Source organism: Candidatus Thiodiazotropha endoloripes (assembly GCF_001708965.1).
GTDB lineage: Bacteria > Pseudomonadota > Gammaproteobacteria > Chromatiales > Chromatiaceae > Thiodiazotropha > Thiodiazotropha endoloripes.
Genome location: NZ_LVJW01000003.1, coordinates 115,343 through 171,872, shown reverse-complemented (window position 1 = coordinate 171,872; position 56,530 = coordinate 115,343). Strand labels below are relative to the sequence as shown.

The window sequence follows — 56,530 nt, the reverse complement described above, 5'->3', positions numbered from 1 at the left end:
GTTGTCTCTGGATTGGTTGGTATCGCCATCGAAAGAGGTGTCATACGTTTTCTATATGGACGGTCACTCGAAACATTGCTGGCCACCTTCGGCATCAGCCTGATCCTGCAACAGACGGTACGCTCGATTTTCTCCCCTCTGAATCGTTCGGTGGAGACACCCAGCTGGATGAGTGGCGCCTGGGAGATCAACAGCGCCCTCTCACTGACCCTGAACCGGCTCTATATCATCGTATTCTGTCTGCTGGTGTTTGCGGCACTGTTCTTTGTCTTGAAAAAGACCGCCCTCGGTCTGCAGGTCAGAGCGGTATCACAGAATCGCGCCATGGCCCGGGCGATGGGTGTACGTTCCGAGTGGGTCGACGCCATGACCTTCGGTCTGGGATCCGGAGTGGCCGGAATCGCCGGGGTGGCATTGAGTCAACTGACCAACGTGGGCCCCAACCTGGGCCAGTCCTACATCATCGACAGCTTCATGGTGGTGGTGTTCGGCGGCGTCGGCAATCTGTGGGGGACCCTGGTCAGCGGCATGTCACTCGGGGTCGCCAACAAGTTTCTCGAACCCTGGTCAGGCGCGGTACTGGCAAAGATTCTGGTACTGGTGTTTATCATTCTGTTCATCCAGAAGCGGCCGAAGGGACTCTTCCCTCAAAAAGGCCGGGCTGCGGAGGGTTGACGCATGAAGCTGTTAAACATGCTGAAAGCCGACCGGGGCGGGCAGATTTTCCTCGCACTGTTGCTGCTGATCGCAGTGGTTGTACCGCTCCTCAATCAGTTCACCACAGCCGACAACCCACTGCATATCTCCACCTACACCATCGCATTGCTGGGGAAGTATCTGGCGTTTGCCCTGCTTGCGGTTGCGGTTGACCTGGTGTGGGGATACCTGGGGATTCTCAGTCTTGGTCATGGCGCCTTCTTTGCCCTTGGCGGGTATGCCATGGGTATGTATCTGATGCGACAGATCGGTGAGCGGGGTGTCTATGGAGATCCGTTACTGCCGGATTTCATGGTCTTCCTCGATTGGGACAGCCTGCCCTGGTTCTGGTATGGCTTCGATATGTTCTGGTTCGCCATGCTGATGGTCATGGTGGTACCCGGTCTGCTCGCCTTTGTATTTGGCTGGCTTGCGTTCCGCTCAAGGGTGACCGGAGTCTATCTGTCGATCATTACCCAGGCGTTGACCTATGCCCTGATGCTCGCCTTCTTCCGCAATGAAATGGGATTTGGCGGTAACAACGGACTCACCGATTTCAAGGATATTCTCGGCTACAGCCTGCAGGAGGACAGCACCAGAATCGCCCTCTTCGTCGCTTCGGCGCTGGCCCTGGCATTGGGTTACCTGGCCTGCCGGATGATTGTCACATCCCGGCTCGGACGGGTCGCGGTGGCGATCCGCGATGCAGAGGACAGAACCCGTTTCACCGGTTATAAGGTGGAACATGTGAAACTCGCGATCTTTACTTTTTCCGCCGTACTGGCGGGCATTGCCGGCGCGCTCTATGTACCCCAGGTGGGCATAATCAATCCCGGTGAGTTTTCACCCTTGAACTCCATCGAGATCGTCATCTGGGTAGCAGTGGGTGGCCGGGCGACCCTGTATGGCGCTGCCGCCGGTGCGTTAATGGTGAATTACGGCAAGACCTACTTTACCGCTGCACTGCCGGAGGTCTGGCTGTTTGCCCTGGGTGCCCTGTTTGTATTGGTAACCATCTTTCTGCCCAAAGGGGTGATCGGTCTGTTCAAGGCCAAGGATAAGCAACCATGAAGGCCCTCGATCAACTGCGCAGTACCATGCGGCGCGACCGGGTGTTCGACTTCATGATGCAGACCAGCGGTCTGGAGGTCGATGTCAGCCACGGCACCATTCTCTACCTGGAAGATATCTCAGTGAGTTTTGATGGCTTCAAGGCGATCAACAATCTCAACCTCTATATCGATGCGGGTGAACTGCGTTGCATCATCGGACCCAATGGTGCGGGCAAGACCACCATGATGGACATCATCACCGGCAAGACCAGACCGGATACCGGCAGTGCCTATTTCGGACAGAACATCGACCTGCTGCATCTCTCTGAGCCGGATATCGCCCAGGCCGGCATCGGTCGCAAGTTTCAGAAGCCGACCGTATTCGAATCCCACACCCTGTTCGAGAACCTGGAACTGGCGATGGCCGGTGACAAACGGGTCTGGCCTACCCTGATTGCCCGTCTCAACAGCCAGCAGTTGGAACGGATCGACGAGGTACTGGAGATCATCGGTCTGCAGGAGCATCGAACTCAGCTCGCCGGCTCTCTCTCCCATGGACAGAAGCAGTGGTTGGAGATCGGCATGCTGCTGATGCAGGATCCGAAACTTTTGCTGGTGGATGAGCCGGTCGCCGGCATGACCCACCAGGAGATGGACCGCACGGCTGAACTGCTCACCTCTCTGGCCGGACAGCACTCGGTGGTGGTGGTGGAGCACGATATGGATTTTGTCCGTTCCATAGCCCGCAAGGTCACCGTGCTGCACCAGGGTAGCGTACTGGCGGAAGGCAGTATGAATGAGGTTCAAAACGATCCCAGGGTGGTGGAAGTCTACCTGGGTGAACAGGGAGAGAGCTGAAATCATGCTGAAGATTGAAAAACTCAATCAATATTATGGTGAATCCCACACCCTGTGGGATCTGGACCTGGATGTACCCAAAGGCCAATGCACCTGCCTGATGGGGCGCAACGGTGTGGGCAAGACAACCCTGCTCCAGTGCATTATGGGACTGTTGCCGATCGCCTCCGGCGATATCAATTTTTCAGGCGACTCCATCAGCAAACTGATCCCTGAACGCAGAGCGCCACTGGGTATCGGCTATGTACCCCAGGGCCGGCAGATCTTCCCCATGCTGACGGTGGAAGAGAACCTGCGTATCGGCCTGCCGGTGCGCAAAAAGGAGCGCAATAAAATCCCCGATTTCATCTTTGAACTGTTTCCGGTTCTGCAAGAGATGCTCGACAGAAAAGGTGGGGATCTCTCCGGCGGACAGCAACAGCAGCTGGCCATTGGCAGGGCGTTGGTAATCGATCCGCAACTGTTGATTCTCGACGAGCCAACTGAAGGGATTCAGCCTAATATTGTACAAGAGATTGGTGATATCATAATAAGGCTGAATCAGGAGATCGGTTTGACGGTATTACTGGTTGAACAGAAGTTACCCTTCGCCCGCAAGGTGGCTGATCGCTTCTGCATCCTGGACAGGGGACGCCATGTTGCAGCCGGGGAGATGGGTCAGCTTAACGATGATCTGATTCGACAATACCTGACTGTTTAATGTCTACAGGAGCTTGAATATCATGAAGAACCTTGGCTTGCTCGTTTTCTCTCTGCTGGCACTCTTCAGCAGCGCAGCGATGGCCCACCATAGCCCGGCGTCAATGGAACATCTCGTTGAACACCTGTTACTCATGCTGGCAATCGGCTTGCCACTGTTTTTTGGTTTCAAGTATCTGCTGAAAAGAAAAAGGCATGACTAGGAGCCGTTGACACGAATCCCATGTTTGACCAGGTAACAAACACGGCCAGTCAGGACTGATCCAGTTCAATGCAAAGTCCACTCAGCGCCATGACGCCAGGCTGGCACGCCCGTCTCAAACTTGGGTTTCGCAAAACAGTCAATAGAACCATCCTCTCCGAGCGCTTTCGCCAGGGCCCGTTGTCAGTTCAACGGGCCCTCTACCCGGAAAGCGATCTGTGCCATATCTATCTGCTGCACCCTCCCGGAGGGGTGGTGGGTGGAGACAGACTCGATATCGATGTGGATGTCAGCCATCAGGCCAATGCCCTGATCACCACACCGGGTGCTGCCAAGTTTTATCGATCCATCGGACCAACCGCCCATCAGCAGCAACGACTCAACCTATGCGGCGGCTCTCTGGAGTGGTTTCCCCAGGAGAACATCCTCTTTCCCAGTGCACAGGTAGCCCTCTCGACAGAGATCAGACTCAGCGACGGCGCCCAATTTATCGGTTGGGAGATCAACTGCCTGGGACGCCCGGCAATAAACGAACGCTTCGATCCTGGACGGGCGGAATTCAAACTCTCCCTTTGGCGAGACGACCAGCCGCTGTTGATAGAACGCACGCTGATCGAGGAGAGCCCCGACCTTGATGGATTGGCAGGACTTGGCGGTAATCCGGTGGTGGCGACAATGCTGGCCACCCTGGATGATGTATCACTGAGCGATGAGATCCGCCAGCTCGACAATCAACCGCAACGACTTGGCATCACCCACACCGACGGTCTGCTGATTGTCCGCTACCTTGGTGACTCGACCGAACAGGTCAGAAACCATTTCAAACGAATTTGGCAGTTACTGAGACCCACCATGATCAACCGGCCCGCCTGTGAGCCCCGGGTCTGGAATACCTAACACACTATCGAGGAGGACGATGTGGAACTTACTCCCAGAGAAAAAGATAAATTGCTGCTGTTTACGGCGGGACTGCTGGCCGAACGGCGCAAGGAGAAGGGACTCAAGCTCAACTATCCGGAGGCGATGGCCTATATCAGCTGCGCCATCCTCGAAGGGGCGAGAGAGGGCCGCACCGTGGCCGAGCTGATGGACTATGGCCGCACCCTGCTGAGCAGTGAGGAAGTGATGGAGGGGGTTGCGGAGATGATCCACGAGGTTCAGGTGGAGGCCACATTTCCTGATGGTACAAAGCTGGTCACCGTGCATGACCCAATTCTACCCACCGAGCGTGACCAGGGCGCCGCCATCGTACCGGGTGAGATTCTCACCGAAGCGGGCGAGCGGGAGCTCAATGCAGGACGCCAACAGCTGACCCTGTCGGTGGCCAACACCGGTGATCGTCCGATCCAGGTCGGCTCCCACTACCACTTTGCCGAAACCAATCCGGCCCTGGAATTCGACCGGGAGCAGGCCAGGGGTTTCCGTCTCGATATCGCAGCGGGTACCGCGGTGCGGTTCGAACCGGGCCAGACCCGTGAGGTGACCCTGGTGGCCCTTGCCGGCGATCGCAAAGTCTATGGTTTCAACGGGGCCGTGATGGGCTCACTGGAGGATTGACCGATGAGCAGCATCAGCAAAAAAGCCTATGCGGAGATGTATGGCGCCAGCGTCGGCGACCGGGTCAGACTGGGCGACACCGAACTCCTGATTGAAGTGGAACAGGACCATACCCAGTATGGTGACGAGGTAAAGTTCGGCGGTGGTAAAGTGATCCGTGACGGCATGGGCCAGAGTCAGCGGGTCAGTGCCGAGACGGTGGATACGGTGATCACCAACGCCCTGATCCTGGATCACTGGGGGGTGGTCAAAGCCGACATCGGCCTCAAGGATGGTCGCATCAGCAGCATCGGCAAAGCCGGCAACCCGGACGTTCAGCCCGGCGTGAATATCGTCATCGGCCCGGGCACCGAAGCGATCGCCGGAGAGGGCTCCATTGTTACCGCCGGCGGCATCGATTCTCACATCCATTTCATCTGCCCCCAGCAGGTGGAGGATGCCTTGATGTCCGGCGTCACCACCATGCTTGGCGGTGGCACCGGTCCGGCAACCGGCACCAATGCCACCACCTGCACCCCGGGGCCCTGGCATATCCAACGCATGCTGCAGGCTTCAGAGAGTCTGCCCATGAACCTGGGCTATCTGGGCAAAGGCAACGCCAGCCTGCCTGAGGCGCTGAACGAACAGATCCTGGCCGGCGCCATCGGTCTCAAGTTGCACGAAGACTGGGGCACCACCCCGGCGGCGATCGACAACTGCCTGAGCGTTGCCGACCACTACGATGTACAGGTCGCGATCCATACCGATACCCTGAATGAATCGGGTTTCGTGGAGCACTCCCTGAATGCCATGAAGGGGCGCACCATCCACACCTACCATACCGAAGGCGCCGGCGGCGGCCATGCACCGGATATCATCAAGGCCTGTGGCCAGGCCAATGTGCTGCCCTCCTCCACCAACCCGACCCGGCCCTACACCATCAACACCGTGGACGAACACCTGGACATGCTGATGGTGTGCCACCACCTGGATCCCAATATCGCCGAGGATGTGGCGTTTGCGGAATCCCGTATCCGCCGTGAAACCATCGCCGCCGAGGATATTCTGCACGACCTGGGGGCCTTCTCCATGATCGCTTCCGATTCACAGGCCATGGGAAGGGTTGGTGAAGTGATCACCAGAACCTGGCAGACCGCCCACAAGATGAAGATACAGCGGGGCAGCCTGGAGGGAGATCCGCAACAGCACGACAACCTGCGGGCCAGACGCTATATCGCCAAGTACACCATCAACCCGGCGCTGGCCCATGGCATTGCCCATGAAGTGGGCTCGGTGGAGGTGGGTAAACTAGCCGACCTGGTACTCTGGAAGCCAGCCTTCTTCGGCACCAAGCCGAGCCTGATCATCAAGGGCGGCATGATCGCCGCCGCGCCGATGGGTGATCCCAATGCCTCGATTCCAACCCCTCAGCCGGTGCACTACAGAAATATGTTCGGCACCTTGGGGCCAGCCTGTCAGGCAACCCGCATGACCTTTGTTTCAGAGGCGGCAAAAGCGGCCGGGGTGGATCAACAGCTTGAACTGAAGTCTCAGATCGGCACCGTCAGCCAATGCCGTTCGATCAACAAAGCCGGAATGATCCTCAACGACTATCAACCGGAGATCGAGGTGGATCCGCAAACCTATCAGGTCAAAGCCGATGGCACCCTGCTGAGCTGTGAACCGGCGTTAGAACTGCCCATGGCGCAGAAATACTTTCTGTTCTGATTGGCATCCTGTTAACTGGTCCTAAGACAATCAATGATCAAATTGACCAATAAAATCGAACAGGCAGAGCAGATTGAAGCCACCCTCACCCTGCCGTTGCAGAGTCGGATAAAAAGCCGGCTCAGGGTAACCCTCGACGATGGCCGGGATGCGGGCCTGTTGCTGCCCAGGGGCACCACCCTGAAAGAGGGGGACCTGCTCTCCACAGACTCCGGACTGGTGATCCGCATAAAAGCCGCTGATGAGACCCTCTCGATAGTGGAGACCGACGATCCCCACCTTCTCTCCCGGGCCTGTTATCACCTCGGTAACCGCCATGTTTCGATCCAGATTGAAGCCGGGCGCATCAGCTATCCCCATGACCATGTGCTGGATGAGATGCTGGCCGGCCTGGGTCTGCAGGTGACGGTCGCAGAAGCTCCCTTCGAACCGGAGCCCGGCGCCTATGGCGGCAGCGCTGACCAGGGACGCCAACACCAGGGGCACAGCCATGCACACCATCACTGATAGCAATCTGAACAGACTACGGCTGATGCACCTGGTAAGCCCCTCACTACCACTGGGAAGTTTTGCCTACTCCCAGGGGTTGGAGTGGGCGGTCGAGGATAACTGGGTCAAGGATGAAGCCGATCTGCTGCAGTGGACAGAGAATCTGCTGCAGACCAGTCTGACCCACCTGGACCTGCCCCTGTTACAGCGGCTCTATGAGAGCTGTGAAAAAAAGGACCTGGAGCGCTTCAACTACTGGAGCCGATACCTGAGCGCCAGTAGGGAGACCCGTGAACTGCGCGAAGAGGAGACCAGCCGGGCGAGAGCCCTGGCTGCGCTGCTACCCCAATGGGAGATCCAAACGGACGCCGCCTGGCTCGACGTGATCAAAAACAACCACCTCAGCGGCTATGCCTTTGTCGCTCACCACTGGCAGATCGGCATCAAACAGGCGGCGGAAGGTTATCTCTGGAGCTGGCTTGAGAACATCACCCTGGCCGGGGTCAAGATCATCCCCCTCGGGCAGATGGCGGGACAACGGATTCTGCAGGCCTGCATCGAGCAGATTCCAGCCCTGGTGAAGACCGGACTCTCCCGGCATGACGAGGAGATCGGTCACTCCAGTCCGGCCCAGGCGATTGCCAGCAGCCTGCATGAAACCCAATACACCAGAATTTACCGATCATAGAGAGAACAACAGATGAGCCAAGCCTCACCCCTGAGAGTCGGCGTCGGCGGTCCAGTCGGCTCCGGCAAAACCGCCCTTCTCGACGCCCTGTGTAAAGCGATGCGGGATCACTATCAGCTGGCGGTGGTGACCAACGACATCTATACCCAGGAGGATGCCAAATTCCTGATGCGCAGCCAGGCGCTGGATGAGAGCCGGATCATCGGCGTCGAGACCGGCGGTTGCCCGCATACCGCGATCCGCGAGGATGCTTCGATGAACCTGGCCGCCGTAGAGGACCTTTGTCAGCGTCACGCTGATCTGGATCTGGTTTTCATCGAAAGTGGTGGTGACAACCTGAGCGCCACCTTCAGTCCGGAGCTGGCTGACCTGACCATCTATGTTCTGGATGTGGCGGAGGGGGAGAAGATGCCCCGCAAAGGCGGTCCGGGCATCACCCGTTCAGACCTGTTGATCATCAACAAGATCGACCTGGCGCCCCATGTCGGTGCCTCCCTGGAAGTGATGGAAGAGGATACCCTGCGAATGCGCAAGGAGCGTCCGTTCGTCTTTACCAATATGAAGACGGGGCAAGGTCTGCAGCAGATCATCGACTTCATCGAGCACCAGGGGATGCTGAAAGACTAGCGGGCACAAGGTCCTCCGATTCAACTTGGCAGCTGCGATCTGACTGCACTATGTTAACAATGATAATAACGACAATTCCGGAGAAGCAGAATAATGAAACTCATGATCATCGGTAGTTGGCAAAGAACCACGTTGCAGGAGGTTGGTGGAAGATTCGCAAGTGGCGAGCATGCCATACCTCCAGAGCCTTGCACACTGATCACACGTTGGCATGATCCCTCGTCGAAACTCTTCTGGCTGGTTGTCGATACACCTGATGCAAAGATCATTCAGGAGTGGCTATCCCGCTGGACGGACATCATCGACTGGGAGACCTTTACCGCACTTGATGATCAGGAAGTGGGTGAAATGCTGAGCAAGCTGTTGTAGTCGTACCAGGATTGTCTCAATGGGGCGCTGGCAGGCAACACGCTATTACCGCTCAGCGAGCAAGTAACGGATCGCTTCAAGTATCATCACCGAAGGGGTTTGGTGGGGCAGCAGGAAGCGCAACTCACCCTCTGGTGAAATCAGATAGGTGGTTGCTGAGTGATCAACCGCATAGGCGAATGCTGACGCCTCCAATTTCACTTCCACATATTGCGCACCATAAAGTTTGGCCACCTTGGCTACCTCACTTTCACTGCCGGTAACACCAATCAGATTGGGGTGGAAATAGCTGAGATAGTCATCCAGGGCCTGAATCGTGTCGCGCTTGGGATCGACGCTGATGAATACCCCATGGACCTGTTGCAGCTCTTCCTCGCTGAGCTCATTCAACGCCTGGGATAACAAAGCCAGGGAGGAGGGACAGACATCCGGGCACTTGGTGTAACCAAAAAACAGCACCACCACCTTGCCTCTCAGCTGCTCCAAAGAGAACTCGCCCTGACTCGATTGCAGGGTGAAGTCCCCCCCCAGCTGCTCACCGCGCAGATCAAGCACTCTGTCCAGCGGTAGAGATTCAGCCGACTGGATGGATGATACAGAAATAGACAGCACCAATATAAACAGGAAATATCGAAACATAGGGATCCGTGGTTCTGGGCATCTTGAGTCTACCCATCACTTTACTGAAGCAACACATAGCCCCTCGTCATTCACCCTGCAAGCCAACCTATTACCCTCCTTCCTGAAGCATCTCAGTTTTGAGCAGGGGGTCAAATTCGTGACAATTTTCAGAGCGAATCAGGAATTTCATTCCTTATACGACGTACAGTTAATAATAATTGACTACTATTTATCCTACCAAAATACCCTGTCATTCGAAGGATGCCTATGATAACCACCCAATCACTGAGAAGAGGCCCGTTTTGCGTAATAAAATCATTAGCTTATTGATACTGACCCTACTGCCGGCCATGTCACTGGCGATGGAACTCTCCTGGGTCGGCTGTGGCATCACCCGGAACGCCTTCATGGCCGATCTGGCGGCCGCCTATCATGAGAAGACCGGCGTCAATATCAATATCTCCGGTGGCGGCGCCACCAAAGGGATCCGCGCCATCACCAGCAAACAGGCCGATATCGGTGGTGCCTGTCGCTTCACCCTAAACATGTCCAGGGAAGAGGCGGCAGCCACCATGGTCCCGGTTGCCTGGGATGCGCTGGTGGTTGTGGTACACAAATCCAACCCCATCGAGTCGATCAGCCTCTCTCAGCTGCGCAGTCTCTACCAGGGCAAGATCACCAACTGGTCTCAGCTCGGAGGCAAAAAACAGCCATTGGAGTTGCTGATCCGTCAGGGAAAGATCTCCGGTGTTGGCTACACCCTGCGCAAACACCTCTTCGAAGACCCGAAAGCGGTGTTTATCGGCCACCAGGAGTTCCCCTCTTCGGGCCCTCTGGAGAAGAACGTCGAAGTGAATCCCAATGCGATTGCGGTCACCGGTGTCGCCAGTGCCTACAAACGGGATTTCAAGATCCTCAAACTCGAAGGCCGGGATCCAAGTTTTGAAAACATCCGCACCGGGGACTATCTGCTCTATCGCCCGCTCTACCTGGTGCTCAGTAAAAGCTCCCCCAACAGCAAGGAGTCGGACCGCTTCATCCAGTTCGCCCTGGGCCCCAAGGGCCGCGAGATTATCCGCAACAACCAGGTGGTGCCCTATTTTGACGGCATGCTGCTTTTGCAGAAACGATTCGACGACTGGAAGCGCTTTATTCGTGAGTCTCTGGCACAAAACTGATTTGGCACTGAAGCTGCCGCTTTGGTGATCCTGGCAGACACCCGACATTGGTTGAATTGCCGTTGTCGCATACTCAACAATGTCCATCTGAAGACCAAACCATATCTACCTTAGTCATTGTAATCATTAATAATTACAAATCATGATCTGATTGGCACCAAGATTGCTCACTGGCATTAACCACAAATTAATTGGAGTTAAATCATGCCACTGCAGCTATTCAAAGAAGAGGGCCTGCTCTTCAATACCAACTTCCTGGATCAGACTTCCACCTCAGGGCTCTACGCCTATCGCGGCGAACTGGTGCTGGTCGAAGGGGAGATTGCCGATGAAAAAGGTCACACAAAACCCCCTGTCGAAGTGATGCGTGGCGCAGTGCTGCTTGGCGACGAGAAATTGAAACTGCTGGTCGGCTCCATCGACGACATCGCTTCGATCAACACCCTGACCGAAAAATATAAGGATCTCTTCTCACCGGAGATGAAGGCACTGCTCTATGTGGTGAATATCGAATCACCGGCCCAGGTGGAGATCGAAGGCATCACTTTCGTACTGATTCCCTTGGTTCAGGGAGTACCCTGGAACGAGGTCATCGATGAACTGGCGCTGGAAAAGAGCGACTTCAAGGGACAGTCATCCGCTGACAAGCTGGTTACCCTGCTGGATGAGCTAAAGAGCTATAAACCGAAATATCCCACCGCACCACTTGCTGATGTCATCGCTGGTGCGACAGATGTAAAAAGAGAGGGCTGGGGCGCCGTTTAAACCAAGTCTCGCTTTTGTCTGGTGGGGCTCTGCCCCACCTCCCCCCTCTTCCATTGCATATACTCACATTTGTCTTTTACCCCTTTTTGCTCGAAAATTCTCATGTCTGAGACGACTCCCCTGGCCTTAAGCCTCCACCAGATAGCATCAACTGAACTGATTCCGTGCCTGACCGAATACTCTCCATCGCCCCAATGCTGGACTGGACCGATCGATACTGCCGCTATTTCCTGCGCCTGATCTCCAGCCATGTGCTTCTCTATACAGAAATGGTGACCACCGGCGCCATACTGCACGGCAATCGCGCCCGCTTTCTCGACTTCGACCCCAGTGAACATCCAGTGGCTCTGCAACTGGGCGGCAGTGAGCCCGAGGCGCTGGCCGAGTGTGCCAAGCTGGGTGAGGCGTGGGGATATGATGAGATCAACCTGAATGTGGGCTGTCCCTCCGACCGGGTCCAGTCGGGCCGCTTCGGCGCCTGCCTGATGCTGACCCCTGAGTTGGTCGCAGACTGCGTCAAGGCGATGCGCGATCAGGTCGTGGTCGATGTCACTGTCAAACACCGCATCGGCGTGGACGACCAGGACAGCTACCAGGCGCTGTGTGATTTTGTCGGCAGGGTATCGGAAGCCGGTTGCGAGACTTTTATCGTGCATGCACGCAAAGCCTGGCTGCAGGGGTTGAGCCCCAAAGAGAACCGGGAGATCCCTCCCCTGCACTATGAGACGGTGCATCAACTGAAGCAGGATTTCCCTGCTCTGGAGATCATCATCAATGGGGGCATCACCACCCTTGAGCAGGTCGAGCAGAACCTGAAACAGGTGGATGGGGTGATGATCGGCCGGGAGGCTTACAACAATCCATGGATCCTCTCTCAGGCGGACAGTCTGATTTACGGTTCTGAGGGAAACCCTTCAAGCCGTCACCAGATCATCGAGTCGATGATCCCTTACATCGATCAGGAGCTCTCTGCGGGCACTCCGATCAACCGCATCACCCGGCATATCCTGGGACTGTTTCAAGGCCTGCCGGGGGCCAAGAAGTGGCGCCGAATGCTCAGCGAAGAGGCGCACAAAGCCGGTGCCGACAGCAGCCTGATCCTGCGTGCCGCCGCTCAGGTTATTGAGTAGATGCGTTTTTAGATTATTTGGTGGGGCATGGCCCCACCAAATACGCGCTGAGAAGGACTAAAAAAGCACCTTCAATCCTCTTTGCTGGCGGCAACTCTCAGGCGCAGGGCGTTGAGCTTGATGAAGCCCTCCGCATCCTGCTGGTTGTAGGCGCCCGCATCGTCTTCGAAGGTGGCGATCGACTCGTCGAACAGGCTGTTGGTGTCGGACTTGCGACCAACGACGCTGACATTGCCTTTGTAGAGTTTGACCCGCACGACACCGTTCACCACGGACTGGGTCTTGTCGATGGCCGCCTGCAGCATCTCCCGCTCCGGGGCGAACCAGTAGCCGTTGTAGATCAGTTTGGCGTAGCGGGGCATCAGCTCATCTTTCATGTGAGCCGCTTCCCGATCCAGGGTCAGGGACTCCATCGCCCGATGGGCCTTCAGCAGGATGGTGCCACCGGGGGTCTCATAGCAGCCCCGTGACTTCATGCCCACATAGCGGTTCTCTACGATATCCGCCCGACCGATACCGTTGGCGCCACCCAGTTGGTTGAGCTTGAGCAGCAGTGACGCGGGTGAGAGACGCTCACCGTCGATGGAGACCGGATCACCCTGTTCGAAGCCGATCTCGATGGTGGTCGCCTGATCCGGCGCCTCCTCGGGTGAAACCGACCAACGCCACATCTCATTACCCGGCTCGGTCCAGGGATCTTCCAGATCGTAGCCCTCGTAGGAGATGTGCAGCAGATTGGCGTCCATGGAGTAGGGGGACTTCTTGCCCTCCCGCTTCATTTCGATGGAGATGCCGTGATCCTCTGCGTAGGCGAGCAGTTTTTCACGGGAATTGAGATCCCACTCCCGCCAGGGGGCGATGATCCTGATATCCGGGCGCAACGCGTAGGCGCCAAGCTCGAAGCGGACCTGGTCGTTACCTTTACCTGTGGCCCCATGGGAGATGGCGTCTGCGCCGGTCTCATTGGCGATTTCGATCAGCCGTTTGGCGATCAGCGGGCGGGCAATGGAGGTGCCGAGCAGATACTCACCCTCATAGATCGCATTGGCGCGAAACATGGGGAAGACGTAGTCACGTACGAACTCTTCGGTCAGATCCTCGATATAGATCTCTTTGATGCCGGCGGCTTCGGCCTTGGCGCGAACCGGCTCGACCTCTTCACCCTGACCTACATCGGCGGTGAAGGTCACCACCTCACACTGATACTCATCCTGCAGCCATTTGACGATGATCGAGGTATCAAGACCGCCTGAATAGGCCAGAACCACCTTTTTAACATCCGCTTTGGACATCCGGAATCTCCCACAAAAGAAGCTTGGAAAGCCCGCCATTATAGACGATTCTGCGCCAGATCAAATCCATTCCGGCCAGGTTTTATTGGTCTAACAGAATAATGAGTGACAGGATGGAGCAGTTTTCGAATTCTGCAGTCAACCAGTTCGTTGCATGGCGTCTCTGCAGCAGGCGGGGAGTCAGACTGGCCCGGCTCAAAGAGACCCGGGCCAGAGTCAGTAAGGATCAGTTTTTCGACTTGTCGACGATCTTTTTGATCCAGGGCATCATGCCGCGCAGACGCTCACCCACCTGCTCGATCGGGTGCTCTTCATTGAGTCTGCGATAGGCGGTCATTGAGGGATAACCCAATGCGCCTTCAGAGACGAAGTTTTTGGCATATTCACCGGTCTGGATATTATGCAGCGCCTCTCTCATCGCCCAACGGCTCTCGTCGTTGATCACCTTGGGTCCGGTCACGTATTCACCATACTCCGCATTGTTGGAGATGGAGTAGTTCATGTTGGCGATACCGCCTTCGTACATCAGGTCGACGATCAGCTTCAGCTCATGCAGACATTCGAAGTAGGCCATTTCCGGGGCATAACCCGCCTCGGTCAGGGTTTCGAAGCCGGCCTTCACCAGCTCAACCGCACCACCGCAGAGTACCGCCTGCTCACCGAACAGATCGGTTTCGGTCTCATCCTTGAAAGTGGTCTCGATAATACCGGTACGACCACCGCCGATGGCGGAAGCGTAGGAGAGTGCGGTATCCATCGCTGTGCCGGTGGCATCCTGATAGACAGCAACCAGATCCGGAATACCGCCACCTTTGACGTATTCACTGCGAACGGTGTGTCCAGGCGCTTTCGGTGCGATCATGATCACGTCAAGATCCTCACGGGGGACGATCTGGTTGTAGTGGATGGCGAAGCCATGGGCAAAGGCCAGGGCTGCGGATTCCTTGATGTTGGGCTCGATCTGGTTGCGATAGAGGTCTGCCTGAAACTCATCAGGGGCCAGGATCATAACGATATCCGCAGCCTTCACCGCCTCTTCGATCGATTTTACGGTCAGACCTGCATTGCCGGCCTTGATCGCCGAAGGAGAGCCTTCACGCAGACCAACGATGACATTGACACCGGAATCCTGCAGATTATTGGCATGGGCATGCCCCTGAGAACCGTAACCGATGATGGAGACTGTTTTTCCCTTGATGATATTGAGATCACAGTCTTTGTCGTAATAAACATTGATAGCCATGTTGTTTCCTTCGGAAAATTTCAAATTAATTGGGTTAGATTTTTAACGGGCCGATTGTGCCAGAGTCCATCATTCACCGGTAGGCTGCCGGTCGACCATCCCGGACCAGCAACAGTTTCCCCCGGCGCAGATCGATCCGATTACAGACTCAAGCCTTTTGGACCGCGACCGATGCCGGAAGGGCCGGTTCGCACCACTTCGATGATCAGCTCTTCGTTCACCGCCTCGATGAAGGCGTTAAGTTTACTGGCCGCACCGGTCAGTTCAACGGTGTAGCTGGTATCGGTGACATCGATGATCTTGCCACGGAAGATATCGACCAGTCGTTTGATCTCCTCCCGTTGGGTGCGCTCAGCACGCAGTTTGATCATCATCATCTCCCGCTCAAGATGACCCCCTTCGGTGAGATCGACCAGCTTCACCACATCCACCAGCTTGTTCAGCTGTTTGGTGATCTGCTCGATGATCTCATCACTGCCACTGGTGACCAGGGTCATACGGGACAGACTCAGATCCTCAGTCGGCGCCACGGTGAGGGACTCGATGTTGTAGCCCCGGGCGGTAAACAGATTGGCCACCCGCGCCAGTGCACCGGACTCGTTCTCCATCAGAATAGATATGATATGCCTCATCAGACCAACTCACTCCCAGGTGACAGATACATCTCGTGATGCCCCTTGCCCGCCGCAATCATCGGGTAGACATTTTCAGACGGGTCGACCACCACATCCAGGAACACCAGACGATCTTTATGGGAGAAGGCCTCTTTCATCGCCCCTTCCAGATCTTCCGACTTCTCGACACGCATGCCGATATGTCCATAGGACTCGGTCAGCTTGACGAAATCCGGTGTCACACTCATCCCCGACTGGGAGTAGCGGCTGTCGTAGAAGAACTCCTGCCACTGACGAACCATACCCATGTAGCCATTGTTCAACAGAATGATCTTGATCGGCAGATCGTACTGCAGACAGGTGGCCAGCTCCTGGATACACATCTGAATACTCGATTCACCGGTGACCACCGCCACATCCGCCTTGGGATGGGCCATCTGTACACCGATCGCCGCCGGCAGACCGAAGCCCATGGTGCCCAGACCACCGGAGTTGATCCAGCGACGGGGTTTGTCAAAGCGATAGAACTGAGCGGCGAACATCTGGTGCTGCCCCACATCGGAGGTCACATAGGCGTCGCCCTTGGTTACCTTGTGCAGCACCTCAACCGCCTGCTGGGGCTTGATCAGCTCGCTCTTTTTGTCGTACTTCATGCAGTCCATGGCGCGCCATTTGTCGATCTGCTTCCACCACTTTTTCAGCGACTGCTGCTTCGGCTTCTTGTCGCCCTCATTGACCACCTTGAGCATGTCCTTCAGCACCTGCTTGACCGGTCCGACAATCGGCACATCGACCCGCACGTTCTTGGAGATGGATGAGGGGTCTATGTCCACATGGATGATGGTCGCATCGGGACAGAACTGCTTGACGTGGCCGGTAACCCGGTCATCGAAGCGGGCACCGACAGCGATCAGCACGTCAGTCTCATGCATCGCCATGTTGGCCTCATAGGTACCATGCATCCCCAGCATGCCGAGAAAGTTCTTGCCGCTGCCAGGATAGGCGCCCAGTCCCATCAAGGTCTGGGTAATCGGGAAACCGAGGGTATCCACCAGGTCGGTGAGCGGCTTGGCTGCATCGTCCAGCACCACACCGCCACCGGTATAGAAGACCGGGCGTTCCGCTTCCATCAGAATCTTGACCGCCTTCTTGATCTGCCCCAGATGCCCCTTCACAACCGGATTGTAGGAACGCATCTTCACTTTGTTCGGATAGTGGTAGGGGATCTTGATGCCGGGATCGGTAATATCCTTGGGGATATCGATGACCACGGGACCAGGTCGTCCGGTGGTGGCGATATAGAACGCCTTTTTAATGGTGTCAGCCAGATCCTCCAGCCGCTTGACCAGAAAATTATGCTTCACGCAGGGGCGGGTGATACCGACGGTATCAACCTCCTGAAAGGCATCACTGCCGATCACCGGTGTCGGTACCTGTCCGGTCAGCACCACCATAGGAATGGAATCCATAAAGGCGGTGGCAACGCCGGTGACCACATTGGTCGCGCCTGGGCCTGAGGTTACCAGTACCACACCGGGCTTGCCGGTGGCACGGGCATAGCCGTCCGCGGCATGTCCGGCAGCCTGTTCATGACGTACCAGGATGTGCTTCAGCTCTTTCTGTTTGAAGAGTGCATCGTAGATATGCAGAACGGCCCCACCAGGGTAGCCGAAAACATGCTCTACGCCTTCATCTCTCAAACATTGAACGATGATCTCGCCACCGCTTAGTTCCACGTGATGCCTCCAGTTGCGCCGATTTGTCTGTCGAGCGCAAAAACAATATCGAAACAGTGCAAAATACTAATACTCCACTAGCAGGTCAAGCGGATATACCCCTGTCATGGTGTGATTTCACTGATTGTGGCTTGCCATCAACCGCCCATGCCCCATAATATCAATCAATCGTGCAACCGGATTGACAGGGAACCTGCAGTGCAATCAAGAATCCTCCTCATACTTCCGTTACTGATTTCTACCGCAATATCCGCAGAAACCTACCGCTGGGTAAACGAGGATGGTGTCGTCACCTACTCTCAAACACCACCTCCCCAGGGCGAATCCGAAGTGGTCAAGACCTACAGCGCTCCCTCCAGCGATGCGGCGGCAGCCAAACAGCGTTTACAGAAGTTACGCCAGGAGCTGGCAGACCGGGAAGAGGACAGAGCCCTGAAAAAGGCTGAACAGAAGGAGAGTCAGGAGAGCCGGAAGCTGCGCGAAGAGAACTGCAAGGCGGCCAGGTCAAATCTACAGACCCTGAAGAGCCTGGGTAACCGTCTCTATAAAGCCGGCGACGAGTATCTGCGACTCTCGGATGAGCAGAAGCAGGAGCGGATTGAGGAAGCGCAACAACAGATCGAAGAGTATTGTAAGTAGAACGATATGCCACTACTCAGAATCACCACCAATCAGACCGTTGATGAAGACCGCTTGAAGGAGCTGCTGACAACCGCCTCGGCAACAGTCGCCGAGATGTTGGGTAAACCGGAGCGCTATGTGATGGTCGACTACGTGCACAGTCCTCACATGATCTTCAACGGCACCACCGCTACCACCGCCTACCTGGAGCTGAAAAGCATCGGACTGCCCGGGGATCGTACCGGGGATTTCTCCAAGCTGCTCTGTCTGCTGATGCAGCAGCAGCTGCACATCCCGGAAGACCGAGTCTATATCGAGTTCAGTTCCGCGGAGCGCCATCTGTGGGGCTGGAACTCCGCAACATTCTAGTGGGCGCTAATCAGCGCAAATAGTTGTCAATAGTATTCGAATTTTAATCCTGATCATCCCGCAGCAGGCCGGGATCCGGTCTCTCTATGAAGCTTCTGCAAGTTACATCCCCCTCGATATAACTTGGGACAAGCTGCTAAAAAAAACAGACACTTACATATTTTCTTCTGGACTGTCAGTAACCGGTATTGGTCCCTGTAGCCTGACGGTTTGGGACGCTACATCCAGCCATCTCACATTGACTGTGATGCTCTGGGCGTTGCCGATCTTTCTGCCCATCGCGATCGCATACATCGCCTGAACTATCGAAACATGAGGGAGCGTCTCTGCATTCAAGAGATACATAATTGCAGATCAGCCTATTAAACAGTAAAGCATTAAATATTAAGAAATTTCTTTATGGGGTACTTCACCAGGGTTGTTGGCGTACTGCCGGCATTGGCATTGGGAATTATCAATGTCATGTGGTACGAAGCCGAGTACGCTCAGCCCCGCGGGGACGAAACACTCCCTTAATTGAGTACCTGAATTAAGCTCAGGTAGGAACGAACAGGACCGGGCCGAAGCTGTTTATGTGTCGCGGTCATAACCGTCATCACGGATTCAAGATGCATAAACAACGCTTACTGGCTGCCAAGTCCGGTATCAGGGCCGGCGTATGTACCCTGATATTGATCCTGCCCCACCCCACCCAGGCTACTGAGGATCACAGCAGTCAACCGGTGGACAGTGACATGAATTTTCGCATCATCGAGGATACCGGACCGAGTATCCGGGATGATGGGGAATCAACCGCCGACCATAGCAAATTCGAAATCCTGCAGAAGGATTTCAAGAGTGGTCCGCAAGTAACGGAAGCCTGCCTTTCATGTCACACCGAAGCGGGCCGTCACTTCATGCAGTCGATTCACTGGACCTGGGAGTACGATCATCCGGCCAGTGGCCAGAAGCTGGGTAAGAAGACCCTGATCAACACCTTCTGCACCAACGCAAAAGGCAATGAGGGGATGTGCGCTCAATGCCATGCCGGCTATGGCTGGAAGGATGAAAACTTTGATTTCTCCAAACAGGAGAACATCGACTGCCTGGTCTGTCACGACCGCACCGGCAGCTACCACAAAACCCCCAACTCAACCGGCAACAGAGCCTGTTCAATCATGTTTGAAGGCAAAAAACCGATCGAGTGGAGCAAGGTGGCCCAAAATGTGGGTAAACCTGGACGGGAAAACTGTGGCTCCTGCCACTTCTATGGCGGCGGTGGTGATGGAGTCAAACATGGTGACCTGGATTCATCCCTGAAGCGGCCCAGCCGTGAACTGGATGTGCACATGGACGCCGAAGGTCTGAACTTCGCCTGCACGACCTGTCATGTTACCCGACAGCATATCTGGGCTGGCAGCCGCTATAACGTGATCGCACATGATACCGAGGGGTTGGGTCTTCCCGGTGAGCGTCGGGATGTGGCCACTTGCGAATCCTGCCATAGCGAAGCACCCCACGACTACAGCACATTGGTCGGCATCAAGCTGAATGGCCATACCGATAAAATTGCCTGTCAGACCTGCCATATCCCAACCATCGCCCGCGGCGGTGTTGCCACCATGGTGGACTGGGACTGGCGTACTGCAGGCAAAACCAAGCAAGGCGCCGGCTTCAAGGAGAAGAACTACACCCAGGCCAACGGCACCCATCGGGCCACCTATAAATCGATCAAGGGTAGCTTTGAATACGCGGAAAACCTGGTACCCCATTACGATTGGTTTGATGGGCAGATGAATTACACCACCATCGAAACCAAATTCGATCCCAGCCAGGGGCCGATTGAGATCAACGGTTATCAGGGCAGCCACAACGACGGCCAATCCCGCATCTGGCCGTTCAAACGCATGCATACCATCCAGCCCTATGACAAAGGCAACAACACCATGGTCTATATGCACCTGTGGGGTGACGACGGGGACGCCTATTGGGGCAACTACGATTTCGGCCGAGCCATCAAGGTGGGCATGGAAAAAAACCGTGTGCCCTACAGTGGCGAATTCGATTTCGTCGAGACCTACTCATTCTGGCCAATCACCCATATGGTTGCTCCCAAAGAGGATGCCATGGATTGTGCCGACTGCCATAGCAAGCAGGGGCGGCTGGCCGATCTGAACGGTTTCTACATGCCTGGACGGGACAGCTTTGGCTGGCTCGATATTCTGGGTTATCTCGCGCTCGGCGGTGCACTGCTCGGTGTACTGCTGCACGCCCTGTTGCGCAAGGTCTTCGGTAAGAAACCATCACAGGGAGGTGCACAATGAGCAGTCAAACCAACAACTCAAGCCAAAACACCAAGGTCAAGACACGGGGCAAAAAACACTATGTCATGATCTACAGCCGTTACGAGCGCTTCTGGCATTGGTCTCAGGCGATACTGATTTTCACCCTGTTCTACACCGGACTGGGTCTGCACGGCACCCATGACCTGCTCGATTTTCAGACCGCCGTGGTGATCCATACCTACGGGGCACTGGCGCTGATCGTACTCTGGGTCTTTACCACCTTCTGGAATTTCACCACCGGCCAATGGCGGCAATATCTGTTCAAAGAGGGTGTGCTGAAGGTCATCCGCTTTTATGCCTACGGTATTCTTGTCGGTGAACCTCACCCTTACAAGAAAGGGCTCCAAAGGAAACAGAACGCCCTCCAGTCGATGGCCTACATGTCATTCATGGTGCTGATCGGTCCTGCCCTCTGGGCCTCCGGGATCATCTATTTGGTGTACGACCTGTGGAGCGGCCATAGCTGGTCGGCTAACGGCTTGACCCTGATCGCCTTCATCCATACCGCAGCGGCATTCCTGATGGGTACCTTCGTGATCATCCATATCTACATGACCACAACGGGCAAGACACCCACCCACTACATCAAGACCATGGTGACCGGTTACGACAACATCGAGTTGACTGAAGCAGAGATCGCCTACATCGAAGAGACTCATGCGATTGCCGTGAAGGATGAGCCGTAGCCGAACCGGCCGCAAAACGACCAGCGGTTGAGGCCAGGGAGGGCAGAGTGCTTCAGACTGCACAGCCAGTCACTCATTGATGGCCGTCGGCCCCAGGATTGCGCGGGTCACTGGTCCTGCCCAATCAATCGACCGGAAAGTAGAGAGTGTCAGGGTCTGTGAACACCAATCCAATAGGCCCTGGGATGACAGGTAGTTTCCGTCTGAAGAGAAAAAGGGGTCTCAAAAGTTCTGGCAACCATAATGGATACCCGCTCCGGCTGGTTGACCATCATCCAGGTCAGGCACTCTCCCAGGTCATCACCGGAGTAGAGATGGAGAATCCACCCATGCAGCAACAGCTGCCTCAACTCGATAACATGCTGGCGTTTTTTTCGCTAGGGAGGTGCTGATCTAGGCATCAAAACCGAGCGCATTCGTTGCCGCCAGTCAGTTCAAGCAGAGTCCGATTTACCAACAATGGTGACCCGCCAGACAATGCGGGATAGAATCACGCTTTTTTTACACTTAAGGCTGAATGCTACTCATGCGTACTTCCCAGTTTCCACTCCATACCGTCAAGGAGACCCCGGCAGATGCCGAAACCGCCAGCCACCAGTTGATGTTGCGCGCCGGTCTGATCAGAAAACTGGCATCCGGACTCTACACCTGGCTGCCCCTGGGCCTGCGGGTACTGCGAAAAGTTGAACGGATCGTCCGCCAGGAGATGAACCGGGCGGGCGCCCTCGAAGTGTTGATGCCGACGGTTCAACCCGCGGAGCTGTGGCAGGAGTCGGGCCGTTGGGAGCAGTATGGTCCTGAGTTGTTGCGCCTGCATGACCGCCATCAGCGGGATTTCTGCTATGGCCCCACCCATGAAGAGATCATTACCGACCTGGCACGCAATGAGCTGCGCAGCTATAAACAGCTACCGGTCAACTTCTATCAGATCCAGACCAAATTTCGCGATGAGGTCCGTCCCAGGTTCGGTGTCATGCGCGCCCGGGAATTTCTTATGAAGGATGCCTACTCCTTCCATCTCGATCACGCTTCCCTGCAACAGACCTACGATCAGATGCATCAGGCCTACAGCCGTATCTTCTCCCGCTGCGGACTCGATTTCCGTCCGGTGGCCGCCGACACCGGCAGCATCGGCGGCAACGCCTCCCATGAGTTTCATGTACTGGCCGAGTCGGGTGAGGATGCGATTGCGTTTTCCAGTGGCAGTGACTATGCGGCAAATATCGAGCTGGCGGAAGCGGTCGCGGTGGAGCAGACAAACAGCGACGGGGATGAACCGATGTCCCTGGTGGATACGCCGGATGCGAAAACCATTCAGGAGCTGGTGGAGCAGTTCGACCAACCGATCGATCACACGGTCAAGACCCTGGTTGTCAAAGCGACCGAAGAGAGTGATGTGAGCTTGATCGCCCTGCTGGTGAGAGGAGACCACGAACTGAATGAGATCAAGGCGGAAAAGCTTGAGGAGGTCGCCACTCCCCTCTGTTTCGCCACCGAGGAGGAGATCCGCGAAAGCCTGGGAGCCGGCCCCGGATCACTGGGTCCGGTCAATCTGACGATACCCATCATTGTGGATCGCAGTGTGGCAGAGATGAAAGACTTCAGTGCCGGCGCCAACCAGGATGGCAAACATCTGTTCCACATCCAGTGGGGACGGGATCTCGAACAGCCTGCCAGGGTTGCCGACCTGCGCAATGTCCAGGAGGGAGATCCGAGTCCGGATGGTGAGGGCACATTGACCATTGCCCGGGGCATCGAGGTCGGCCATATCTTCCAGTTGGGGGATAAATACAGCCAGGCACTGAATGCCACGGTGCTGGACGAAAACGGCAAGGCCGTGGTGATGACCATGGGGTGTTACGGTATCGGCGTCACCCGGGTGGTGGCTGCCGCGATCGAACAGCATCATGATGATCGGGGTATCATCTGGCCGAACTCACTGGCTCCGTTTCAGGTGGCGCTCTGTCCAATGAAAATGAGCAAGTCCGAACGGGTCAGAGAGACGGTGGAAAAACTCTATGAGCAGTTGAATGCTGTTGGCATTGAGGTCTTGCTGGATGATCGGGATGTCAGACCCGGCTTCATGTTTGCCGATATGGAACTGATCGGCATACCCCATCGCATCGTGGTTGGCGATAAATCCCTCGACCAGGGTCAGGTGGAATACCGGGCGCGCGGTGATTCGGAAAACCAGTTCATTCCTGTGACGGATATCGTCAATCACATCAGCTCAGTGTTAATGAATAGTTAATTTGAACAACAATTCACATCAGAGCGATTGACACAACCCTATCCGAACTAGGACACTACTGGGTTTTTCCGCCCCGGCCGGGTGGATTGCTAAATTGAGAGGCATGAGCAGAATGACCAAACAGAGTTCTTTTAACCGCGATGAGCTGTTGAGTTGCGGCAGCGGCGATATGTTTGGCACGGGCAACGCGCAACTGCCTACCCCGAATATGCTGATGATGGACCGCATCACCAAGATTGCGGATCAGGGCGGTGAGTTCGGCAAGGGGGAGATCCAGGCGGAACTGGATATCAATCCCGATTTATGGTTTTTTGACTGCCACTTCCCCGGAGACCCGGTAATGCCTGGCTGTTTGGGCCTGGATGCGATGTGGCAGCTGGTCGGTTTCTTTCTTGCCTGGATCGGCAATCCGGGCCACGGTCGGGCGTTGGGCGTTGGTGAGGTTAAATTTACCGGTCAGGTATTGCCCACAGCCAAGTCAGTTACCTACCAGATCGATGTCAAACGGGTCATTACCCGGAAGCTGGTGCTTGGCGTGGCCGACGGCGTAATGAAGGTCGATGGCCGGGAGATCTATACCGCCAAGGATCTGCGGGTCGGGCTGTTCACCTCGACCGACAATTTTTAGTGGTAGCCACCAGCTTCCCAGCTTTATTTCCACGGCATAAGGTGTAACGATCCGTCACGGCATCAATCACGCCTCAAAACCAAGAGAGGCACTATGAAGAGCCAATGGAACCCAACTGAAGCGGCGGCCTGCGAAAATGAGTTGTCTCTACGGGTCTACACCTCCCGCTTGCTCGGTTCAGATCCCACGCTGGTACTTCACGGCGGTGGTAACACCTCCGTCAAGATCGTCGAGCCGGACCTGTTCGGTGAAGATCAGCAGATTCTCTATGTCAAAGGCAGTGGCTGGGATCTGGCCAGCATCGAAGCGCCGGGCTTCACCCCGGTGCGCATGGATCACCTGTTGCGCCTTGCCCAGCTTGAGTCCCTCAGTGACAGTGAGATGGTCAACCAGCTGAAGACCCATCAGACCCTGGCGAGCGCACCGACCCCCTCGGTTGAAGCCATTCTGCATGCCGTGTTGCCTTATAAATATGTGGATCACACCCATGCGGATGCGATCATCACCCTGACCAACACCCCACAGGGTGAGCAGCGCATCAGAGAGCTCTATCAACAGCGGGTCGTCGTCATCCCCTATGTGATGCCGGGCTTTGATCTGGCGCGCACGGTGGCCGAGCAGTTTTCCCAGCAGGCAAACGATCAGACCCTGGGCATGGTGTTGATGAATCACGGCATTTTCAGCTTTGGAGATGACGCCAGACAATCCTATGAAAGGATGATTCAGCTGGTTGACGAAGCAGAGCAATACCTGCAGAAAAACAGCGCCTGGGAGATCTCTCCGCAGGTGCAGCAGAGGGAAGTCCAGCCACAACGGCTGGCCCGCTTGCGCAAGGAGATCTCCGATGTCGCCGGTACCCCGGTGATCATGCAGAGTCACCGCACAGAACAGGAGCTCAGCTTCTGTCAGCGCACCGACCTTGAGCAGATCGCCAGCCGTGGGCCTGCCACTCCGGATCATGTGCTGCGTACCAAACAGCTACCGATGATCGGCTGTGAAGTGATCGACTATGTTGGCCGCTATCAACGCTATTTCGAACAACATGCACCACTCGCCCGTACCCCGGTGGAGATGCTCGATCCGGCACCAAGGGTGGTGCTTGATCCCAGTCTCGGGATGCTCAGCATAGGCAAAAACAGTGCTCAGGCAAGCATGGTGGCTGATATCTACCGCCATACCATGAAGATCATTCAACGGGCGGAGCTGTTGGATCAATGGCAGGCCCTGTCGAGCCAGGAGATCTTCGATGTGGAGTACTGGGAACTGGAGCAGGCGAAACTGCGCAAGGCTGGTAGTGCACCCGCTTTCCAGGGTGAAGTGGCACTGATCACCGGCGCTGCATCCGGCATCGGCAAAGCCTGTGCAGACTCCATGCTGCAACGGGGTGCAGCGGTGGTGGGTCTCGACCGCAATCCGGCTATCAGCCAGCTGTTTCCCGAACAGGCCTTTCTCGGCATTCAATGCGATGTTACCGATACCCTGGCACTGCAACAGGCGCTCTCCGACACCTGCTTGAAATTCGGCGGTCTCGATATGCTGGTGCTGAATGCGGGTATCTTTCCGTCCGGCTGTGATGTTGCCGAACTTGAAGATGCCAGCTGGCGACAGGTGATGCAGATCAATCTGGATGCCAATCTGGCCCTGTTACGGGAGTCACACCCCTATCTCAAATCCGCCGCCAGGCAGGGACGGGTTGTGGTCATTGGGTCAAAAAATGTTCCTGCACCCGGACAGGGTGCGGCGGCCTACTCTGCCTCCAAGGCGGCACTCAACCAGCTAGCCAGAATCATTGCCATGGAGTGGGCCAGGGACAATATCCGAATCAACAGCCTGCACCCTGATGCGGTCTTCGATACCGGCATCTGGACACCACAGGTCCTGGAGACCCGGGCCAAACACTATGACCTGTCGGTGGAAGCTTATAAAAAACGTAATCTGCTGGGGTGTGAGATAACCAGCCACGATGTGGCTGAGTTGATAGCGGAACTCTGTGATCTGCGTTTCAGCAAAACCACTGGCGCCCAGATTCCCATCGATGGAGGAAACGACCGGGTCATCTGAAGTTGTTGTTAACCCGGCACCTTAGCAGGTTAGGTTCAGCCGACTGCCAACTCCACGGCCGGCTCACCATCCACCAGACTGACCCCATTCAGATCACTGGCCCTGATCGATTCACCCAGTAACTCTACAGCCCGGGGTCGTGGAAAGCTCTTGCGCCAGGCCATGGCGATGCAGCGTTTGGGTGACTCCTGAGTCAATGGACGGGTAGTCAACAGATCCCAGCGCAGCGAGTCCCCACCGATGGCGGAATCGGGCAGGATCGAGATACCGATGCCGCTGGCCACCATGTAACGGATGGTCTCCAGAGACCCCCCTTCAAGACTCTTCTGCAGACTGATTTCCCCATTGGTGTGTTGCAGACACCCGGGACAGATCGCTTTCACCTGTTCCCGGAAGCAGTGGCCTTCACCCAGAATCAATACCGCCTCCTTCTCCAACTGGTCCACCGAGATGGTGTCGTGTGCTGCCAACGGATGATTGACCCGCATCAGCACGGAGAAGGACTCCTCATAGAGTGGTCTGGTGACGATCCCGGGCTCCTCATAGGGTAGCGAGATCACTACCACATCGAGCTCTCCCTGCTTCAACTGTTCAGTCAGATTGGCAGTAAAATTCTCTTTGATAATCAGGCTCATATCCCCTGCACGGGAATTCAGGACAGGAATCAGTTTGGGAAACAGATAGGGACCTACGGTGTAGATGGCGCCGACCCGCAGTGGACCGTCCAGCTGATCCACACTCTGGCTGGCGAGCTGCCGGATGGTTCCGGCCTCTTCCAATACCCGCTGGGCCTGGGCCACTATGCGCTCCCCCGCTGCCGTCAGGGAAACCTCACCCTGTCCACGTTCGAACAGCCCCACTCCCAACTCCTCTTCCAGCTTTTTTACTGCTACGCTGAGTGTAGGCTGGCTGACGTAACAGGCCTCTGCAGCGTGGCCAAAGTGTCTTTTTTGAGCCACAGCGACAATGTATCTTAATTCATTGAGCGTCATAATCTATATTGTAGACGAGGCGATAGAAAAAATTAATTGACGGAAAAATGTTAACCTATCAACAGAATTCGACATAGAATGTGGAACAATTCATAAGTTTAGGACATTGAAGCAAAATATCGGTTTAAGATTTGCTGATTCCTGATCTAATATGATGACAATACAATGATCATCCTGCTGGGGCCTGGAGAATCAAATTGCTCGTCAGCTTGAAAAACATAAAGATGAAACGCTCTATGAGTAGCCATCCCGACAACAAGCCAGAAATATTCCGGCAAATGCCTGCTGATGGATTGAACGTACTTCAGATCACGGATTGTCATCTCTATGCGGACCCTTCACGCTGTCTGCTGGGCATCAACACCCTTGAAACTTTCGACCAGATATTGGAACAGGCTCTGCGTGAAGCGGGCAGACCCGACCTGATCATGGCCACCGGCGACCTGGTGCATGACGCCTCCGACAGCGGCTACAAAAGGTTGCTCGGCAGATTCAAGCTGACCGAAATCCCAACCTACTGTCTGCCCGGCAACCATGACCAGCCGGGCAAGATGACTCAGCTGCTGAATCAGGACAACGTTCATTGCATCCCCAGTGTACAGGCCAAAGACTGGTCACTGGTGTTTCTCGACTCAACCATTCCGGGCAGTGACGGCGGCCGCATCGATCAACGACAGATGGCCCTGCTGAAACAGCTGCTTGAAGAGCACCCGGACAAAAACACCCTGATCTCCATGCACCACCACCCACTGCCAGTGGGCAGTCGCTGGATGGACACCATGGTATTGGAGCAACCCCAGGCCTTCTTCGATCTGCTGCAGAAGCACCCCCAGGTGAAGGGGTTACTCTGCGGACATATCCATCAGAATTTTGAAGCCACCTACCAGGGTCTAAAAATTCTCGGCAGCCCCTCGACCTGCGTACAATTCACCGCCGGTGAAGATGACTTTGCCATCGATCCGGCTCCTCCCGGGTATCGTTGGTTGAGTCTGCAGGCGGATGGTGAGATCGTCAGCGGTCTGAGCGCCCTTCCGGAGATCCCCTCAGGTCTGGATCTGGCCTCCATGGGTTACTGAACCAACTTCAATCCAGCCTGATCGGAACCTCACCGGTAACCTTCATCGCCTCCTTGCTATGCCCAATGCGTAGCGCCATCAACTCCACCCCGGACTTTTCCACCGCCTGCCGCAACGCCTGTCCATACTCCGGATCGATATGGTCTGCCGGTTTGAAACAATCACCTTCGGGGCGGTTCAGTGCATAGATCATCACGCCCCGCTGTCCCGTATCGCATAACTGGGCCAGTTGTTGCAGATGTTTGCGTCCACGGGTTGTTACTGCATCGGGAAAACAGAGACAATCCTGCTCCCATAAGGTGACGTTTTTTACTTCAATCCAGACATCCTGCCTCGCTCCACCCGGCAGCATAAAATCAAATCTGGAGCGTACTCCCTGACTCTGATGAGCGACTTCACGTCTGACCTCGGGATAATCAGAGAACGGCGCCAACGCCCCAGACCGAAGCGTCTCTTCGATGACCGGATTGGTTCGACCGGTATGGACCCCGATCCACCCCTGCCCCATATCCACCCGTTCCAGTGTCCAGGGGAGTTTTCGGCGAGGGTTGTCGCTGTGACTGATCTGTACCGGTGCCCCCGGTTCCCAACACCCCGACATACTGCCGGTATTTGGGCAGTGCACGGTAATCACCTCACCACCCGAGAGTTCCACATCGGCCAGAAATCGTTTGTATCGTTTGATGATATGGCCATCGGTCAAAGGCGGCAGGCGCATTTCTCAATCTCCAGGGTAAATAATTCGGACTATGCCGGGTTTATCGCCAATCCGCTTGGTGTATTATCATGTAGGAATACGATGTGGTAGTAATATCGTAAAAAACAATAAATGCCACATGCCGATAAAACGACCACCCCACCAGAGGTACCACAACATGAGACGTTTGAAATGGTTTTCACTTTGCACACTGATCATCCTGGGATCTACGGATCTTCATGCTGAAGGGGATACCCGGCAGTTCAATGTCAATCCAGGCAACATGATGGGTGGCATGATGAACCCGATGCGCAACATGTTCGGTGGCTATGACAGAAACCAGGGAGGTTATTACGACAACTACGACGCTCCCTACTATGCCCCCCAGGCCTATCCATACCACTACCCCCAGGGATATGGCGCCTATCCCGGCACAAGCTACCCTCAGGCTCCGGCTGGTTATGCAGCACCTTCAGCCCAGTATCCGGCCAATCCCGGTTACCAGCAGCCCAGTCAACCGGCAGCACAGACTCCCGCCTACCAGCAGCAGGCCGCTCCAGTCTATCAACAGCCACAACCGACGATGCCGCCGGCGACCCCCTACGCCAATGCTCCCCAGGAGCAGTTCCAGTTCCGCCCCATGGATCAACCATCGACGATGCAGGATTCGGCTCAGCCAGCCACCCCCACCTATGCTCAACCTCAGATCGCCGAACCTCAAGGTGGAACAGCTTACTATGGCAACCCTGCACCATCGGCCGCCCAGGGATACCAGCAACAACCCCAGGTTCCCGTGGAACCAAGCATGAAGTTCAGACCCCTGGACCAACCCGGTTACGCTCAATAGTGGATACCGGTCAGCTGGATAAACAGCTGACCCAACGAAGCTAACGGCCGAGCGGATTCACACCCTGCCATCAATGATCACTGGCCGGGGTCAAGGCGCAACTTTGAATTCTTATTCACCCCGAAGCCTGTCTGCAGGCCTTAGTGCAGGTTTAGCAGACGCCAGGGCCTGTTAACACGAATTAGCCTATGGTGAAATCACTATAGTTATGTTGATCGATCACCTCACAGGAGACTCCCGAGACACTGGCACCAGAAGGTCCCTTACGCAGCCAATCCTTGAGTTCATCCAAGGCGTCAGCACTGCCACAGGCAACAACTTCCACACGCCCGTCGCTGAGGTTCTTGGCAAACCCGGAAATCCCCAGTCGCTGGGCTTGATGTCTGGCAGATGCCCGATAGAAGACCCCCTGCACCCGACCACCAACAAAACAGCGCACACAGATCTCTCCGGTGCTGATTCGATCACTCATCTGCTATCCTCAAAACAGCCTTCTCTCCAGCCCGGACCACCACCGACTTGGGCGGCTGAAACATCGCTTCAAGCAGGTATCTGGCACCATTCGCATCTTCAGCAACGGGCTTGAGACCCACTCTGGAAATCTCACCGTTCAACCATTCACCCCGCAGGCCGATCTGCACGCCAATACCCGACTTCAGTTTATCAGCCTGCTGAGCAGTGACATCAGTCGTGACCTTCATTTGCCCGGTATGACAAAGATTGAGCAGTGGTTGCGCCTGTTGGCGGTTGATTACCGCCTGACCAGGTTGGACATAGATCTCCTCTACAATACCATCAAACGGCGCAGTGATACGGCTGTAATCGATATGCAACCGAACCTTGGCCAGTTGCGCATCCGCCTCCCGATAAGCCGCATCGGACTCTGCCGCTTCGATCTCAGCCTGCTTGCGTTCATGGTCGGACAGCAGAGTTCGATCGTAGAGCTCCAGGGAGCGATCCAACTCTCTTTTGGCCTCCGCATTCTGCTGCGTAGCCGCCTCCAGTCTCGATTCGGCCGCTGCCAGGCGACTTGTGTAGGCCCGTTGGTCCAATTCGATGAGTATGGTTCCACGACTGACCTTCTCGCCCACCCCGACATTCACACGACTGACCATGCCATCCACTGTCGTACTCAGCTCAACCTGCTGATACCAGCTGGTCACCGCCTCCAGGTCCAGGGCCACAGACTGTCCACTGTATAACAGACAGATTATCATCAGCACCCTCATGACTACCCCCTTACACTTATTAGATTTTATCCACTTGCCCAGCCAGGCCTCCACTCGTCAGCCACAACAGACCGAGAGGGATAACAGGAGCTCATTGCGGCTGAAAACCACTCAACTGCGGCACCTCAATGGCTGAATCAACGGCCGTCCTGTTCAAGGCCAGTACAGGCCCCTTTATACGCTTAAACCCTAAGGCTTCCCGGCACCCTTTTCCTGTTCCAGCAAGCCACCCGTCAATGCCTTGAGATGGGCCAACGCCAACTGTATTTGATATCTATTCTTCGCCTGCTGGAACTGGATATCGGCAATCTGGGTCATCGAATCACCCAGGTCTGAAGAGAGATCGAGCTCATACAGGGTACGACTGCGATCCAGGTAGAGATCCCTGAAATCCCCGGTGACCATGATCTCCTCTGCGGCCACGCGCAGTTGATTGAGCTCCATCCAATAGTCCAGAACCTGTTGCCGAAGGGCAAGCTCATAAGCCGCCAACTCAGCCTGTTTCTGTTGCACTCTGGCCCGCTGTCTGGCGGTATCCGCGTCCACACGACTGCCCTGATAGAGAGGCACTTCAAACACCAGAGCCGCAGTCAGCGGATTCCGCCCGCCAAGCTCCCGCTCGTAGGCCGCGGCCTCCAGCTGGGCACGAATCACAGGATTGCTTTCCGATTCACTCGCCTGCAGCTGCTTTTGTGCTGCCTGAAGCTCCGCTCTCAGTTTCTGCATTCCCGGATTACCGCTCAATGCCAAGGCCACCAACTCATCCACATCCCCTACCTCATCCGCCGCATCGAAACTGGGCGTTTCCAGGTCTGCTGGAAGATCGAGGGGGCGGTTCAGACTGATTGCCAGCTGGGAACGGGTGATACGCTGGCGGTTTCCGCTCAGCGCCATCTTTCTTCTGCTTTGCTGGTAGCGGCTTTCAAGCTCGAGCATCTCCACATCGGAGACCCTGCCGAGCTCATTTTTGGTACGGGCCCGATCGAAGCGGATGTAGTCGATCGACAGGGCCTCGGTGTCGCGGGCATTCTCCAGATCGGCCAGCAGCACATTGAAGTAACGGGCCATGACATCGAGCCTGCGCTGCTGACGCACCTCCATAAGCTGCCAGCGACGGGACTCCAGATCCGCATCCGCAGCTTCCAGAGCGTGTGCAGTGCGTCCAAAATCGTAGAGCTGCTTACTGATTTTGAGCCTTGCCAGGCTGTCGTTGTGGGTCTGATAGATGGCGATTTCCGAGGGTTCGATGGCTCGCAGTTCGGCACTCAGATCGACACGCAGATCATCTTTTGAATCGGCCAGGTGCCTGGCGGCTTCAGCCTGGGCCAGGGCCGCATCAGCAAGGCTGCGATCCGGATGTTGCGCATCGGCCAGACTCAGAGCGTACTCCAGCGTCAGTGGGGATGGCAGAGGCTCGACAGCCATCGCCCAGCCGCAAATCGAGCTCAGTAGAAACAGCAGAAATCGCCTGTAACAGGCTGTGTAGGACAACCTGACCACTACTTGCGCATTTCCTTTTTCTTGGCTCTTTTGTAACGGGAGAAGTTGGTCGACTTGTAATGACCATCCACAACGAACTCACCCAGCCACATGAACTCGTCGGCGCTATTGGTCGCACCAGTGAATCGGGTCAGCAGATTGCCATCGAGATCAAAAAAAGCGAACACCGGAGTTGCTCTTACCTTGAAGTGTCTGAAGGCAAAATCCTTCTCTTTGATCGGTTGTCCTTTAAAATCGGAAATCTCCACATCACCCTCGATATCCACGGTATAGATCTGGAAATGCTGCTGAAAGTAGTCCTGTACCACCACCTGATTGAGCACACGGCTCTTCATACGGTGACAAAATGGACACTCATCCATTTCAAACATGATCAATACGCCCTTTTTTCCCTCCTCCCTGGCGACCATCAGCTCTTCACTGAAATCCCCCAGAGATTGATTGAAAAAGTGTTCACCCGGATCCCGGGTTGCAGCAGATGCCTCGGCAAGCGTCAGGCAGAACAAAACCAGCAGCAGGATGGTTCGTATCATCTATCGCTCCTTAGGGCTGTAATCACTAATCCCTAGTTGGTCTCTTCATTTATGAAAGTCTCCAGATCCTCCAGAGTGACCGGTCCAACCTGACGGGCAACCAGCTCACCTTCAGGGTTGACCAGAAACGAGGTTGGCAGACCGGGCACCCGCCCCAGCTCGGTGCGTGCTGCCGGCTTGGTCAACAGGATCGGATAGCTGAGAAACTGTTCATCGACAAAGGTCTTCAGCCGGTGCGGATCGATCCGCTCCATCGCCACACCCAATACCACCGCATCCTTGTCTTTGTGATTGTTGTGGAACACCTCCAGTTCCGGCAACTCCTCCCGACACGGTGGACACCAGGTAGCCCAGTAGTTGACCAGAACCCATTTCCCCCGATAGTCGGAAAGGCGGTAATTTTTGCCATCCAGGCCCGGCAGTTCAAAATCCACCGGTTCGGCTACGACCGGTTGGATAAACAGCCACAATCCACAGATCAACAGGATACGGCTCAGGGGATTGTTGCAATGCATAGATCTCTCCAGTGGAACGGTATTCGTCTAGGGTCTGTTGTCACTCATTCAATCAGCCCTGGTTTGGACGATCTTTCAGACCGCCATTTTCATGCTTAATTCCGATAAGTTCAATTCAGGTAAACCATAATCGACAACCTGAAACGGATCGGAGGCAGAGCAAAGCTCTGGGAGATCCAGGGGTATCCAGGGAGATGTCAACACAGGAATATTCAAGAATTAACCTACTAAATTACAATAACTTTGTCTAAAAAACCGGGGTCTTTCAGGCTGAGCTTGGATTATACTCCACCTATACAACGATCAATTAAACCACTGACTAAAAGACTTGTTGCGGGACAACGCTGTGTTGAGGATTAAACATCCCTGCAGCAACCAATAATGATATAGTTTCCGTCAGGGCCTGTTAACAGCCTCCCGTGGGCCACGCAGTAAACAAGGCAACAATCAGCCGGACCCGCTAATCACCCTCATAAAGGAAACGGACCAACACCACACCATGTTTGATTTTTTCAGCCAGCGGCCCCCTGTACAAAAGCAACCTCAGTTCTTTGTACCCAAGGCCGATCCATTTGAAAATCCGTTGGTTGAGACCGATCCTCATCAATTAGCCCAGTGGGCTACCGCGCTTCCCTTCGCCAACCCTCAGCAGCTTGCTGAAAACGTGATCACCAGCCTGAGCCGCCTGAACCGTTTTCCCGGTCAGGTGAAAAAACGCGACGAGCTGATGCAGATCTATGTCACCCCGGCCATACGGTTGGCCCACGGCACGTCCCAGCGTAAGCAACAGGCACCGATCAGCCTGGTGCGGCGGGTTATGCTGGAGATGGCCTATGGATATTGCCATATCGTCAATCAGTGCATCAGCAGCAAGCAGAATAAAAAATCGGTACAGCGACTCGGGCAGGCAATCTACGACGCCAACAAATACTTCACGCTCGAATATCTGTTGGCCTGTGAGGATTTTGATTGCCGCTGCGTCTCACCCTATCAACATATCTCAAGGCTGATGACCTACGCCTGGGAGCAGAATCTGCATCTGCTGGAGATGGAGGATCATGACCAGAGCGAATCCCATCAGGCGACGATATCCCATCAGTACAACCGATTTCTCCTGCTGCTGCTGTTGGACCCTTGCCACCTGCAGGAGGGGGAACCCAGAATCTGCTTTGACTATCTGAACAGCCTCGCCGGTGAAGCCCTGATTACCGCACCGGATCAGGATGAGGATGCCACCGGCCGCTATGTGATCGATCGTCTGGGTGAGGTACCACCCTACCTCTACCATCCGGACTGCCTGGAAAACCTGCCACTGCCCAGGTTCACCCTGTTCGATCTGAGTCCCGTCAGTAAAACGCTGCACCAACAGCTGCGCCTGATGGAACAGTCGGAACAGAGTAAGCCGATCTGCATGAATCGTTTGACCACCAAAGAGGCCAACAATCTATTGGCCAGGATGCTTAAATCCTGGCACATAAGACTCAAGCGAGACAGTGAACGACACAATACCTCCGGCCAGATCATGGTATGGATCGGGGTGCAGAATGCCTATCAATACCTGGTCGGACAGAGTGCCAACGACGAGCATGGTGATGAGGAGATCACCATGACGCAACCGGTTGGCATGAGAGATTCGACACTGGGCGCCGGCAGCAGCCGAATTCTTGCATTACGCAGTAACCAGAGTCGCTCCGGAGTCGCTCTTCGCATACCGCGGCAGGCCATATCGAAAGATCTGATCGGACAACTGATTCTGATCTCAACCCATGAGACCAAACAGGGCAGTGACTGGAAACTGGGGGTTGTCAAACGGGCGATGAACTGTGGCGACAACCTGTTGGAAGTCGGTGTGCAGTTTGTGGCGGGCAAGTTGGAACCCATCACATTACGACTCGCCAAACAACAGACAGAGGAAGATCCGAATCCCGATCAAGGGGGGATATTCATCGATCAGGGCCACAACAATCGCAGCTCGCTCATCGTACCCAAACATTTTTTCGTCATCGGACAGGAGTACCGGGTCGAGGAGATGGTCCCCTCTTCGAGTATCAGCCCAATGCAGCAGCTTGAAACCACAGCTCACTTCGAGCGGTTTCGAATCAAGAGTGTCTAACTATCAACCCACAGATCCGCGCTGCTCTTCCAGTAACTCCTCAAGTGGACGATCCATGCTCTGCTCAAGGGTCAGGTTCAGGCTCTCAAGCAGCTCCTCTAGGGCCATGGGTATGTCGGCCAGTTCATCCCTGTCGGGGAGCACATAGGCGGCCGACTGGTAGAGATCCTTCAGCATCACCTGTCTCAGATCTCGGGCCAAAACCCAGCCTTTATCATCCGCTCTGAGTACAAGGTGGGCATTGTAGAGCGTGTTCAGTGACGCTTCGATGCGCTCTTCCGTAGTACCCGTGATACGGCTCTGAAGCTGACGGGTGGTCATGGAGAGACCCTGCCGCTGAGCATCCCGCAATTGACCAAGCAGTCGCAGCGCCAACAGAAAGGCTCCGCCCCTTTGCTGGGCATGCTCCCGCCAATCCTCCCGATAGATCCCCAGACAGTAGGTAAACTCAGCACCAAGCAGGGTTACCAGCCAGGAGAGATAGATCCAGATCAGGAAGATCGGTACCACGGCAAGTGCGCCGTAGATCGCTTCATAGGTCGGGAAGGTGGTTACATAGAGTGCAAATCCCCGCTTTGACAGCTCAAACAGCAGGGCTGCCAGCAGACCGCCCAGCAATGCGTGGCGCATGGGAACAGATCGATTGGGTACCAGTGCGTAGAGCAGGCTGAACGCCAGGGCGGAAATCAGCACCGGCATCATACTGAACAGCTTCGATCGCACCATCACCACCGCCTGGGCCTGTTCGAGTAACGGGATGGAGACCAGGTAGGAGGTAACACCGACGCTGACCACGATCAGTATTGGTCCCAGCGAGAGGATTGCCCAGTAGACGGTAAATTTTGCCAGGGGTGGACGCTGCTTTCTGACATGCCAGATGGTATTGAAGGCCTTATCGATATTACTCATCAACAACAGGGCGACAAGCACCAGAAAGACAAACCCCACACCGGTCAGTTTGGCCGCTTTCTGACTGAAATTCCTCAGATGCTCCTGCACGGCCTCACCGGCTGCGGGGACAAAATTCTGAAACAGAAAATTCTCGATCTGTTCCGACATTCGTTCGGAGGCCGGAAAAACCGAAAACAGGGCCAGCACCACCGTCATCAACGGTACCAGGGAGAGCAGCGTGGTGTAGGTCAGCGCGGCAACATGCTGTATCCCCCCATCGGCTGCGAAATGGTGAAACACCAGGCGCAGAAAGGCACGAACATGCCTTAGGCTCGAAGAGAGGGTCTGTTTGGTGTCCTGTAGATTCATTGATGTTTCCTTCTTGCGTCTTGATTGGCGCTTATTCAGGGCAACAGGGGCGATTGGATTCACATCATCAACCCGCTGACTCGGTATCTCTCAATAACAACAGGCCCTGGGCACTATTAAACCATGAAGGGGATAAAGATCACGAAAGCTTGCTCGCTGGATTATGATGGAGCGACCATCACCATCCGGATACAATGAACACCAAACAACATGAGACAGGAAACCAGAATGACCACAGAGATCTATCACAATCCGCGTTGCAGCAAATCGAGACAGACCCTGCAGCTGCTGGAGGAGCAGGGGGTGGAACCTGAGATTGTCGAATATCTGAAAACCCCGCCTGACAGTAAGACGCTGGAGACGATTCTCGACATGCTTGGCCTGGAGCCACGTGAACTGATGCGTCGCAAGGAGCCGGAATACAAACAGAATCAGCTCGACAATCCTGAGTTGAGCCGCAAGCAGTTGATCGAGGCGATGGTCGCTCATCCGAAGCTGATCGAACGACCGATTGTCATCAAAAACGGCAAGGCGGCCATCGGTCGACCACCGGAAAAGGTTCTGGAGATCCTCTGATCCTAGGGCCTGTTAACCTACGGAAACAAATCTATGGCGCAAGTCCTAATCTTATACTACACCCGACACGGTGCCACTGCGGAAATGGCACGCCTGATAGCCCGTGGGGTTGAAGAGATCGCCGGTGTGGAGGCCAAATTACGTACGGTCCCGGAAGTCTCTGCGGTGTGTGAAGCCACTGAAGACACCATCCCCGAGCAGGGTGCCCCGTATGTTACAGAGTCCGATTTCAGGGATTGCGACGGTCTGATTCTCGGCAGCCCGACCCGCTTCGGCAACATGGCCGCAGCGATGAAGTACTGTCTCGACTCCACCAGCTCACTGTGGATGAGTGGCGCCATGATCGGCAAACCCGCCTCTGTCTTCACCTCCACTTCCAGCCTGCATGGCGGGCAGGAGAGCACCCTGCTTTCGATGATGCTGCCGCTGATGCACCACGGCATGCTGCTGATGGGCATCCCCTACAGCGAGACCGCCCTGCTGAGCACCCAGAGCGGTGGTACTCCCTATGGATCCAGCCATACGGCGGGCAATGACAGCAAGCTGCCCATCACCGACGAGGAGAAACGCATCTGCATCACCCAGGGCAGACGCATGGCGGAAACCGTATTGCGGCTGGAAACACAGACCTGATCCCATGTCCAACCAGCTACCTCTTGGCCTGAGCATCAGACCGCGGATCGATTTCACCCATTTCGTGATCGGCAGAAACGGGGAGGCAGTCTCCCGCCTGCGCGGCGAACAGGATCCCTATATCTACCTCTGGGGAGAGTCGGGATCAGGCAAAAGCCACCTGTTGCAGGCGGCCTGTCAGCAGTCCCAGTCCAAAGGAGAGCAGCCGGCTTATCTGCCATTCAAATCGGAACATGGCCTGCAGCCGGAGATGCTGGAAGGGCTTGATGGTTTCTCCCTGGTCTGTCTGGACGATCTTCAGGTACTCGCCGGCGAGCAGGCCTGGGAAATGGCGATCTTCAATCTCTACAACCAACTGCAGGAGCGTGGCGCCAAACTGATCATCGCCGGTGACCGCCCGCCGGGGCAGCTCTCCCTGCATCTGGCCGATCTGGCCTCCAGGCTGACCTGGGGGCCCTGTTACCATCTGTTTCCACTGAATGATGAGGAGCGACTCGAACTGCTGCTGAGCAATGCGGAACTGCGGGGGCTGTCGATGAGCGTAGAAACCGCTCAATTTCTCCTGCAGAGAACCCCCAGGGATATCCATTTCCTGACCATTCTGCTGGATCGACTCGACCAGGCTTCACTTGCAGCCCAGCGTAAACTCACTATACCCTTTGTCCGGGAAGCGCTGAAACTATGAAACAGAACCCGGATCCAATGACTGATGTCGGTAAATCCTGAAGGTAGGTAGTGATATGACAACCACACAGAAAATCATCGAAAAAAAGCTGCAGGAATCCTTCTCACCACTCCACTTGGAAGTGATCGATGAGAGCCATAATCACAGTGTACCGGATGGGGCGGAATCCCATTTCAAGGTGGTACTGGTCACTGAGGCTTTTGAAGGGGAGAAACTGATCCAGCGTCACCGTCGGGTCAACAAGGTGTTGGCGGAAGAGTTGAGCGAGGGGGGTGTTCACGCCCTGGCGCTGCATACCATGACGCCAGAGGATTGGTTCAACCATGGCGGCACGGTGCCTGCTTCACCTGAGTGTCTGGGTGGTTCAAAAAAGAGCTAGCGGATGATGCTGCACTGGCTCACCAGTCTCATCTCCAAACCGCTGCGCCGTGATCCGGCGCGCCAGCGACAGGTTGATCAACAGACCAGTCGCCTGGCTCTCTACCACTTCCCCATCTGCCCCTACTGCATCAAAGTCAATCGCGTCATTCGCAAGTTGAACCTGAAGATCGAGCAGCGAAATGCAGCCAGCGATTCGAACTGGGCTGACGAGCTGCAGCAATTCGGTGGAAAGCTGCAAACACCCTGTCTGAAAATCCAGCAACAGGATGGTGACCGCTGGCTCTATGAATCGGATGATATCATCCGCTATCTCAGACAGAATTTTGCAACCCCGGAAGACCTTGCGAAAGATCCCAGCGCCTGAAACGACCAGAAGCGCAATCGATCCTCAGCATCAACCACGGTTAACAACAATCCTGTTCCCGAGTGAGCCACCCAAGCAGAACAGGGGCCGTATTGCAGCGTTGTCGGTGCATACAATGAGAGGCTCCCCCGCAATGGGGGAGCCGGATGAAACACCAACAACCGCCTACTTCAATGAATTCTGCTCAAAATATTCCCGAGTCAATTTGAAAACCACCGGGCTGAGCATCAGCAGCGCAACTAGATTCGGAATGGCCATCAGGGCATTCAGCGTATCCGCCACCAGCCAGACAAAGTTAAGATAGTCCTGCGCCAGCGCGCCAACCGGGATCATGATGATCCAAAGTACGCGAAATGGAACAATCGCCTTAATACCCGCAAGGTACTCAACGCAACGTTCACTGTAGACACTCCAGCCCAGAATGGTAGTGAAGGCAAACACCGCCAGACCCACACTGACAACCAGACCGCCAACTCCAGGCAGCGCCATCTCAAAGGCGGCAGAAGAGAGTGCCGCCCCGGTCTCGCCCGTGGTCCAGACCCCGGTGACAACGATCGCCAGGCCAGTGACCGAACAGACGATCAGGGTATCGATAAAGGTTCCCAGCATCGCAACCGTGCCCTGACGCACCGGACTGTCGGTTGCCGCAGCGGCATGTGCGATTGGCGCACTACCAAGTCCAGCCTCATTGGAGAAGACGCCCCTGGCCACGCCAAAGCGAATTGCAGCCCAAACCGCAGCACCGGCAAATCCACCTGTGGCGGCAACCGGCGTAAAGGCATACTCTATGATCTGACCGATGGCCGCCGGAATCTCGGAAATATTAAGAACGATGATCACACCCCCGGCCAACAGATAGGCGATAGCCATCAGTGGTACCAGTTTACCGGCCACTTCCGCGATACGACGGATACCGCCGATCAGTACCAGCGCGGCCAGCACGGCCATCACCCCTCCGGTAACTGCCGGTTCGATACCGAGACTCTCATTTTTCAGCAGCGCCTGAGCAACTGAATTGGCCTGTACGGTATTACCGATACCAAATCCGGCCAATGCTCCGAAAACGGCAAACAGGGTACCCAGCCAGGTCCACTTGCTGCCCAGGCCGTTCTTGATGTAGTACATGGGACCACCGACGTGGTTGCCATTCTCATCCACTTCCCGGTAGCGGACAGCCAGTACCGCTTCCGCATATTTGGTAGCCATACCGACCAAAGCGGTACACCACATCCAGAACAGAGCCCCTGGGCCACCCAGAGCGATGGCGGTGGCAACCCCGGCGATATTACCCGTGCCGATGGTTGCGGAGAGCGAGGTCATCAGGGCATTGAATGGGGTGATCTCCCCTTCCCCCCGGCCTTCGCGCCCTCCCCAGAGCATTTGAAATCCATATTTGAGCCGAGCCAATGGCATCAGCTTCAAGCCGATCATCAGGAACAGCCCGGTACCCAGTATCAGCACCAGCATGACAGGTCCCCAGACAATGCTGTTCAGCCCGCCGATCAGTTCTTTGATTAGTTCCACCGCATACCCCCTTATATGTTTTTATGTTGCATGGCAGGTAGTTAGGACATTTTTCGAATAGATTCGCCATGCACCTTGCGGGACCTCAGACGATACATCCGTGACCTACTATACACACTCACAAGTTATCGGTAAAAAATCCCAAATCACCCATTTTGCTTGAGATTATTGTCGTTGAAGACTAACCTGATACTGATTGCATCCAAATAATTTTGGTGAATGAATCCATGTCTGTATGTAAAAGTCTTAAGGGATACTCCCGAAAACATGAGCGTATAGCAGATCTGTTCTCTTTGTTGGCAGTTGCACTGCTGTTCGGCACGCTCTATCTGGTGGTCAGCAACCATTCCGAAGTCATCAGCTGGATGAAAGCCGATGCGGTGATCCATGTTCCTGTGGTGGTTGGCGTGCTGATTCTGGATCTGTTCCTGATCTATCTGTTCCTCAACATTGGCGCGGCCCGCTTTGAAGAGGAGGAGGCGGGATGTTTCCATACTTTCAAAGGGCGCAGATCGGGTAGCGGCTCTGTCGGCAACCTGTTCACAAGCTGGCTGCATCACATGGAACAGGTCGGCAGAAAACATCGCTGAAATCTGTCACAATCGGCGGATGATCAAGAACCGTCGTCGTCGCATCATCACTGTCTCACTGCTCTGCGCAGCCACACTACTCCTGGATAGCGGCTGCAGCTCACTGTCAACCAGTCGCCTGGCAGCAAACCTCTCCAATGCGATGCTCAATCAGACGGACCCTGAGCTGGTGCGGTATGGTGCACCGGCCTATCTGCTGCTGCTCGACTCATTCATTGCGGAGAGCCCAGACGATCGTGATCTGCTCTATGCAGGAGCCAGACTCTATGGTGCTTACGCAGGCGGACTGGTCAAAGATCCACAACGGCAGAAGAACCTCAGCCAGAAAGCCATGGACTACGCCACCACAGGATTCTGTGAAGCTGAACCGGAAATCTGCCGCGACAGCAACAAGCCATATGAGCAGTTTGCCGCCACCCTGGCCAGGACTGAAGAGCCCAACCTGGAGGATCTCTATCTCTATGGCGCTACCTGGGCAGGCTGGATTCAGGCACACAGCGATGACTGGAATGCGGTCGCTGATCTGGCCAAAGCCGAGTCCCTGTTGCTGCGGGTGGTTGATCAGGAACCGGGCTATGAGCAGGGTCGCGCCCAGCTCTATCTGGGTGTTATTCGCAGTCAGATCCCTCCTGCGCTGGGTGGTAAACCGGAACTTGGCAAGCAACATTTTGAGTCGGCATTGAACTACTCCGAAGGCCAGGACCTGATGGTGAAACTGGAATACGCTCGACACTATGCCCGTTTGGTTTTTGATAAAACTCTACATGACAGGTTACTCAATGAGGTATTGCAGGCCGACCCGGTGAAAAACGGTCTGACATTGAGTAACATCATGGCACAGCAACAAGCCAAGTCATTGATTGAAGAGGATTATTTTTAGATTCCAGAGAGCGTAACATCTTGTAAACAGTGAGCATCTATACTACGGTAGTCGGATCAACCGAGTGCACCGCAAAGTGGAAAGCGCCTTGGGGTAAAAGAGCATTAACCCCACAAACCCCAATGACATACAACCTGAATGAGTCCAATCGGATCAGTCTCACGTATATACGACAGAGCTTTAACACCAACTTCACTCGTTCACCTTTGAGGATTAGACACATGCTCCGCCTTCTGGCCATACTCATCATGACACTTATGCTGGTCCCAGTCAGTCATGCCAAGACCACTTTGAAAATCGCCACTCTGGCACCGGATGGCACCAGCTGGATGAAACAGATGCGGGCGGCAGCGAAAGAGATCCATGCAAAGAGCGAAGGACGGGTGAAAATCCGCTTCTACCCAGGCGGGGTGATGGGTAACGACAACAGCGTGCTGCGCAAAATCCGGATCGGCCAGTTGCAGGGCGGCGCCATTACCGGTGGCGGCTTGAGCAGCATCTACTCAGACGCCCAGATCTACACACTGCCGTTCCAGTTCCGCAACCTCGAAGAGGTGGATGCGGTACGTGAGGTCATGGATAAACGGATCATCGGTGGCTTGCAAAAGAAGGGCTTCATCAGCTTCGGCCTGAGTGAAGGGGGATTTGCCTACCTGCTCTCCAACTCACCAGTCAAGACCACCGATAACATGAAAGGCCTCAAGATCTGGATACCGGAAGGCGACAAGGTGAACGCGGAGATATTCAGCAAACTGGGCATTTCACCGATCCCCCTGCCGTTGACCGATGTACTGACCGGCCTTCAGACCGGCTTGATCGATACCATCGCCAGTGCCCCCATCGGGGCGATCGCACTGCAGTGGCATACCCGGGTCAACTATCTGACTCAGGTCCCGCTCGCCTATCTCTACGCCACGCTGGTGATCAAGGAGAAGGCATTCAACAAACTCACTGAAGCCGACCGGGAGCTGGTGAAACAGACGCTCCAATCCACCTTCGTCAAACTCAACCAACAGAATCGTAAAGACAATATCGCCGCGCTCTCTGCTCTTAAAAAACAGGGCATAGAGTTCATCAGCCCGACTGAACAACAGCAACAGGCCTGGGAAAAGCATGCCAACTTAACGCTGAGGAGTTTGCGCAATGATGGTGTCGTCTCAATCGAACTCTTGGAAGAGATGCAGAACCTGATCAGGCAGCAGCGCGATTCGAATCCAATCACAAACCAGACTGAAGACATATTGATCAATCGTCGCGATACCGCACTCAAATCCAGTTTAAATGAGACCCACTCACTCCAGTAAGAGGCGGGATTGATACGGGTGGTAGCCCACCCGTACCAACATGGAGCACATTCAAGACAATGTGTCTGGTCTTTTGCTCTATTTGAGGCTTGCAGTGGATGACCGATGCGGAGAGAATGTCACTCTCTCTGCAACTGAGTATCGTTGCGAGGGATATCCAACTGAGACCCGAAGGACCGATATGGATTTGGTCATCGATAGATAACAGCCGGTATCCCTAAACCAATCACTCACACTGCAGGTATCGCTAGCCATGCCGGAAATGAATCTGTTCAGACCAGATAAGGCTGATGGAGAGAAGGAGACTCCGGAGACTCTGTTGAGCAGGAAAAACGTTACGATCGAGCGTATCCTGAGTCCGCCGAACAGTGTCACTGAGAATCTGCAACAGCCGCATGACGAATGGATCAGCATTCTGCAGGGTAGCGCAAAACTGGAAATGGATGACACACAACACAATCTTCATCGTGGGGATTGTGTACTGATCCCAGCCAACACGCCCCATCGTGTGCTGACAACCAGCCACCAACCTCACTGTATCTGGCTCACGGTACACATACGTTAATCCCAATTCCGTTCTGCCGCAGAACGCATCATTGCCGAATACTGAAACCAGAGCGTGAAATCGACACTGATCGCAACTGATCACGCTTATTGTCACTGGTCGTAAAGAATGGATACCGGTTTCACATCCAGTTGAAACATCTGTTACAAACCGGAATAACTATCGATCTTGATAGCCGCTATAATCGATCCCCATGAAAAATATGCTCCAGACCATTCGCCAGATCATCCATCGCTTCGAAGAGTTGCTCACTGCAATTCTGCTGGGTGGCATGATACTGCTGGCAGGCAGTCAGATCGTGCTGCGCAATCTGTTTGACTCCGGTCTGATCTGGGCAGACCCCAGCTTGCGCATCATGGTTTTGTGGGTCGCCCTGCTAGGCGCCATTGCCGCCACCAGGGAGAATCGCCACATACGTATTGACCTGCTATCCCATGTACTCTCAAAAGGCGGTCAATCCCTGCTGAGCGTGGTGCATGATCTGTTCAGCGCCCTGATCTGCGGCTTGATCGCCTGGCACTCCGCCCGCTTTGTCTACTTCGAGTGGCAGGATGGCACCCAACTGTTCTCCATACTGCCGGCCTGGATTGGGGAGATCATCATACCGATCGGCTTTGCCATCATGACCATCCGTTTCATCGTCAACATCCCACTGCATCTGATGGATAGGAAAACCGCATGATCGTCACCATCGGCCTGATCCTGCTGGCACTGAGTGGGGCACCACTGTTTGCGGTGATTGGTGCAGGAGCCCTCTGGGGTTTCTATCAATCTGAAATCGACCTGTCAGTGGTCGGCATCGAGTTTTTCCGACTGGCAGAGACCCCTGTCCTGCTTGCCATTCCTCTGTTCACGTTTGCAGGTTATCTGTTGAGTGAAGGTAATGCGCCAAGTCGTCTGGTCAGACTGACCCAGTCCCTGCTCGGCTGGATGCCAGGGGGCATGGCCTTTGTCGCCCTGATCGCCTGTGCCCTGTTTACCGCTTTCACCGGCGCTTCCGGTGTGACCATCGTGGCCCTGGGCGCCCTGCTCTATCCGGCATTGAAACAGGCCGGCTACAAAAAGAACTTCAGCCTCGGTCTGGTAACAACCTCAGGCAGCCTGGGCCTGCTTTTCGCACCGGCGCTGCCATTGATTCTGTATGCCGTGGTGGCCCAACAGCTGGGTATCGGTGGTTCGATCACAGTGGATGATATGTTTCTCGCCGGCATTCTGCCCGGACTGCTGATGCTGTTCATCCTCATGGCCTGGGGACTCTACTCCGGTCGCCATCTGCAACTCACCCCCTTCTCCTTTGCACAAGCCAGCAGCGCAATCAAAGCCGCCGCATGGGAACTGCCCTTGCCGGTGATCCTGCTTGGCGGTATCTACAGTGGCTACTTCGCCATCTCTGAAGCAGCGGCGGTTACCGCAGTCTACGTACTGTTTGTTGAAATGGTGATCCATAAGGAGATCTCGTTTCGCCAGCTACCCCGTATCATGCATGAGGCTATGCTATTGGTCGGCGGCATATTGGTCATACTCGGCCTCTCCCTGGCATCCACCAACTATATGATCGATAGCGATGTACCTGGGATGCTATTCAACTGGCTGCATGAGCGGGTTCACGATCCACTCACCTTTCTGATCCTGCTGAATATCTTTCTGCTGATACTCGGTACCATGCTGGATATCTTTTCCGCTTTGGTGTTGATGGTTCCACTATTGCTACCGGTTGCGCTGGAGTATGGCATCGACCCAATCCACTTGGGCATTATTTTTCTGGCCAATATGCAGATCGGTTATTTCACCCCCCCAGTGGGAATGAACCTGTTCATCGCCAGCTACCGGTTCGGCAAGCCGATTGCGGAGATATACCGCGCCACCCTTCCCTGGTTTCTGCTCCTTTTCGGCGCGGTATTGGTGATCACCTACTGGCCTTCACTCTCGCTTGCCCTGTTGAACCGGAATTGAGCCAGGTCCCTACCCCAAAACTCAAACAGTGCCAGACCCAACAGGATCAACCCGGTACCAAACCAGACCCGCTGATCAATCTGTTCACCGTTAAGCCACTGTCCGGCCAACAGGGCAAACAGCGGAGTGATCAGTGTGATCAGTGCAACCTTGGTGGTCTCCACACTCTTCAAAATATAGAAGTAGAGGGCAAAACCAAGCACTGAGCCGATGATCCCGAGATAGACGATCGATGCCAGAGCCCGCTCTCCGATCACCTGGGGCCAACTCTCCCCCTGGATGAACCAACTCAGCAGAAACAGGGGTACTGCGACCAGCAAACCACCCGCTGTCACCACCAGTCCATGCAGTTGAGCATCGATCCGTTTCACCCAGACTGCACTGGCGGAATGGGTTATGACGGAAACCAACATGCCACACAGTCCCAGCGCAAATTCAGGGCCCGCTTTGATGCCGACACTGAAGATGACGACCAGTCCGGAGAGTGAGATCAATACCGCCACCAGCCTCGAAGCGTCAATCCCTCTTTCGTTTAACCAATAGCGGGCCATCAGACCGGTAATGATCGGCGACAGCCCGAAGATGACCGATATCCAGCCGGATGGAATGTACTGTGCAGACCAGTAGACTGAGGTCATGGCGATAAAGATACCCAGACCGGCTGCCATATAGGTGTGTCGCGCCCTCTTATGCCATGCCAGTCGCAGTCCGATCAGACGCAACAGGGACAAGGCCAGCACCACACCGATCACCATACGCCCCGTTACACCGAACAGATAGCCCACTCCCTGACCACTCCATTGAATGGCCAGGGGCGTGGTACCCCAAATCAGCAATACCCCCATATAGGCTGCTGGCACAGACATTTTGACACCTCCCATAATAGAAAAGGCCGCAGATGTTTCCATCGGCGGCCTTATTAAAAAATCCTGAGATTTAAACTTTCGTTCTAACCGGATCTTCTGACCACAGATGGATCACCCACTGCCCAGAGGAACAGTCGGCGCATAATCACCATCTTGTTGGTCGGTTTGATCTGATTCATGGGTTGAGCATTGCATGGATGGAAGCTTGAGGTCAAGGCGTTATGGATCAACCTGCTGGACCATGCGGTTAATTCTGTAACACTCAACACGATATGCAGGGATAAATGCATCCTGCTGTTACAATCCAGTTTTTTAAGTCCCGATTCAGACCGTGATGAAGATTGAACTTGCCGAGCTGTTTCCATCCTGCGCCATGCTGGTCAAGGCAGACCAGGCCATGTGGACTACCCCGCTATGCAAGGAAGAAGAGAAGCTGATCGAAAAGGCCGTGCAGAAGCGTCAGCAGGAGTTTCGCGCTGGACGCCATGCTGCCCATCTGGCCCTGGAAAAGTTGAGCGCCCCCTGGGAACCGCTGTTGCGTGACGAAAAACGTCAGCCATTATGGCCAACAGGCTTTCTCGGCAGTATCAGTCACTGCCGTGGTGAATGTGTGGCGGTATGTGCAAAAACCACTGAACTGGCCAGCCTGGGCATCGATGTGGAACCGCTCGAACCGCTGCCTAAGGGGGTCGACCAATACATCCACACACCCCAGGATCAGGTCACCATGGAGGCAGACAGCTCTCTGCCGGAGCGCTTGATCTTCAGTGCCAAGGAGAGCATCTATAAGTGCTACTACCCACTAATCGGTGAACACATGGGATTTCAATCCGTATCATTGAGCATTGACGTGGATAGTCGGAGCTTCGAATTCATTCCCTCAGCAGAGAACACCATTCCCTTCCCGGCAGAACTGAAATTCCACGGGCGCTTCATGATGAGTGATAGCCATCTTTATACAGGCTGTTATCTGACGCGCGACTGAGGGATCGGGACTGATTCAACCCATGAGTACGGTTACCGCGGTAGCAGTCCACCGATCGCCGCCAACCGTCGGCTTACCGCTGCCATTCCACAGATCAGCCGTCTGTTCAGGGGAGATGCAGTTGACCTGCAGCTCAACCGCCTCACGATTCAAGGCAGCGATATAGCGATCCTTACCGACCACGTCGATCAGATCGTAGTAGTTGATATCCTTACCGAATTCACTGTTGATGATATCGATTGCGTCATCCACATGATAGCTATCGACCAGCTCTATGAGGCGGGTTTCAACGGCACTCTTTTCCGCCAGCACCTTCTGATAGGCTTCCCAGATCAGTTCTCCGCGCCGGAACATATCCTCGTTCCAGTTATCCAGGGCATGGCGTACCGGCTGGGTGGTCAGATGTGGATAATCCTTTGACAGCTTCTTCAGCTGTTCAACCGCTTCTCTGGCGGCATCCAAAAACTCGCAATTTTCAGTATCACTCATGGGAATATGCTAGTTACAGGCCTGATATTACTAACGGCAATCAGGGAAATTCCTTTACCGCCTCCAGCGGTCACACCAACTGCTTCAGGCTGGCGAAGCCAACCACCACCCCGTATACTTGCCGACTGATTTATTCACCTGACCCAGACAATGTATACGGTTACCAAAGAGATACACTTCTGCTATGGCCATAGGCTATTGAACCACAAGGGAAAATGCCGCCATCTACACGGCCATAACGCGACTGCGGTGATCCACCTTGAGTCCACCCAGCTTGATGAGTTGGGAATGGTCTGTGACTTCTCGGAGATCGGTGATTACGTCAAAAAGTGGGTTAATCAGAACCTGGATCACAATATGCTGCTGCACAGTGATGATCCGGTATTGCCCCTGCTTCAGGAAGCCGGTGAGTCGGTCTATGTGATGCCCAACAACCCAACGGCAGAAAATATTGCACGGCTGATTTTTGATTATGTCGAAGCTGGCGGCTATCCGGTGGTGCAAGTATCATTGCATGAAACCGACAGCGCATTGGCGAGCTATCGAAAGCCTTGAGTCAACAGCTCAGCAACAGCTCAGGGTCAGACCCGCAGCGGGTATTGATGGATGCGTCACGAGATGACGCACCCATCTATTAACCCGGCGATCAGCTGATTTCGTTGTAACCACGCTCTTCGTGCAGAACGATATCCAGGCCTTCAATCTCCTCTTCTTTGTTGACCCGAAGACCGATCAACGCATCGACCAGCTTGAGAATGCCCAGGGTGACCACAGCGGTAAAGACGACGGTGACAACAACCCCAATGAACTGCACCCAGAGTTGACCGCCCATGGAGGTTATGCCATCCGCAAAGCCATATCCGGAGAAGATACCCAGTGAGGTGGAGGAGAAGACACCGGCAAGCAAGGTACCCAAAATACCGCCAATCCCATGGACCGGGAAGACATCGAGAGAGTCATCGATTTTAAGTACCTGTTTCAGATAGTTGGTGGCTGAGAAACAGATGATACCGGCCAGCAGACCGATCACCAGGGCACCTGCCGGTCCAACGAAGCCAGAGGCTGGTGTGATCGTACCCAAACCGGCGACCATACCGGTAACCGCACCCAAAGCACTGGGCTTACCAAACTTGATCCACTCCCGAACCAGCCAGGTCATCGCACCCGTGGCCGCAGAGATGTGGGTGACCAGCATCGCCATCGAGGCACTGCCGTCTGCCGCCAGTGCACTGCCCCCATTGAAGCCGAACCAACCGACCCAGAGCATACCGGCACCGGCAATGGTCATGGTCATGTTGTGGGGCATCATGGATGCTGTACCGAAGCCACGCCTGGGGCCCATTACCATGGCTGCGACCAGAGCGGCCACACCGGCGGTGATGTGAACCACGGTGCCACCCGCAAAGTCGTACAAACCCATGCTACCGAGCCAGCCACCACCCCAAACCCAGTGGGTAATCGGCACATAGACCAGAAACAACCAGATGGCGCTGAACAGCAGCATGGCTGAGAAACGCATGCGTTCTGCAAAACCACCAACAATCAGTGCCGGTGTGATGATGGCGAATGTCATCTGAAAAAGCATGAACAGGGATTCCGGAATATCGCCAGACAGTGTCTCCTTACCGACACCTGACATGAGAATCCGACTGAAATCACCAATCCAGGCGTTGCCTTCGCCGAAGGCCAGGCTGTAACCGGCAATCAACCACAGGATCGATACCATGCCGGCAATGGCAAAACACTGCATCAGTACGGAGAGAACATTCTTGGTTCTCACCAGGCCGCCGTAAAACATTGCCAGCCCCGGTAGCGTCATAAACAACACCAAGGCGGTTGATGCCATGATCCAAGCTGTATTTGCACTATTCATGAATACCCCTTCTAGTCATTACTCCCCCCCTTCACCCAAGATCAGGAATAAGCACACAATTTACTGTTTTTTTACAAAAAATATCTTTAACTCAATAATTTCATTGAGTTAGAGTCACAAAATGGCAGATCCAGGCTAAAGTTACCACCAATTTAGCCGTTATGCCTCATGTGGGTTCGCGGATGAACAATACCATAGAGTGGATTGTCCAAAAATACTTGACTATATAAGCAATTATTAATACAGTATCTCGTGAAGCAGTATATTACTACTTACGACCCGACTGAGAGACATGGATAACAGCACACAGACACAGACTCAAGCTGTAACAAATGGGGTAACCCCATTTAGAATCAACAGCATAGAGCAGTTACCCACACTCGCTCAGGATGAGTCGTGTCATATTATCAAGCAGTATTTCGACTATCTTGAGCACACCCTGTCAAATCAGGAGAGCGTCGTCGACGTCGATCAGCTGCGTGCGATGCTCAACGAAGTCTCCGGCTTCATCCGTTCCAACAAAAGTCAGCTCAGGGCGGACGGTTACAGCCGTATGCTGAAGCGTTTGAACCATATCTATTCTCAGGGCCTGCGCATCAACAATGACCGTGCCTTCACCCGTACTGCGGTCAACTTTGCCGACATATTGAACACGGTCAGTCAGAGCTTTCCGAGCTACGACTACAGTGAATCGGTCGGCCTGCTGCTGCACTACATGCATAAAATGTTCAACTATCGGGAAGAGGGCTGGATCGAGGTGTTCGAACACCTGATCTCAATGTCCGACTCGCTCGAGATCATGCAGCTGATCAAAACTCAACACCTTCAGGAGATCCAGAACTGGGTTGAAGAGGGTGTGGACAATCTGTTTGCCCTGATGGATGAGCAGCTGGAGGTCATCGACAACATCGATGCTGAAATCCTGTCGCTTGACCAGGAACTGCTGCTGCGTCGTAAGGAACTCTCCACAGAAACCCGATGCACTGAATCTCAACTGGTGATTCCCATCTCCAGAGCCCGTGACAAGCAGTTGATCCAGATCCTTTTTAATCAGCGAGCCGAGCTGATCACCGAACGGGTCAGCAAACTGGAACTGGCTGACCTGCTGGATGAGAATATCCAGGAGTTTACCGATCGTCTGATTGAGATAAGGCGCAGTGCAATGATCCAGCTCGTGTGGAGCAATCCTGCCCTTCAATAGACAATCTCCAGCAGTCAACCGAACCTGGAATAAAATGGCCTGATCAACTCAGGCCATTTTTTTGATACGGAAAACTCACTGCACCAGTGTAAGCGGAATTCACCGTCTGGTTAGCGCCCGTTAACACTAAGAGACCTTAAACCGATCCATCTCCTCAGTCAGGACTTTGGAGAGCCCCTTCAGGTCCCGTACAACACTGCTAGTGTTGTTGGATTGGGTTGAAGTCTCATCGGCACTTTTGGAGATTCTCTGAATATTCTGGTTCATCTCCTCGGTAGTGGCCCGCTGCTGATCAGCCGCCGCAGAGACCTGGGAGCCGAGTTGATTGATCAGTTCAATCTTCTGCTGTACGGAGTCCAGGGTATCTCCAATGGTGGTTGCCTGTTGTGATGACTCTTCGGCATGGTTGACACTGACAGCCATAACCTCAACAGCCTCATTGACCCCCGCCTGTAGCGCGGAGATGATCTGTTCTATCTCTTTGGTCGAATCCTGGGTTCTGCCAGCCAGGGTTCTCACCTCATCAGCCACCACCGCAAAACCTCTTCCCTGTTCACCGGCCCGCGCGGCCTCAATCGCCGCATTCAGTGCCAACAGATTGGTCTGTTCAGCAATACTCTTGATCACCTCGAGCACAACGCCAATCTGCTGACTCTCATCAACCAGAGTCTGGATGACATCGCTGCCCTTACGGATCTCTTCAGTCAAGGTACCGATGCTCTGTACCGACTTTTTGACGATCCGATTGCCCTCTTCTGTCGCGGTCATCGAATCTGTCGCGGAGCTTGCCAGATGATTGATATTCTCTGAGACATGGGTTGCGCTGGCAGTCATTTCACTCAACGATGTCGCCAACAGATCCAGTTCCTGTTTCTGGTGCGTCACCGCAAGATTGGTTTTTTCAGATGAGTTGTTTACCTCATCTATAGTCATAACCAGACTCTCGGAGGTATTGGCCACCTTACCCACCAATCCGCTCAGGTCATGGTTCATTCTCTGCATCGCACCCAGCAAGCGTTTGAATTCATCATTGCGATTGCAGGTAATATCCTGAGAAAGATCGCCGGAAGCGATTCTCTCCATATGCTGCACACCCATATCGAGCGGCTTCAATGCCGTCTTCATATAAAGCATCACCCCGAGCATGAGCAAGCCAAGCATCACCACGGCAATGGTGTAACTGATGAGGATCAGTCTCTGCTGGGAGTTGGCATTTTCAGTGATATCTTCCATCGACACCATTCTGCCGACCACCTTGCCATCACTGCTGATCAAGGGCAGTGAGCCAACGCCCTGGATACTCTCCTGCCAACTGATCTCATGATAACTCTGTTGGTCATCCTGTTGATTCTCCAGATCGGGATAGATATCTGTTGTCGTGGCAGCCACTTTGCCGGCATCGGTCATAAAAATGATCTCTCTGCCATTAGCCGCTTTGATTTTTTCAGCAACGGCATCGAGTTCTTTTTCATAGACACCGACACCAACCAGATCAGAGCGGTCATAGATCGGAAACGCCACCAGATTCACCAAACGCCCATCCGCCGTCAGCTCAAAGCCATCCGCCGACTTGCCCGATGCGATAGCCTGATTTGCCACTTCCGGACTCTGTGTAACACCATCCTGCGAGGTAAATCCGATACGGCCATCTTTGGCAACGATCATCACATTGTCAGCAATCCCCATCGCCTGCAAACGGGTTGCGGTTGGTCCTACCGCGTCTTTAACACCCTCCTCTTTAAAACGATAGAGGGATGCGCTGAGTTTTCGATTGCGGGTCAGTGAAGTGAAATTTGCTGCCATGGTTGAACGTTCGTTTTCACTGATGGCCCGCCAGAGATCATCGAGGCCAGCCAAGTAGGCCATCTGATAGTCCGTGTTTTTCTTTTCGTAGAGATGCTGCCCCAAAGAGAACAGCACAATGGTAAAAATCAGCGTCGCCAGGCCTATCACGAGACTGAGCCTGAGCTTAAGCGAAAGTCGATTTAGCAATGTCATCAGAGGTCTCCGAAGGGAGCTTCAACCAGGTCGTTTGCAGTTGTCAGGGTACGCCGAGAATCACTCCCAGCGCACCGCTTCGCTATCACTCAACCGGATAACCTGCCGTTGTCCAGCCTGGAAAACCATCTCTGAAGTAATAGACTTTGCTCCAGCCCCACTCCACAGCCAAGGCGGCACCCCAACTGGAGCGATCACAACCCTCTGCGTTGCAATAGAAGACCACCGCCTCATCCTTGGGGACTTCCGCAGCCAGTGTATCTGCAGTCAGTTGTTGATTCGGAGTACCCGGATCATACTCAATATTCAATGCACCAGGGATACGGCCGGCTTCATACTGTTCCGGCTTACGTGGATCGATAAACCAGGCTCTGGCTTTCCAGAGTTCGTGTGCTTTGGCACTGTCTACGGTGGTGGCACCGGCAACAGATGTTGGTGAGATATAACTCTTATCCGTTTTGACTGGCAGATCGACTGCGAATGCGGAACTGGTAAATAAAAGACAAAGTGATATTAAGGTACTCTTGGCTACCGATTTCATCTGAGAATCTCCTTGGTGATTAATATATAACACTGTTCAACCAATACTTATTGTGGAAGCATCAGAATTCAGTTTTTATAACTCGAATCCATCGGTCAGATTTCAGCAGTAGGATTCGAGATTGATTTGTAATCTCTCATTTTTACTCGACTGCAATTTGTAAAACTTTAATAAAGTTTATTTTTTTCAGATCAAGATCAGTATTCACCCAGGACACAATCAATTGAGCTGATAGGGATTACAGCTCAGCGAAGGCGCTTGAGCATGAACGCCTTTCAGCAGCAGAAATATAGGACAAGCTCTAATCGACGATGCAGAGTTACCACTTAATTGAATACCATTAGATTCCTCAACCAACAGAATCATTAATGTCAGTAATTCAGTATTTTATTATTTAGGGCCTGTTAACACTATTCCAAGTAGCTCACACAATTCACCACTACTGAGCCATTCGAGATACTCAGTATCGGTCGGTTTTCTCAAGCGGAGATTGCTTGCAGGAATATCGCGTGATCCGTCGATATATTCAGAAACGACTCAACGGTTAAAAGTAACAGTGACTACCAGTTCTGAAGATCGGTTTATTGTGATAGCCGGTAACAAGCAAGCCCCCAGAACCTGTATCAATTCAGCATATTTAAGTGGCAGAAACTGTCCGTCTTGCAATAAGACTTTCTCGGTAATAGCGAACAAGGCCGTTAATCGATGCTTCAATCGATTGAAGACCCTCACAATGATTCAACAGCAGCTTACTGAGATCCTGGTCAGCAAAAAATAAAACTGCCTTTATCTTTTAATCCGTGGCAAATATTGAGATCTGCTACCGCAGTTGGTGAGAGAGTTGAATCGTGGGTAATGCTCCAGAAAACATATTTCATCCAAACGGTTAACTCATTTTTACCCTGCTTGAGATCCAGCGCCAGTTGGTGTCCAGAGATAATGATCTTCAACGCCTGCTGATAATGAATATATAAACCCAGGTCTTATTGAATTTTTTTTAAGAAAAATCAGCTTTTTCAAGTGAAATAACAACCATACAAGCCTGTCGGCAAAGCACTTTTTTATAACATCACAGGTCTCTATGCTATTAATGCCTTAAGAATTAGCTTCTCAACTTCAAGCCCTTTCTGTTAACACCCTCTATATGGTTACAAACGATTCGGCAATCCAACCAAACCTGAGACCAGTGTAAGGGATATCATTCAGGCAGATTCAGCACTGGACTACTGGCACTTAACGGTTCAACCGGCAACGTTATAAAGGCATGGTCGTTCTTACCGTGGCAGGTCATGCAGGCCTGATTCAGCTTAACGAATGCCGGTTTGAAGTCATCCCAGTTTCTGGATTCCACCCCATCACTGATTGCCGGAAGCCCTGTCTCGATGAACTCCTGTGCCGTTTCAGCCCGTTTCGGCCTGGCCAACTGAACAACCTTGATCAGTTTTTCAATCTCTTCCACCTGATACTGGGCAAACTCCCAGCGCCCCTGTTTTGCTGCCCAGTAGAGATTCTTGTAGCGCTCACCAATTTCAAACATCCAGTGGGAAGTACCAGGCACCAGCTTGACAAGATTTTCCAGCTGATCTGATGGTTCACTCTCTTCGCGCCAGTCTGCTTGCAAGTTGAAAACAAATAACAGCAGTAACAACGGAACAACAATCGAAGTCTTCATAAAACATCCACATAATTAAACAGTATCAACTTTACAACAACACCTGCTTCACTCTGTTTACACTCTGATTTCGTGAGGCTGCAATCAGTGAAAGCGATTTCATGGTGCTGATTCAGATCCTGCACAAGAGCTGTGTTGAAAAGAGATAGCCAATTAAAACGACTCAGTAACTGAGCCATCACAAGGTGTGGGAAGTCTATTATTTACCGGGCGCACAAAAAACCC

Annotated in this window: 62 protein-coding genes (1 of these 62 only partly in view); 40 read left to right on the top strand and 22 right to left on the bottom strand. The window is 54.2% G+C overall.

Translation table 11 applies throughout. From position 1 onward, the window contains the following. The 12 genes from urtB to A3193_RS00770 all read left to right on the top strand — a co-directional run. Positions 1–675, top strand: the 3' end of a protein-coding gene (urtB, locus tag A3193_RS00825; RefSeq protein WP_069004310.1) for an urea ABC transporter permease subunit UrtB. Its footprint begins 945 nt before the window's first position; the window shows 675 of its 1,620 coding nt (coding positions 946–1,620); the start codon falls outside the window, past its left edge; its stop codon occupies positions 673–675. A 3-nt stretch (positions 676–678) separates the two neighbouring features. Beyond that, on the top strand, positions 679–1,767 hold the full coding sequence (gene urtC, locus A3193_RS00820; RefSeq protein WP_069013798.1) for an urea ABC transporter permease subunit UrtC: 1,089 nt from the start codon (positions 679–681) through the stop codon (positions 1,765–1,767). Next, the gene (gene urtD / locus A3193_RS00815) at positions 1,764–2,606 is read left to right on the top strand and encodes an urea ABC transporter ATP-binding protein UrtD (RefSeq protein WP_069004308.1); all 843 of its coding nucleotides are present in this window, start codon (positions 1,764–1,766) and stop codon (positions 2,604–2,606) included. Before urtC ends, urtD begins: the two co-directional genes overlap by 4 nt. A gap of 4 nt (positions 2,607–2,610) precedes the next feature. Further along, positions 2,611–3,306 carry an urea ABC transporter ATP-binding subunit UrtE gene (gene urtE, locus A3193_RS00810; RefSeq protein WP_069004307.1) on the top strand — a complete coding sequence of 232 codons (696 nt, stop codon included), beginning with the start codon at positions 2,611–2,613 and terminating at the stop codon, positions 3,304–3,306. A 22-nt stretch (positions 3,307–3,328) separates the two neighbouring features. Further along, a complete protein-coding gene (locus A3193_RS00805; protein WP_069004306.1) occupies positions 3,329–3,508 on the top strand; it encodes a hypothetical protein in 180 nt (59 codons plus the stop codon). A 68-nt stretch (positions 3,509–3,576) separates the two neighbouring features. Beyond that, positions 3,577–4,404, top strand: a complete 828-nt coding sequence (locus A3193_RS00800) for an urease accessory protein UreD (RefSeq protein ID WP_069004305.1) — start codon at positions 3,577–3,579, stop codon at positions 4,402–4,404. A 21-nt stretch (positions 4,405–4,425) separates the two neighbouring features. Continuing rightward, a complete protein-coding gene (ureA, locus tag A3193_RS00795; RefSeq protein WP_069013797.1) occupies positions 4,426–5,064 on the top strand; it encodes an urease subunit gamma in 639 nt (212 codons plus the stop codon). A gap of 3 nt (positions 5,065–5,067) precedes the next feature. After that, a complete protein-coding gene (gene ureC, locus A3193_RS00790; protein ID WP_069013796.1) occupies positions 5,068–6,771 on the top strand; it encodes an urease subunit alpha in 1,704 nt (567 codons plus the stop codon). Between the two features lie 33 nt (positions 6,772–6,804). After that, positions 6,805–7,278: an urease accessory protein UreE gene (gene ureE / locus A3193_RS00785; RefSeq protein WP_069013795.1), complete on the top strand. Its 474-nt coding sequence runs from the start codon at positions 6,805–6,807 to the stop codon at positions 7,276–7,278. Next, positions 7,262–7,948 carry an urease accessory protein UreF gene (locus A3193_RS00780; protein WP_069013794.1) on the top strand — a complete coding sequence of 229 codons (687 nt, stop codon included), beginning with the start codon at positions 7,262–7,264 and terminating at the stop codon, positions 7,946–7,948. The genes ureE and A3193_RS00780 overlap by 17 nt, the downstream gene beginning before the upstream one ends. Before the next feature lie 12 nt (positions 7,949–7,960). Beyond that, positions 7,961–8,575 (top strand): urease accessory protein UreG, encoded by a 615-nt coding sequence (gene ureG / locus A3193_RS00775; RefSeq protein ID WP_069013793.1) that lies wholly within the window; start codon positions 7,961–7,963, stop codon positions 8,573–8,575. Between the two features lie 93 nt (positions 8,576–8,668). Continuing rightward, entirely contained in the window at positions 8,669–8,944 is a 276-nt protein-coding gene (locus A3193_RS00770) for a DUF3303 domain-containing protein (RefSeq protein ID WP_069013792.1), read from the top strand. Positions 8,945–8,989: 45 nt separating this feature from the next. Here the strand turns inward: A3193_RS00770 and A3193_RS00765 are convergent, their stop codons facing one another. Continuing rightward, positions 8,990–9,583 carry an SCO family protein gene (locus A3193_RS00765; RefSeq protein WP_069013791.1) on the bottom strand — a complete coding sequence of 198 codons (594 nt, stop codon included), beginning with the start codon at positions 9,581–9,583 and terminating at the stop codon, positions 8,990–8,992. Positions 9,584–9,867: 284 nt separating this feature from the next. On the opposite strand from A3193_RS00765, the gene A3193_RS00760 reads away from it, so the two are divergent. The 3 genes from A3193_RS00760 (at position 9,868) to dusA (ending at position 12,638) form a co-directional block, all read left to right on the top strand. After that, on the top strand, positions 9,868–10,743 hold the full coding sequence (locus tag A3193_RS00760; RefSeq protein WP_139116928.1) for a phosphate ABC transporter substrate-binding protein: 876 nt from the start codon (positions 9,868–9,870) through the stop codon (positions 10,741–10,743). 204 nt (positions 10,744–10,947) lie between these two features. After that, on the top strand, positions 10,948–11,508 hold the full coding sequence (locus A3193_RS00755) for a hypothetical protein (protein WP_069004297.1): 561 nt from the start codon (positions 10,948–10,950) through the stop codon (positions 11,506–11,508). Between the two features lie 164 nt (positions 11,509–11,672). After that, entirely contained in the window at positions 11,673–12,638 is a 966-nt protein-coding gene (gene dusA / locus A3193_RS00750) for a tRNA dihydrouridine(20/20a) synthase DusA (RefSeq protein ID WP_071932377.1), read from the top strand. 71 nt (positions 12,639–12,709) lie between these two features. Here dusA and A3193_RS00745 read toward each other — a convergent pair whose 3' ends face one another. The 4 genes from A3193_RS00745 to A3193_RS00730 all read right to left on the bottom strand — a co-directional run bounded on the left by A3193_RS00745 (position 12,710) and on the right by A3193_RS00730 (position 17,523). Then, a complete protein-coding gene (locus A3193_RS00745; protein ID WP_069013790.1) occupies positions 12,710–13,930 on the bottom strand; it encodes an argininosuccinate synthase in 1,221 nt (406 codons plus the stop codon). A 226-nt stretch (positions 13,931–14,156) separates the two neighbouring features. Beyond that, entirely contained in the window at positions 14,157–15,167 is a 1,011-nt protein-coding gene (gene ilvC / locus A3193_RS00740) for a ketol-acid reductoisomerase (RefSeq protein WP_069014690.1), read from the bottom strand. A gap of 146 nt (positions 15,168–15,313) precedes the next feature. Continuing rightward, positions 15,314–15,805 carry an acetolactate synthase small subunit gene (gene ilvN, locus A3193_RS00735; RefSeq protein ID WP_068987702.1) on the bottom strand — a complete coding sequence of 164 codons (492 nt, stop codon included), beginning with the start codon at positions 15,803–15,805 and terminating at the stop codon, positions 15,314–15,316. Beyond that, positions 15,805–17,523, bottom strand: coding sequence for an acetolactate synthase 3 large subunit (locus A3193_RS00730; RefSeq protein WP_069004294.1), 1,719 nt, complete (start codon positions 17,521–17,523; stop codon positions 15,805–15,807). Before A3193_RS00730 ends, ilvN begins: the two co-directional genes overlap by 1 nt. Positions 17,524–17,721: 198 nt before the next feature. Between A3193_RS00730 and A3193_RS00725 the strand changes: the two genes are divergently transcribed. The 5 genes from A3193_RS00725 (at position 17,722) to A3193_RS00705 (ending at position 21,523) form a co-directional block, all read left to right on the top strand. Then, a complete protein-coding gene (locus A3193_RS00725; RefSeq protein WP_162272410.1) occupies positions 17,722–18,162 on the top strand; it encodes a DUF4124 domain-containing protein in 441 nt (146 codons plus the stop codon). Positions 18,163–18,168: 6 nt separating this feature from the next. Then, positions 18,169–18,513, top strand: coding sequence for a phenylpyruvate tautomerase MIF-related protein (locus A3193_RS00720; RefSeq protein ID WP_069013789.1), 345 nt, complete (start codon positions 18,169–18,171; stop codon positions 18,511–18,513). A gap of 399 nt (positions 18,514–18,912) precedes the next feature. Next, positions 18,913–19,029, top strand: coding sequence for a cytochrome bd oxidase small subunit, CydX/CbdX family (locus A3193_RS20330; protein ID WP_141694528.1), 117 nt, complete (start codon positions 18,913–18,915; stop codon positions 19,027–19,029). A gap of 92 nt (positions 19,030–19,121) precedes the next feature. Then, complete coding sequence (locus tag A3193_RS00710) at positions 19,122–20,816, top strand: tetrathionate reductase family octaheme c-type cytochrome (protein ID WP_069014689.1); 1,695 nt, start codon at positions 19,122–19,124, stop codon at positions 20,814–20,816. Then, positions 20,813–21,523, top strand: a complete 711-nt coding sequence (locus A3193_RS00705) for a cytochrome b/b6 domain-containing protein (protein WP_069004289.1) — start codon at positions 20,813–20,815, stop codon at positions 21,521–21,523. The genes A3193_RS00710 and A3193_RS00705 overlap by 4 nt, the downstream gene beginning before the upstream one ends. A gap of 149 nt (positions 21,524–21,672) precedes the next feature. Here the strand turns inward: A3193_RS00705 and A3193_RS00700 are convergent, their stop codons facing one another. After that, a complete protein-coding gene (locus A3193_RS00700; protein WP_069004288.1) occupies positions 21,673–21,873 on the bottom strand; it encodes a hypothetical protein in 201 nt (66 codons plus the stop codon). Positions 21,874–22,049: 176 nt separating this feature from the next. Between A3193_RS00700 and A3193_RS00695 the strand changes: the two genes are divergently transcribed. The 3 genes from A3193_RS00695 to A3193_RS00685 all read left to right on the top strand — a co-directional run bounded on the left by A3193_RS00695 (position 22,050) and on the right by A3193_RS00685 (position 26,463). Further along, the gene (locus tag A3193_RS00695) at positions 22,050–23,774 is read left to right on the top strand and encodes a proline--tRNA ligase (RefSeq protein WP_069004287.1); all 1,725 of its coding nucleotides are present in this window, start codon (positions 22,050–22,052) and stop codon (positions 23,772–23,774) included. A 112-nt stretch (positions 23,775–23,886) separates the two neighbouring features. Continuing rightward, positions 23,887–24,402 carry a 3-hydroxyacyl-[acyl-carrier-protein] dehydratase FabA gene (gene fabA / locus A3193_RS00690; protein WP_069004286.1) on the top strand — a complete coding sequence of 172 codons (516 nt, stop codon included), beginning with the start codon at positions 23,887–23,889 and terminating at the stop codon, positions 24,400–24,402. 93 nt (positions 24,403–24,495) lie between these two features. Beyond that, entirely contained in the window at positions 24,496–26,463 is a 1,968-nt protein-coding gene (locus A3193_RS00685) for a bifunctional aldolase/short-chain dehydrogenase (RefSeq protein ID WP_069013787.1), read from the top strand. Between the two features lie 35 nt (positions 26,464–26,498). Here A3193_RS00685 and A3193_RS00680 read toward each other — a convergent pair whose 3' ends face one another. Continuing rightward, positions 26,499–27,455, bottom strand: coding sequence for a hydrogen peroxide-inducible genes activator (locus A3193_RS00680; protein ID WP_069004284.1), 957 nt, complete (start codon positions 27,453–27,455; stop codon positions 26,499–26,501). Positions 27,456–27,691: 236 nt separating this feature from the next. Between A3193_RS00680 and cpdA the strand changes: the two genes are divergently transcribed. Next, positions 27,692–28,531: a 3',5'-cyclic-AMP phosphodiesterase gene (cpdA, locus tag A3193_RS00675; protein WP_162272411.1), complete on the top strand. Its 840-nt coding sequence runs from the start codon at positions 27,692–27,694 to the stop codon at positions 28,529–28,531. A 7-nt stretch (positions 28,532–28,538) separates the two neighbouring features. On the opposite strand, the gene sfsA is transcribed toward cpdA, so the two are convergent. After that, positions 28,539–29,249 (bottom strand): DNA/RNA nuclease SfsA, encoded by a 711-nt coding sequence (gene sfsA, locus A3193_RS00670; RefSeq protein ID WP_069004282.1) that lies wholly within the window; start codon positions 29,247–29,249, stop codon positions 28,539–28,541. A 157-nt stretch (positions 29,250–29,406) separates the two neighbouring features. Between sfsA and A3193_RS00665 the strand changes: the two genes are divergently transcribed. Then, positions 29,407–30,075, top strand: coding sequence for a hypothetical protein (locus A3193_RS00665; protein ID WP_069004281.1), 669 nt, complete (start codon positions 29,407–29,409; stop codon positions 30,073–30,075). A gap of 181 nt (positions 30,076–30,256) precedes the next feature. On the opposite strand, the gene A3193_RS00660 is transcribed toward A3193_RS00665, so the two are convergent. From A3193_RS00660 to A3193_RS00640, 5 genes are all read right to left on the bottom strand, one after another. After that, positions 30,257–30,547, bottom strand: a complete 291-nt coding sequence (locus A3193_RS00660) for an acylphosphatase (protein WP_069004280.1) — start codon at positions 30,545–30,547, stop codon at positions 30,257–30,259. Next, positions 30,540–31,292 (bottom strand): efflux RND transporter periplasmic adaptor subunit, encoded by a 753-nt coding sequence (locus tag A3193_RS00655; protein ID WP_162272412.1) that lies wholly within the window; start codon positions 31,290–31,292, stop codon positions 30,540–30,542. Before A3193_RS00655 ends, A3193_RS00660 begins: the two co-directional genes overlap by 8 nt. A gap of 201 nt (positions 31,293–31,493) precedes the next feature. Beyond that, positions 31,494–32,729, bottom strand: coding sequence for a TolC family protein (locus tag A3193_RS00650; protein WP_083218691.1), 1,236 nt, complete (start codon positions 32,727–32,729; stop codon positions 31,494–31,496). A gap of 74 nt (positions 32,730–32,803) precedes the next feature. After that, positions 32,804–33,337, bottom strand: a complete 534-nt coding sequence (locus A3193_RS00645) for a thioredoxin family protein (protein WP_069013786.1) — start codon at positions 33,335–33,337, stop codon at positions 32,804–32,806. 32 nt (positions 33,338–33,369) lie between these two features. After that, complete coding sequence (locus A3193_RS00640; RefSeq protein ID WP_069004277.1) at positions 33,370–33,852, bottom strand: peroxiredoxin family protein; 483 nt, start codon at positions 33,850–33,852, stop codon at positions 33,370–33,372. A 499-nt stretch (positions 33,853–34,351) separates the two neighbouring features. Between A3193_RS00640 and A3193_RS00635 the strand changes: the two genes are divergently transcribed. Next, entirely contained in the window at positions 34,352–35,965 is a 1,614-nt protein-coding gene (locus tag A3193_RS00635; RefSeq protein WP_069013785.1) for a hypothetical protein, read from the top strand. Between the two features lie 3 nt (positions 35,966–35,968). Here the strand turns inward: A3193_RS00635 and A3193_RS00630 are convergent, their stop codons facing one another. Beyond that, positions 35,969–37,225 carry a virulence factor BrkB family protein gene (locus A3193_RS00630; protein WP_069004275.1) on the bottom strand — a complete coding sequence of 419 codons (1,257 nt, stop codon included), beginning with the start codon at positions 37,223–37,225 and terminating at the stop codon, positions 35,969–35,971. 228 nt (positions 37,226–37,453) lie between these two features. Here A3193_RS00630 and arsC point away from each other — a divergent pair, with 228 nt between their 5' ends. From arsC to A3193_RS00605, 5 genes are read left to right on the top strand one after another with little or no spacing between them, the layout of a single operon-like run. Next, on the top strand, positions 37,454–37,801 hold the full coding sequence (gene arsC, locus A3193_RS00625; protein WP_139116926.1) for an arsenate reductase (glutaredoxin): 348 nt from the start codon (positions 37,454–37,456) through the stop codon (positions 37,799–37,801). Positions 37,802–37,834: 33 nt separating this feature from the next. Next, complete coding sequence (wrbA, locus tag A3193_RS00620; protein ID WP_069004273.1) at positions 37,835–38,434, top strand: NAD(P)H:quinone oxidoreductase; 600 nt, start codon at positions 37,835–37,837, stop codon at positions 38,432–38,434. A 4-nt stretch (positions 38,435–38,438) separates the two neighbouring features. Beyond that, positions 38,439–39,119, top strand: coding sequence for a DnaA regulatory inactivator Hda (hda, locus tag A3193_RS00615; protein ID WP_069004272.1), 681 nt, complete (start codon positions 38,439–38,441; stop codon positions 39,117–39,119). 55 nt (positions 39,120–39,174) lie between these two features. After that, positions 39,175–39,498 (top strand): BolA/IbaG family iron-sulfur metabolism protein, encoded by a 324-nt coding sequence (locus A3193_RS00610; RefSeq protein WP_069004271.1) that lies wholly within the window; start codon positions 39,175–39,177, stop codon positions 39,496–39,498. A 3-nt stretch (positions 39,499–39,501) separates the two neighbouring features. Next, complete coding sequence (locus A3193_RS00605) at positions 39,502–39,864, top strand: glutathione S-transferase N-terminal domain-containing protein (RefSeq protein ID WP_069004270.1); 363 nt, start codon at positions 39,502–39,504, stop codon at positions 39,862–39,864. Positions 39,865–40,029: 165 nt separating this feature from the next. On the opposite strand, the gene A3193_RS00600 is transcribed toward A3193_RS00605, so the two are convergent. Beyond that, the gene (locus A3193_RS00600; protein ID WP_069013784.1) at positions 40,030–41,388 is read right to left on the bottom strand and encodes an alanine/glycine:cation symporter family protein; all 1,359 of its coding nucleotides are present in this window, start codon (positions 41,386–41,388) and stop codon (positions 40,030–40,032) included. 227 nt (positions 41,389–41,615) lie between these two features. Between A3193_RS00600 and A3193_RS00595 the strand changes: the two genes are divergently transcribed. From A3193_RS00595 to A3193_RS00570, 6 genes are all read left to right on the top strand, one after another. Then, positions 41,616–41,978: a cell division protein BolA gene (locus A3193_RS00595; RefSeq protein WP_069004268.1), complete on the top strand. Its 363-nt coding sequence runs from the start codon at positions 41,616–41,618 to the stop codon at positions 41,976–41,978. Between the two features lie 19 nt (positions 41,979–41,997). Then, a complete protein-coding gene (locus tag A3193_RS00590) occupies positions 41,998–42,858 on the top strand; it encodes a TRAP transporter TatT component family protein (protein ID WP_069013783.1) in 861 nt (286 codons plus the stop codon). Positions 42,859–43,079: 221 nt separating this feature from the next. Beyond that, a complete protein-coding gene (locus A3193_RS00585) occupies positions 43,080–44,162 on the top strand; it encodes a TRAP transporter substrate-binding protein (protein WP_069004266.1) in 1,083 nt (360 codons plus the stop codon). Positions 44,163–44,415: 253 nt separating this feature from the next. Further along, positions 44,416–44,727, top strand: coding sequence for a cupin domain-containing protein (locus A3193_RS00580; protein ID WP_069013782.1), 312 nt, complete (start codon positions 44,416–44,418; stop codon positions 44,725–44,727). Between the two features lie 193 nt (positions 44,728–44,920). Next, complete coding sequence (locus A3193_RS00575) at positions 44,921–45,409, top strand: TRAP transporter small permease (protein ID WP_069004264.1); 489 nt, start codon at positions 44,921–44,923, stop codon at positions 45,407–45,409. Continuing rightward, positions 45,406–46,680, top strand: coding sequence for a TRAP transporter large permease (locus tag A3193_RS00570; RefSeq protein ID WP_069013781.1), 1,275 nt, complete (start codon positions 45,406–45,408; stop codon positions 46,678–46,680). The genes A3193_RS00575 and A3193_RS00570 overlap by 4 nt, the downstream gene beginning before the upstream one ends. Here A3193_RS00570 and A3193_RS00565 read toward each other — a convergent pair. Next, entirely contained in the window at positions 46,638–47,546 is a 909-nt protein-coding gene (locus tag A3193_RS00565; RefSeq protein ID WP_069004262.1) for a DMT family transporter, read from the bottom strand. The two genes, A3193_RS00570 and A3193_RS00565, sit on opposite strands and share 43 nt — an antisense overlap. A 334-nt stretch (positions 47,547–47,880) precedes the next feature. Between A3193_RS00565 and A3193_RS00560 the strand changes: the two genes are divergently transcribed. Then, a complete protein-coding gene (locus A3193_RS00560) occupies positions 47,881–48,531 on the top strand; it encodes a 4'-phosphopantetheinyl transferase family protein (RefSeq protein ID WP_069013780.1) in 651 nt (216 codons plus the stop codon). A 15-nt stretch (positions 48,532–48,546) separates the two neighbouring features. Here the strand turns inward: A3193_RS00560 and A3193_RS00555 are convergent, their stop codons facing one another. Continuing rightward, positions 48,547–49,020, bottom strand: a complete 474-nt coding sequence (locus A3193_RS00555; protein WP_069004260.1) for a hypothetical protein — start codon at positions 49,018–49,020, stop codon at positions 48,547–48,549. Positions 49,021–49,170: 150 nt separating this feature from the next. Here A3193_RS00555 and A3193_RS00550 point away from each other — a divergent pair, with 150 nt between their 5' ends. Beyond that, positions 49,171–49,575 (top strand): 6-pyruvoyl trahydropterin synthase family protein, encoded by a 405-nt coding sequence (locus A3193_RS00550; RefSeq protein WP_069004259.1) that lies wholly within the window; start codon positions 49,171–49,173, stop codon positions 49,573–49,575. 91 nt (positions 49,576–49,666) lie between these two features. Here A3193_RS00550 and A3193_RS00545 read toward each other — a convergent pair whose 3' ends face one another. Further along, positions 49,667–50,893: an ammonium transporter gene (locus A3193_RS00545; protein ID WP_083218236.1), complete on the bottom strand. Its 1,227-nt coding sequence runs from the start codon at positions 50,891–50,893 to the stop codon at positions 49,667–49,669. A 292-nt stretch (positions 50,894–51,185) separates the two neighbouring features. On the opposite strand from A3193_RS00545, the gene A3193_RS00540 reads away from it, so the two are divergent. After that, positions 51,186–52,094 (top strand): hypothetical protein, encoded by a 909-nt coding sequence (locus tag A3193_RS00540; protein ID WP_069004258.1) that lies wholly within the window; start codon positions 51,186–51,188, stop codon positions 52,092–52,094. A 126-nt stretch (positions 52,095–52,220) separates the two neighbouring features. Here the strand turns inward: A3193_RS00540 and A3193_RS00535 are convergent, their stop codons facing one another. From A3193_RS00535 to A3193_RS00525, 4 genes are all read right to left on the bottom strand, one after another. After that, positions 52,221–54,092 carry a methyl-accepting chemotaxis protein gene (locus A3193_RS00535; protein ID WP_083218530.1) on the bottom strand — a complete coding sequence of 624 codons (1,872 nt, stop codon included), beginning with the start codon at positions 54,090–54,092 and terminating at the stop codon, positions 52,221–52,223. Positions 54,093–54,177: 85 nt separating this feature from the next. Beyond that, the gene (locus tag A3193_RS00530; RefSeq protein ID WP_083218234.1) at positions 54,178–54,633 is read right to left on the bottom strand and encodes a rhodanese-like domain-containing protein; all 456 of its coding nucleotides are present in this window, start codon (positions 54,631–54,633) and stop codon (positions 54,178–54,180) included. 764 nt (positions 54,634–55,397) lie between these two features. Next, positions 55,398–55,583, bottom strand: a complete 186-nt coding sequence (locus tag A3193_RS20325) for a hypothetical protein (RefSeq protein ID WP_141694529.1) — start codon at positions 55,581–55,583, stop codon at positions 55,398–55,400. A 248-nt stretch (positions 55,584–55,831) separates the two neighbouring features. Next, a complete protein-coding gene (locus tag A3193_RS00525; RefSeq protein WP_069004256.1) occupies positions 55,832–56,305 on the bottom strand; it encodes a hypothetical protein in 474 nt (157 codons plus the stop codon). Between the last annotated feature and the right edge of the window lie 225 nt (positions 56,306–56,530).

Bases quoted from the DNA above. Each gene is read 5' to 3' on its own strand.
- urtC (WP_069013798.1), top strand. From the start codon at position 679: ATGAAGCTGTTAAACATGCTGAAAGCCGACCGGGGCGGGCAGATTTTC.
- urtD (WP_069004308.1), top strand. From the start codon at position 1,764: ATGAAGGCCCTCGATCAACTGCGCAGTACCATGCGGCGCGACCGGGTG.
- urtE (WP_069004307.1), top strand. From the start codon at position 2,611: ATGCTGAAGATTGAAAAACTCAATCAATATTATGGTGAATCCCACACC.
- A3193_RS00805 (WP_069004306.1), top strand. From the start codon at position 3,329: ATGAAGAACCTTGGCTTGCTCGTTTTCTCTCTGCTGGCACTCTTCAGC.
- A3193_RS00800 (WP_069004305.1), top strand. From the start codon at position 3,577: ATGCAAAGTCCACTCAGCGCCATGACGCCAGGCTGGCACGCCCGTCTC.
- ureC (WP_069013796.1), top strand. From the start codon at position 5,068: ATGAGCAGCATCAGCAAAAAAGCCTATGCGGAGATGTATGGCGCCAGC.
- ureE (WP_069013795.1), top strand. From the start codon at position 6,805: ATGATCAAATTGACCAATAAAATCGAACAGGCAGAGCAGATTGAAGCC.
- A3193_RS00780 (WP_069013794.1), top strand. From the start codon at position 7,262: ATGCACACCATCACTGATAGCAATCTGAACAGACTACGGCTGATGCAC.
- ureG (WP_069013793.1), top strand. From the start codon at position 7,961: ATGAGCCAAGCCTCACCCCTGAGAGTCGGCGTCGGCGGTCCAGTCGGC.
- A3193_RS00770 (WP_069013792.1), top strand. From the start codon at position 8,669: ATGAAACTCATGATCATCGGTAGTTGGCAAAGAACCACGTTGCAGGAG.
- A3193_RS00765 (WP_069013791.1), bottom strand. From the start codon at position 9,583: ATGTTTCGATATTTCCTGTTTATATTGGTGCTGTCTATTTCTGTATCA.
- A3193_RS00755 (WP_069004297.1), top strand. From the start codon at position 10,948: ATGCCACTGCAGCTATTCAAAGAAGAGGGCCTGCTCTTCAATACCAAC.
- A3193_RS00745 (WP_069013790.1), bottom strand. From the start codon at position 13,930: ATGTCCAAAGCGGATGTTAAAAAGGTGGTTCTGGCCTATTCAGGCGGT.
- ilvN (WP_068987702.1), bottom strand. From the start codon at position 15,805: ATGAGGCATATCATATCTATTCTGATGGAGAACGAGTCCGGTGCACTG.
- A3193_RS00720 (WP_069013789.1), top strand. From the start codon at position 18,169: ATGCCACTACTCAGAATCACCACCAATCAGACCGTTGATGAAGACCGC.
- A3193_RS20330 (WP_141694528.1), top strand. From the start codon at position 18,913: ATGGGGTACTTCACCAGGGTTGTTGGCGTACTGCCGGCATTGGCATTG.
- A3193_RS00710 (WP_069014689.1), top strand. From the start codon at position 19,122: ATGCATAAACAACGCTTACTGGCTGCCAAGTCCGGTATCAGGGCCGGC.
- A3193_RS00705 (WP_069004289.1), top strand. From the start codon at position 20,813: ATGAGCAGTCAAACCAACAACTCAAGCCAAAACACCAAGGTCAAGACA.
- A3193_RS00695 (WP_069004287.1), top strand. From the start codon at position 22,050: ATGCGTACTTCCCAGTTTCCACTCCATACCGTCAAGGAGACCCCGGCA.
- fabA (WP_069004286.1), top strand. From the start codon at position 23,887: ATGACCAAACAGAGTTCTTTTAACCGCGATGAGCTGTTGAGTTGCGGC.
- A3193_RS00685 (WP_069013787.1), top strand. From the start codon at position 24,496: ATGAAGAGCCAATGGAACCCAACTGAAGCGGCGGCCTGCGAAAATGAG.
- A3193_RS00680 (WP_069004284.1), bottom strand. From the start codon at position 27,455: ATGACGCTCAATGAATTAAGATACATTGTCGCTGTGGCTCAAAAAAGA.
- cpdA (WP_162272411.1), top strand. From the start codon at position 27,692: ATGAGTAGCCATCCCGACAACAAGCCAGAAATATTCCGGCAAATGCCT.
- sfsA (WP_069004282.1), bottom strand. From the start codon at position 29,249: ATGCGCCTGCCGCCTTTGACCGATGGCCATATCATCAAACGATACAAA.
- A3193_RS00665 (WP_069004281.1), top strand. From the start codon at position 29,407: ATGAGACGTTTGAAATGGTTTTCACTTTGCACACTGATCATCCTGGGA.
- A3193_RS00660 (WP_069004280.1), bottom strand. From the start codon at position 30,547: ATGAGTGATCGAATCAGCACCGGAGAGATCTGTGTGCGCTGTTTTGTT.
- A3193_RS00655 (WP_162272412.1), bottom strand. From the start codon at position 31,292: ATGATAATCTGTCTGTTATACAGTGGACAGTCTGTGGCCCTGGACCTG.
- A3193_RS00650 (WP_083218691.1), bottom strand. From the start codon at position 32,729: ATGGCTGTCGAGCCTCTGCCATCCCCACTGACGCTGGAGTACGCTCTG.
- A3193_RS00645 (WP_069013786.1), bottom strand. From the start codon at position 33,337: ATGATACGAACCATCCTGCTGCTGGTTTTGTTCTGCCTGACGCTTGCC.
- A3193_RS00640 (WP_069004277.1), bottom strand. From the start codon at position 33,852: ATGCATTGCAACAATCCCCTGAGCCGTATCCTGTTGATCTGTGGATTG.
- A3193_RS00635 (WP_069013785.1), top strand. From the start codon at position 34,352: ATGTTTGATTTTTTCAGCCAGCGGCCCCCTGTACAAAAGCAACCTCAG.
- A3193_RS00630 (WP_069004275.1), bottom strand. From the start codon at position 37,225: ATGAATCTACAGGACACCAAACAGACCCTCTCTTCGAGCCTAAGGCAT.
- arsC (WP_139116926.1), top strand. From the start codon at position 37,454: ATGACCACAGAGATCTATCACAATCCGCGTTGCAGCAAATCGAGACAG.
- wrbA (WP_069004273.1), top strand. From the start codon at position 37,835: ATGGCGCAAGTCCTAATCTTATACTACACCCGACACGGTGCCACTGCG.
- hda (WP_069004272.1), top strand. From the start codon at position 38,439: ATGTCCAACCAGCTACCTCTTGGCCTGAGCATCAGACCGCGGATCGAT.
- A3193_RS00610 (WP_069004271.1), top strand. From the start codon at position 39,175: ATGACAACCACACAGAAAATCATCGAAAAAAAGCTGCAGGAATCCTTC.
- A3193_RS00605 (WP_069004270.1), top strand. From the start codon at position 39,502: ATGATGCTGCACTGGCTCACCAGTCTCATCTCCAAACCGCTGCGCCGT.
- A3193_RS00595 (WP_069004268.1), top strand. From the start codon at position 41,616: ATGTCTGTATGTAAAAGTCTTAAGGGATACTCCCGAAAACATGAGCGT.
- A3193_RS00590 (WP_069013783.1), top strand. From the start codon at position 41,998: ATGATCAAGAACCGTCGTCGTCGCATCATCACTGTCTCACTGCTCTGC.
- A3193_RS00585 (WP_069004266.1), top strand. From the start codon at position 43,080: ATGCTCCGCCTTCTGGCCATACTCATCATGACACTTATGCTGGTCCCA.
- A3193_RS00580 (WP_069013782.1), top strand. From the start codon at position 44,416: ATGCCGGAAATGAATCTGTTCAGACCAGATAAGGCTGATGGAGAGAAG.
- A3193_RS00575 (WP_069004264.1), top strand. From the start codon at position 44,921: ATGAAAAATATGCTCCAGACCATTCGCCAGATCATCCATCGCTTCGAA.
- A3193_RS00570 (WP_069013781.1), top strand. From the start codon at position 45,406: ATGATCGTCACCATCGGCCTGATCCTGCTGGCACTGAGTGGGGCACCA.
- A3193_RS00565 (WP_069004262.1), bottom strand. From the start codon at position 47,546: ATGTCTGTGCCAGCAGCCTATATGGGGGTATTGCTGATTTGGGGTACC.
- A3193_RS00560 (WP_069013780.1), top strand. From the start codon at position 47,881: ATGAAGATTGAACTTGCCGAGCTGTTTCCATCCTGCGCCATGCTGGTC.
- A3193_RS00555 (WP_069004260.1), bottom strand. From the start codon at position 49,020: ATGAGTGATACTGAAAATTGCGAGTTTTTGGATGCCGCCAGAGAAGCG.
- A3193_RS00550 (WP_069004259.1), top strand. From the start codon at position 49,171: ATGTATACGGTTACCAAAGAGATACACTTCTGCTATGGCCATAGGCTA.
- A3193_RS00545 (WP_083218236.1), bottom strand. From the start codon at position 50,893: ATGAATAGTGCAAATACAGCTTGGATCATGGCATCAACCGCCTTGGTG.
- A3193_RS00540 (WP_069004258.1), top strand. From the start codon at position 51,186: ATGGATAACAGCACACAGACACAGACTCAAGCTGTAACAAATGGGGTA.
- A3193_RS00535 (WP_083218530.1), bottom strand. From the start codon at position 54,092: ATGACATTGCTAAATCGACTTTCGCTTAAGCTCAGGCTCAGTCTCGTG.
- A3193_RS00530 (WP_083218234.1), bottom strand. From the start codon at position 54,633: ATGAAATCGGTAGCCAAGAGTACCTTAATATCACTTTGTCTTTTATTT.
- A3193_RS00525 (WP_069004256.1), bottom strand. From the start codon at position 56,305: ATGAAGACTTCGATTGTTGTTCCGTTGTTACTGCTGTTATTTGTTTTC.